This is a genomic window from Pseudorhodoplanes sp. (genome assembly GCA_032027085.1).
Lineage (GTDB): Bacteria > Pseudomonadota > Alphaproteobacteria > Rhizobiales > Xanthobacteraceae > Pseudorhodoplanes.
Genome location: JAVSMS010000001.1, coordinates 2,900,277 through 2,957,441 on the forward strand (window position 1 = coordinate 2,900,277; position 57,165 = coordinate 2,957,441).

A 57,165-nucleotide genomic window follows, 5' to 3' on the forward strand; every position below is an offset into this window, starting at 1 on the left:
TTTATGCTTTTTTGCGGCGCGGCCCGGTTCTCTGGCCGATGATGCGGCCTTACTGGCTATCCGGTATGGGCGGCGGTGCACTGCAGCTTCTCTCTTACGGAATTGCGATATGGGCCATGACGCTGGCGCCCATTGCGCTTGTCGCGGCGCTGCGGGAAACCAGCGTTCTATTCGGCGCGGCGATTGCGGTGATGTTTCTCAAAGAGCCAGTCCGGCCGGCCCGGCTCGTCGCTGCGCTGCTGATCCTGTTCGGGCTTCTGCTCCTCAGGCTCAGCTAGATCGTCCTGCTGCGGCTTGTAGCCATAGCGGCGCGCCAGTTCCGTTGGATCGGCGCCGAGATAATAGGCCAGTCGCAGCCGCCACATCCGCCAGATGGTGGACCACAATCCCTGTTCGTCCCAGCGCCGCCCCGATGTGAGCACCTTCGCGGTCAGACAGAGCGGCGGCGAAATCTCCTTCAGCTTCTTCGACATCGCGATGTCTTCCATCAGCGCGATATTCGGAAAACCGCCGATCTGGATGAAAGCCTCGCGTGTCATGAACATGGCCTGGTCGCCGGTCGCAATTCCGGTGGTTCGCGAACGCGCATTCATCATCCGCGCGACGAGCGGCAGCAGCCTGTGCTGCCCTTCGATCTCAACGTCAAAACGTCCCCAGACCGAGGTTTCCCGCCCCGGGCCATAAAGAATGAGCGTATCGGCGTCGGGGGGTAGCCAGGTATCCGCATGCAGGAAGAGAAGCACGTAGCCCTGTGCCACGCTGGCGCCGGCATTCATCTGCATGGCGCGGCCGCGCGGCGCGATCAGCACCCGGTCGGCAAGGTCATAGGCGATGTCGGGCGTTTCATCGTTGCTGCCGCCGTCGACCACAATGACTTCGGCGCCCCGCTGCCGAAACGGCGCCAGCATTTGCAGCGTGGACGCCACTCGCTGCGCCTCGTTCAGCACGGGAACGATGATGGAAAGTTCAGGCATGAGCACAGAATATCCGAATCGGCCGAGGGCGATCCGGCTTTTTTGCAACTACTCTGCGGCTTCTTTCAGCGCGCCGCCGCAGCTTGAGCCTTGGCCTGCAGTGCAGCCATAGCAGTGGCCGGCAACGCGAATCGGATTGTTTGCCAGATCATCTCCCAGGAAATCCGACAGGTGCAGTCGATCGCGTGTTCCGCGCGAGAGTGGCAGATCGAGCATCTGGTTGAAGTCGCAGTCATAGAGATAGCCGCGATAGTCGACCGAGATCAGCGAGCGACACATGACGCCGTCGAGATTGGCGTCCTGATGCGCGCGCCGCAGCAGCGCGAGATAACCGTCGAATTGCTTTTTGGAAATCAGCATCGAGCCGAAACGCTGGATCGGCATATTGGCGAGCGTATAGAGATTGGTGAACGTCACGCCATGTTGCGCGCCGAGAACGCGCTTGTAGTCGGCTTCCAAAGCTGTCTGCTGCGGCGGCAGCGAGGGTCCCTGCGGATTGTAGACGAGGTTGAGCACGAGGCCGGACCCGTCGCGGCCATAGCCCAGCGCGTTGAGCTTTTGCAGGGCGCGGATCGAGGCATCAAACACACCCTTGCCGCGCTGGCTGTCGACGTTGTCTGCTGAATAGCAGGGCAGGGACGCGACAATCTCGACCTGCTCGCCGGCCAAGAACTCTCCAAGGTCCTCCTGGCCCGGCACATGCAAAATCGTGAGATTGCAGCGGTCCATCACCCGCACGCCCATATTGCGCGCGCCTGTCACCAGCCTGCGGAAATGCGGATTGAGCTCGGGCGCGCCGCCGGTGATGTCGAGCGTTGCAATGTTGCGGCGTTCGAGCACCCGCAGCACCAGATCGGCGACGTCGCCCGCCATCTCCTCGGTGCGGTTCGGGCCGGCCGCGACGTGGCAATGCACGCAGGACTGGTTGCATCGGTAGCCGACATTGATCTGCAGCGTCGTGACCGGTCCGCGCGCAATGGCGGGGAAGGGAATCTTGTCGAGCTGCGGCCAAGTGCCTCGCATTGCCCAAGGGTCTCACGATCTCGCCGGCGCCGCAAATCAGCGGATGTCAGCGCGGGGAGAGGGTTGCCGCGCTTGCCGACCACATGTTGAGTCCGATACGGCCGAAGCCGGGCAGCTTGATGGCCGGGTCGCGGATGTCGAAGCCCACAACCAACCCGAGGACATTCACTTCGATACCTTCCACCCAGCCGATTTTTACGCCCAGCAGGCCACACAGGCTCGCCTCAATGCCGGTGCCGCTGTCGGCCCATCCAAGATACGGTCCCGGACGGAAATCGCGGCCGATGGCATTGGGCGGCATGGTGATGCCGATTTCCGGAATGGCGCGCAGCACCGTCGCCACGAAGGAATTGCTGTTTGGACCCGGCCAGATCCGGTAGTCGCCGTGATTGGCGTAACGGTACTCCTTCACGGCCTGCTCAATCTTCGGAATCAATGTCTGCGCCTCCACGCCCTTGATGTCGGCGACGACGCTTGGCGGGGTGCCATACCATCGCGCGTCCGGAGCCCAGCCGTTCAGCCGCACCGGACTGCCCCAGCCGACCACGTCGTAGCGGTTCCAGCGCGGCGCATTCTCGCGCTTGAACACGATCCAGCTATGCACCGCAACCACACCCTTCCAGCCGCCGGTGCGGCCAGACATGACCAGCACCCGCGCCTCCGGATGTTCTGCTGCGGCAGGCAGTGTCCCCGTGCTTGACCAGTTCGCCTCGCGGAAACTGCGCGGACGATCCTCAAAGGCGAAGAAGGTCGCGCGCGCGGCGACGGGCAGGAGAAAAAGGATGAGGATGGACAGGAACACGATTTTCTTGCGGGCGCGACGTGGCAATGCGGATTCTGTCATGGCGAAAAGCTAGACCCCAATATTGGCCCGAAAAAATGGCGGCACAGTCACATTGCCAAGCTTTAATGTCGATCAGTCTGCGGGGCGGGGCGGATTTGGTCAACGCACCCGGTTGCTCGAAATCGAGAGCTGCGGATAACGGCTGGCTCCGTCTTGGCGAAATCGCCGGTGGCAGCTTTCCGCAACTTCAGTCCGACAGTCGCGCCGCGCTGTGTATCCGCAAATAGATTGTTGGCAATGAGCGCAGCGCCGGCGCCCGTAACGGCATCTTTCTCGAGCAAATTGGCGGCGTGATCAGCGGCTCACGCGCCCGCATCGGTCCTTAGCTGGGGGAACCAGCGAAGGCGCGCCCGCCATTGCTTTTCGCATTTGAGGGTTAGCGGTAAGCGCGGGATCTCAGCGCAGCGATGAGCGCGCGCAAGATCGCTTCTCCCGTTGTTGCGAGGTCATGCTCTGAGTAGCGGCGGCGCCTGCCGCCGCGACGGACCGGCTTCCGGCGGATATTCGGGATGTGGATGAAGACCACGATTTCAGGACCGCGCGGCTGGCCAGCCGCTTCCAGCCCGCGCCAGTAGAGGTAATTGCACAGATATCGTCCAGCATCGCGCGATGGCCGCGCCGGAATTTTGCAGCTACGGGCCGCATGCAGCAATGCAGCGCGCGGGGCGCGCATCGGCAGGGGGAGGTGACTGTGCTTGATCGTCGATGTAGCGGCCGTCTGTCCCATGGCATCGGGGGAAGCCGATAACGCATTGCGCGCCTGCGTCTCGATCCGCACATGGCGCGAACGTGTGGCCAGACCGAACATCACGATGGCATCCGGCCGATGATGCGAAATCAGTTTTGGCAGCTCCTGATCGACGCTGCGATAGCTCGTCGCGAAGACATGCGGGATCAACCGCATATCGGCAAAGGCCGGCCGACGCAGACGTGCCAGCTTTTGCACCAGCGGTCCGGAGGGGTTGAACGGTGCGCCGGGGAAGGGGCCGAAGCCGGTGATCAGGACGGTGCGCTTGCGATTCACAGCCCCATCGCCTCGGCGATCTCTTCGACCGCCAGCATCGGCGACAGCGTACCCGCCGCCACTGCCTTTTCCAGTTGCGGCAGCTTCGCCTTCAGCTTCGAATCGTTGCGCAGTTGCGCGAACAGCCGGTCTTCCAGCATCGCCCACATCCAGGTGACTTGCTGCTCGCGCCGCTTCGCAGCGAATTCGCCGGTGGCGCTCATCTGCGCGCGATATTTTTCCGCCTGTTTCCACAAGTCGGCGACGCCCTGTCCGGTCAGCGCCGAATAGGTGATGACCGGCGGTGCCCAAGTCGCCGATTGCGGCTTCAGGATGTGCAACGCAGCGCGATATTCCGCCGCCGCCTGATTGGCGCGCTTGAGGTTGTCGCCGTCGGCCTTGTTCACCGCGATCATGTCGGCGAGTTCGACCACGCCCTTCTTGATGCCCTGCAATTCGTCGCCGGCGCCGGGCAGCATCAGCACCAGAAAGAAATCGACCATCGAGGCGACGGCCGTTTCCGATTGCCCAATGCCGACGGTCTCGACCAGGATCACATCGAAACCGGCAGCTTCGCACAGGAGCATGGTCTCCCGTGTCTTCGCCGCCACCCCGCCAAGGGTGCCGGAGGAGGGCGAAGGCCGGATGAAAGCATTTGGGTCCGTCGCGAGTTTCGCCATCCGCGTCTTGTCGCCGAGGATCGAGCCGCCGGTACGCGTCGAGGAAGGATCGACCGCCAGCACCGCCACCTTGTGGGACTCGGAGGTCAGATAGCTACCCAGCGCGTCAATGGTGGTCGACTTGCCGACGCCCGGCGAGCCGGTGATGCCGATGCGCAGCGCCTTGCCGGTCTCCGGCAGGAGCGATTGCACAAGCTGGTGTGCGCTCTTGCGGTGATCGGCACGTTTGCTCTCGATCAGGGTGATCGCCCGCGCCAAAGTCGCACGGTCGCCGGCGCGGATGCGGGCGGCGAGGGCGGACGTGTCGGAGGACGACTCGGAGCGGGTGGCCATGAGCCAGAAATAGAGGAAGCGCCTGCGCGCGGGAAGCTATTCCGCCGCCTTTTGCCCGTGACCCAGGCGCTTGTTGAGCTTGCCGATCAGGTCTTCGGCCGCATCGGCGATCACCGTGCCGGGCGGGAAGATGGCCTCCGCGCCGGCGGCCTTCACGGCATCCCAGTCCTGCGGCGGCACCACGCCGCCGACCACGATCATGATGTCACCGCGTCCCTGCTTCTCCAGCTCGGCCTTCAATTCCGGCACCGCGGTGAGGTGAGCCGCCGCGAGCGAGGAAACGCCTACGATATGCACGTCGTTTTCCACTGCCTGCCGCGCGGCCTCCGCGGCAGTGGCGAAGAGCGGGCCGATATCGACGTCGAAGCCAAGATCGGCAAAGGCAGAGGCGATCACCTTCTGGCCGCGGTCATGGCCGTCCTGGCCGATCTTGGCGACGAGAATTCGCGGCCGGCGGCCTTCGTCGGCCTCGAACTGCGTGACCAGCTTCTGCACCCGCGCGACGGTGTCGGACATTTCGCCGGCCTCTCTTTTGTAAACCCCGGAAATGGCCTTGATCTCGGCACGGTGGCGGCCGAACACCTTTTCCAGGGCCGATGATATCTCGCCCACGGTCGCCTTGGCACGCGCGGCATCGATGGCGAGCGCCAGCAGATTCCCGCCCTGCATTGCCCCGTTGGTCAACGCTGTGAGGGCTGCTTCGAGCCTTTGCGGATCGCGCTCCTTCTTCAGCCGGCTGAGCTTGTCGATTTGAAGGGTGCGGACTGCTGAATTATCCACTTTAAGAACATCGATCGGCGTCTCAGAACTCGGCCTGTACTTGTTGACGCCAATGACAGATTGCAGTCCGGCGTCGATGCGGGCCTGGGTCTTGGCCGCGGCTTCCTCGATGCGTAGTTTCGGGATCGAGGCCTCGATGGCCTTGGTCATGCCGCCGAGCTCTTCCACTTCCTGGATATGGCCCCAGGCCTTTTTTGCGAGCTCGTAGGTCAGCTTCTCGACATAGAACGAACCGCCCCAGGGATCGATGATGCGGGTGGTGCCCGATTCCTGCTGCAGCACGATCTGTGTGTTTCGGGCGATGCGGGCGGAGAAATCGGTCGGCAGCGCCAAAGCCTCGTCGAGCGCGTTGGTGTGCAGTGACTGCGTATGCCCCTGCGTCGCGGCCATCGCCTCGATCATGGTGCGGGCGACATTGTTGAACACGTCCTGCGCCGCCAGCGACCAGCCCGAGGTCTGGCAATGCGTGCGCAGCGACAATGAGCGCGCGTCCTTTGGGTTGAAGCCCTTCATCAGCTTCGCCCAGATCAGGCGCGCGGCCCGCATCTTGGCGACCTCCATGAAGAAGTTCATGCCGATCGCCCAGAAGAAGGAGAGGCGCGGCGCGAATGAATCAATCGGAATGCCGGCGGCAATTCCGGCGCGCACATATTCGATGCCGTCGGCGAGCGTATAGGCGAGTTCGAGATCCTGCGTCGCGCCGGCTTCCTGCATGTGATAGCCGGAGATCGAGATCGAATTGAACTTCGGCATGTTCTGCGCCGTATAGGCGAAGATGTCCGAAATGATGCGGAGCGATGGCGCGGGTGGATAGATATAGGTGTTGCGCACCATGAATTCTTTGAGGATGTCGTTCTGGATGGTGCCGCCGAGGAATTTCGGCGCAACGCCCTGTTCCTCCGCCGCCACGATATAGAGCGCGAGCACCGGCAGCACCGCGCCGTTCATGGTCATCGACACCGTCATCTGGTCGAGCGGGATGCCGGAAAACAGCGTTCGCATGTCGTAGATGGAATCGATAGCAACGCCGGCCATGCCGACGTCGCCGGCAACGCGCGGATGGTCGGAATCGTAGCCGCGATGGGTCGCGAGATCGAAAGCGACGGAAAGGCCCTTCTGACCGGCGGCGAGATTACGCCGGTAGAAGGCGTTGGAATCCTCCGCCGTGGAGAAGCCGGCATATTGCCGGATCGTCCAGGGCTGGTTGACATACATCGTCGGGTAGGGCCCGCGCAGATAGGGCGCGATGCCGGGACAGGTGTTCAGGAAATCGATGCCGTTCAGATCGGCCTCGCCATAGAGAGGCTTGACCGGAATGCCTTCGGGCGTGAGCCAGGGTTCAGCGCCGATAGCAGTCGCTTGAGCGCCGCGCACGGGAGCGAAATCAATCGTACTGAAGTTCGGGATGCGGCTCATTCTGCACCTACCATATCATGCGCCGCCTTCAGCGTCGCCAGCACGTCGCAGCCGGCGTAAATGAAGGATTGCACGCCCGCTGTCTTCAGGTTTTCTGCCTCTGCTGGCCGGCCTGCCAGATAGATATGCGTCGCGCCTGCCGCCGCGAGGGCCTTCGCGGCTTCCGCGCCCTGCGCCGCGTAGATCGCGTCCGACGAGCACAGGCAGGCGAGCTTGGCGCCGGATTGTTTGAACGCCGCGGCCAAGGCTGTCATGTCGCCATGGCCTTCCATCGCCTCGATCCCGCCAGCCTCGAAGAAGTTCTTGGCGAACGTCGCGCGCGCGATGGAGTCGGCCGGCGTGCCAAGCGTTGCAAGAAACACCTTCGGCCGCGCGCCGGCCTTTTCCAACATGCGGTCGGAGGCGTCGCGCAGTTTTTCGAACGGCTCGGCGAGGCGAATGCAGGGGAGAGCTTTTTCGGAAAATGCCGGCGCGACTTGCGATGCCGCTTGAAGGACCTTGACCGAATTCTCGGAAAGATGAGGAAATTCGCTGGTGCCGGTGAGCGGATCCTTGCGCATGGCGACCGCGCGTTCGCGCTGGCCGCGCGTCTGCGCGACTTTATCCTGAATCAATCCGGCTTCGAGCGCGGCGGTCACGCCGCCGGCCGCTTCGATCTCCTGGAACAGCGTCCACGACGCATGACAGAGCTTGTCGGTCAAGTCCTCGATGCCGCCGGAGCCTGCCGCGGGATCGGCGACCTTCGCGAGATTGGATTCTTCCAGCAGGATGAGCTGCATGTTGCGCGCTATGCGCCGCGCGAAGGAATCCGGCAGGCCGAGCGCCGAGGTGAAGGGCAGCGCGGTGATCGCATTGGCGCCGCCGAGGCCGGCCGCGAAAGCGGCAATCGTCGTGCGCAGCATGTTCACGTAAGGGTCGCGCCGCGTCATCATCCGCCACGCCGTCTCCGCCGCGATGAAGGCCGGCTCTGGCGCAAGGTCGCAGGCCTCTTCCACACGCCCCCACAATTTCCGCAAGGCGCGGAACTTCGCCATGGTCAGGAACTGGTCGGCGTCCGCCGAGAGACGGAAGAAGATCATGCGCCGGGCCTGATCGAGCGGAATGCCGCCGGCTTCCAGCGCGCGCAGATAGGCAAGCGCGACAGAGAGCGCGTAGGACAATTCCTGCGCTTCCGAACCGCCGGCATTGTGGATTACCCGCGCGTCCGCCGCCGCGAACGGACCGCGAAAGCCTTCGTCGGCAAGCTTTTGCGTCATGCCGGCAAAGAGCGGCGCAATCTCTTGCCACGGAGCCGGAGACGAAGAGCCCGTGGCCATTAATCCGATGGGGTCGTAACCGATGCGCAAATTACACGACGCCGGGTCAAGGCGACGCTGTCTGATCAGCTCCGCGACATGTTCGGGCACGTCCTTGGCCACGCGGGTGAGCTGGAATTCGATCGGCGCGCCCGCGTCGAGATAGACGCCGTCGAGAATGCGGGCGAGGCCGTCTGCCGAAGTGTCGATGCCAAAGCCCTGCGACCCGACCGAGCTGGGGCAGACAATCACCAGACCGTTGGCGCCGTTCTCCAGATCCTCTAGCGCCTGCCGGTTGGCTTCCTGCGGATCGGGATGATCGACCAGCGCCATGACCTGCCAGGGCGCAGCGAGGGCGGCGCGGCCGGCTACGGGACTGGCGCCGGCAGCGCGCTCATACAGCGGCTCGATCTTCAAGCCGTCATAGGTCTTGTGGGCCAGCTTCTTGTCGAAGGGCGCGCCTTTCAGCACGCCATCGACCAGCTTGAGCCATTGCTCGCGAGTTGCGGGGGGAAATTCGGCGGCGAGGGGCAGGTTGTCCGGCACAGTCATGGGCGGAAAATGCCATGCCTGCGGGCTTCCGCCAAATGACCGGGGTTAAGACTTTCGGTCCGGGAGGCGGCGGATTCCGGCCCGGTCCAGCCGGGCAAGCGCATCCCGGATTGGCACACCCCCAATCCGCCACTCCGGCACAATCTCCGAAACCGGCACTAGCACGAAGGCCCGCTCACGTGCGCGCGGGTGGGGCAGGGTGAGGTCGGGCTCCTCGATGACCTCGCCACCATAGTCGATGAGGTCGATATCGAGGGTGCGCGGTCCCCAGCGTGTCTCTCGCGCCCGGTCGCGGCCATACAGGCGCTCGATCATCTGCCCGCGCGCCAAGAGCTCGTGCGGCGGCAGGCTGGTCTCGATCAGGATGCAGGCGTTGACGAAGGCGGGCTGGTCCTCGACGCCCCAGGGCGGCGTTTCATAGTCCGAGGAGCGTTTCACCAGCCGAACCTCGCGTCCGTCACAGAAGGTTGCGATGCCGCGATCAATGGTCGCGCGCGCGTCGCCGACATTGCCGCCGAAGGCAATCAGCGCCTGCGGCACGTTATTTTCTCCGCAGTCGTCCCCGCGCCCGAACTCGGGTTTACCCGAGATCGGATTGTCAAGGTGCACAAGTCGGCTCTGGCCGACTTGTGTCCGGGGGCCCATAAATACCCCCGCTTGCGCTGGGATGACGCCGGTGATTGTTGATCGATCGGCATTAGCCCTTCCGCGCGCGGCTGATGATGATCCCCACATCGTCGAACGTCGCGGCGATCGGGGCGTGCGGCTTGTGCACGGTGATGCGCACGGCGGTGATCTTGTCGAATTTTGCCAGCACGGCATCGACTACCGCGCCGGCGGCCGCCTCGATCAGCTTGTAGCGTATCGCGCAAAAGGCCTCGCTCGCCGTTGCCACCACCTGATCGTAGGAGACCGTATGCGCCAGCCGGTCGGAGCGCGCGGCGCTCGACAGGTCAATGGTGAGATCGAGATCGAGGCTGAAGGTTTGCCCCACCTTGGCCTCGTGCGCCATCACGCCGTGATAGGCATGAAGGCTCAGCCCGCGGATGAAGATCGTGTCGGTCATTGCGACACCTTTCTGATCGCGTCGGCCACGCGCAAGGCCTGCACGGTTTCGGCGACGTCATGCACGCGCACGATCGCCGCGCCTTTCTGCACCGCCAGAAGATTGCCGGCGATCGACCCGCCCAGCCGCTGCATCGGCTCGGACGGCACCACATGCGAAATGAAACGCTTGCGCGAGAGACCCATCAGCAGCGGCAGGCCGAAGCGCTTGAAATCTTCCAGCCGCGCTATTGCCGTTAGGCTTTGCGCGGGCGTCTTGCCGAAACCGATGCCCGGATCGAGCACGATCATGTCGCGGGCAATGCCGGCGCGATCGGCGATCGCGAGCGAGCGCTCGAAGAACGACATCATGTCGGCGATGATGTCGATGTTAGGCTCCGCCTTGACGCGATTGTGCATGACGATCACCGGCACGCGATGCTCCGCCACCACGCGCGCCATGTCAGGATCGCGCTGCAGGCCCCAGATGTCGTTGGCGATCTGTGCGCCTTGGGCAATGGCCCAGGCGACAACTTTCGCCTTCATGCTGTCGATCGACACCGGCTTGCCCAGCGCGACGACGGCGGGGAGGACCGACTTCAGCCGCGCGCATTCCTCTTCAGCCGACACCTCGACCGCGCCGCCGTAGGGGCGGGTGGATTCCGCGCCCACGTCAATAATGTCGGCGCCGTCGCCCGCCATGCGGGCCGCATGCGCGATAGCTACCGCCGGATCGACAAAGCGCCCGCCGTCAGAAAAAGAGTCCGGCGTCAGGTTGAGAATGCCCATCACCAGCGTGCGCTCGGCCGCCAGCAGACGGGTGAGCGCGGACGGGTTGTCGGCGAGGGCGGTTGCAGGGCTCATGCCCGCCGCTTTGCGCGGTCCGATGGTAGGTGTCAATGTTTTCAACGTCATTCCGGGGCGCGGTCCGAGGCGCGAACCCGGAAACCAGACATAACCTCAATATTTTCGTCTGGATTCCGGGCCCGTCCTTCGGACCGTCCCGGAATGACCGCTCAATACGTAATCTTCAGCGGCAGTTTCTTTGCGTGGTCGATCCAGCGGCCGACCGTCTTGTCCGAAGGCAACAGTTTGACCAGCTTTCGCTTCTCGTTTGCCCCGCGCATCGCTGCGGCGAGCTTGGCCGGATTGCGGTATTTCAACTCGCGCACCGTATCGACGCCGCAGACCCGCAGCAATTCGGCATAGTCGGCGCCAAGGCCTTTGACCCGCATGCGGTCGGCCATGTTGGCGAGCCGCAGCAGGCATTTTTCGTCAATTCCGGTTTTCTCAGCGAGAAGCTTCCTGCCCTTGCTGGTGCGCGCCGCTTCGAGCAGTTTCTCGGTGGTGCGAATCCCCACCGACCGGAAAATGGCGACGGTCTCAGTATCGATACCGTCAAGATTTTTAATCGGATACGAAATCGACACGTAGCACGCCCTTTGAAATTTCCGCTGCGAACTATGAGAGCGGCCTTAGACGAATTGGCTGAGGCCCGGGATGGCAGCGACAATCTCGCCGACGGTGTCCTCTCCGGCCTTCTCCCTGGCATAAGCGAGCAGGGTGCGTGCGACGCTCTGCACTTCACCCATGCTGAGTCCTGCGGACATCAGTTGGGTTCCGACCCCCATGATGCCGCCCATTCCGAAGCCGCCGCCGGCGGATTCACCGGCTCGCGCCGCGGCTTCTGCACCAGGCATACTCGCGAGCAGCGCCTGCATCTTGTCCGCAGGGCCCTCCTTGAGCAGAAACGCTAAAATGATTCCGACCGCCTTCTCGGCGACATCGCGATCGATGCCGACCTCTGCGACGAGTCGAGTGACAAGCTCGTCCATGACCTCTGCCCCCTCCCGCACTGCGGCGGGTCGTCGGATTATTGATAATCAATCCCGGCAATGAGGAAAACACGTCTGCGGGCGTTTCCGCGCATGTGTGACACGATGGCCACTATGCCAGCATTGCTTGCGTTCAAGCGCGATCAAAGGAACGTTGCGCATGCGGTTGACCGGATACGGCAACGGCTGAAAGATACGTCTGAAAGCTGCGAGCTTCGAGAGGTTTGGCTATGGCAAAATCATCAAAAACGCCAAAAGGCACCGCGAGTGGAAAAGCTGCCAAATCATCCCGGGCGGAAACTGCGTCTGACGCCGAGACGCAGAAGGCTCCCGCGGCTGCTCTTGCAACGGAAATCGATCCCCCAGGACAGATATTTGTCGGAAAAAGTGACAAGCCTGAACTTCTCACGCTCAAGCTCGCCAACCGTCACGGCCTTGTCACTGGCGCCACTGGCACCGGCAAGACCGTGACCCTGCAGGTATTGGCGGAAGGCTTTTCGCGTGCCGGCGTGCCGGTCTTCGCCGCCGATATCAAGGGCGACCTGTCCGGCGTGGCAGCCCTGGGCGAGGCCAAGGATTTCCTGGTGGAGCGCGCCGCCAACATGGGTCTTAAATTTCAGCCTGACGAATATCCCGTCATCTTCTGGGACCTGTTTGGCGAGCAGGGCCATCCGATCCGCACTACCGTGTCCGAGATGGGACCGCTTCTGTTGGCGCGGCTTCTCAACCTGAACGATGTGCAGGAGGGCGCGCTCAACATCGCCTTTAGGATTGCTGACGATCAGGGGCTGGCGCTGCTCGATTTCAAGGATTTGCGCACGATCCTAGACGCGGTCGCGCCGTTCGGCACCAAGAGGGAGGCGGACGAGGGCACCGGCAACCCGCAACTCGACGAGATCAAGCGCGCGGTCGCGAGCTACGGTAACGTCACCAAGCAGACTATCGGAACCATCCAGCGCGCGCTGCTGGTTCTGGAAAACCAGGGCGGCGAAAAATTCTTTGGCGAGCCTGCACTCGAACTGAAGGACTTCATGAAGACCGACCGCGAGGGCCGCGGCTACATCAATATTCTAGCCGCCGACAAGCTGATGGCCAATCCGCGCCTCTATTCCACCTTTCTGTTGTGGCTCTTGTCGGAATTGTTCGAGGAATTGCCGGAGGTCGGCGATCCGGACAAGCCTAGGCTCGTGTTTTTTTTCGACGAGGCGCATCTTCTGTTCGACGAGGCCCCGAAGGCGCTGCTCGACAAGATCGAGCAGGTGGTGCGGCTCATTCGCTCCAAGGGCGTCGGCGTCTATTTCGTGACGCAAAATCCGCTCGACGTGCCCGACAAGGTTCTGGCGCAGCTTGGCAACCGCGTGCAGCACGCGCTGCGCGCCTTCACCCCGCGCGACCAGAAAGCCGTGCAGACCGCCGCCGACACATTCCGTCCGAACCCGAAGCTCAAAACCGGGCAGGTGATCATGGAGCTCGGTAAGGGCGAGGCGCTGGTGTCGTTCCTGGAAGCGAAGGGCACGCCGTCGATCGTCGAGCGCTGCATGATCCGCCCGCCCTCCGCACGCATGGGACCGATCACGCCGGCCGAGCGGTCGGGGATCATGGCAAAAAGCCCAGTCAAGGGAAAATACGACACCACGATTGACTCCGAATCCGCCTACGAGAAACTCGGCAAGCGGGTCTCGCGCGAAGCCGCCCCTGCTGAGGCGGCCCAGGAAGAATCGGGCGGCGTCGGTGACTGGCTCGGCGGCATCTTCGGCACCAACAAGAAGCGAGGCGAGCGGCTGACGACGGGTCAGCACGTCGCGCGCAGTGTCGCCCGCACCGTGACGACTGCCGTGATCGGCGGTGTTGCTGCATCTATCGGCAAGCAGATCGGCGGGCGGCACGGCGCTTCGATCGGCCGGTCCATCGTGCGCGGCACGCTTGGGGGAATATTGAGGCGCTAGTTTCTCCGTCATGCCCACGCTTGTCGTGAGCATCCACGTCTTGGCTGCGAATTGGACGTGGATGGCCGGGACAAGCCCAGCCATGACGAACTGAGAGGTTTGTTATGACATCTTTGAGTGAATCCCTCCCCAAAGTCCTCGCGCGCATCGACGCCGATCTCGACAAAAGCCTAGAGCGGCTATTCGCCTTCCTGCGTCTGCAATCGATCTCGACCGACCCGGCTTATGCCGATCAGTGCAAGCAGGCTGCGGACTTCGTGGCAAAGGATTTGGCGACCCTCGGTCTCGACGCGCAGGTGCGCCCGACCAAGGGACATCCGGTGGTGGTGGCGAAATCAAAAAGTGGCAGGGCAAATGGCGGACCGCGCGTTCTCTTTTATGGTCACTATGACGTGCAGCCAGTCGATCCGTTGAACGAATGGACGACGCCGCCCTTCGAGCCGCGCATCGAAGACCTCGGTAATGGCCGCAAGATCATCGTTGCGCGCGGCGCCTGCGACGACAAGGGCCAGTTGATGACCTTCGTCGAGGCCTGCCGCGCCTTCAAGGAAGTGACCGGCAAGCTGCCGCTCGACATTACGGTGATGATCGAGGGCGAAGAGGAATGTGGCTCGAAGAGCCTGTTTCCCTTTGTTGAAGAAAATGCCGCCGAACTGAAGCGCGATATGGCGCTCGTCTGCGACACCGGCATGTGGAACGCGACCACGCCTTCGGTGACGACCTCTTTGCGCGGCCTCGTCTATGAAGAGGTGACGGTGACCGCCGCCGACCGCGACCTGCATTCCGGCCTGTTTGGCGGCGCGGCGCAAAATCCGGTGCGTGTGCTGGCCAAGATCATCGCTGCGATCCACGACGACAACGGCCGCATCACCATTCCCGGGTTCTACGACGGCGTTGCCGAATTGCCGGCCGACATCAAAGCCGATCTAAAGGCGCTCAACCTGACTGCGGATGAATTCCTCGGCCAGGTTGGCCTGAAAGTCCCCTCCGGTGAGAGTGACCGTATGGTGATCGAGCAGATTTCCACACGCCCGGCCTGTGACGTGAACGGCATTGTCGGTGGCTATACCGGCGAGGGTGCTAAGACTGTCATCGCCGCGCAGGCGAAAGCGAAAATCTCCTTCCGCCTGGTCGGCGACCAGAATCCGGAGAAGATCCGCGATGCTTTCCGCGCCTTCGTGCGCGAACGCATCCCTGCCGACTGCAAAGTCACTTTCGAGAATTTCGGCTGTGCGCCGGCGTTGCAACTGCCCTTCGACAGTCCGGCGATCACGAAGGCTCGCAAGGCGCTGCAGGAGGAGTGGGAAACGAAGGCGGTGACGGTCGGGATGGGCGGCTCGATCCCGATCGTCGGCGATTTCAAGCGTATCCTCGGCATGGACACGCTCATGGTCGGCTTCGCGCTCGATGACGACCGCGTGCATTCGCCTAACGAGAAATACGATCTCACGTCATTTCATAGAGGCACGCGGAGCTGGGCGCGCATCCTCGCGGCGCTGGCGTCTTGAACTTGCGATCGGTAGCCCGGGTTGAATGCAGCGAAATAGAGGAGAGATCTTGCATCACATGTACGCTGTCCCGCATTTCCCTTCGCTTCAAGCGAGCTGCTAGCTCTAGCCCAGAATGCGGGCGCTATCCGCCCGCGCTCGGGTTGCCACGGGGCTCCGTCCCTCCGCACCAGGACCGGGGGCAAAGCGGGTCTGCTTAGGCCGGACCAAGCGTGACCCGGGGGTGGTGGGATCAGACCTGCGCCGCGCGCTTTATTAGAACGCCGCGCTTGCGAGCGTGACACGAGTGCATCGTCTCTCGGCACCCCTGTGCAACTTGGCGCGCCTCGGGGCGCTCCGCACCCCTCATTCATTGCTGAGAGAACAACCGAAGGCGGACGCGGCGCCTCAAACAATACAGCGATAACGCGCGCCCATGTCCGACCTATCAGCAGAACCGGCTGAACGCCAGAAGGGAACAATTCCGCAGGCCGGGCATTTGAGGAACACCCAACGTTGCTCGGCGCCGGCAGATCGCCTGGAACGAGTCGACAACCTGAATCGGTGAGGCCAAGCATGAACGGCTCATCGCGAGCCGTCTCGCCGGCGCAGATCTGGCCGGTGGTCACGATCGGCATAGCCGTCGCGGTGCTCTATTTCGCGCGCGAAGTGTTCATGCCGCTGGCGATTGCGCTTCTGCTGACATTTGCACTCGCCCCGGTCGTGACGTTGGTGCGCAAAACCGGATTGCCGCGCATCGTCGCCGTCATTCTGGTCGTGATGGCGACCTTCATCGGCCTCGCTGCATTCAGCTTCGTTGTCGCAACGCAGGTGGCGGACCTTGCGCGGAATGCGCCGACTTATCAGACCAATATTCTCACCAAAATACAAAACCTGAAGAAGGCCGGCACCGAAGACGGAGTAATCAAGAGAGTCAACGACGCCATCCAGCGCGTCGGCAAGGAAATCGAGCAGCCGAAGGAGTCTACCGCCGAGACCATCGCCAAGCCGGAACCGGATCCGATTCTGGTGGAAATATATTCGCCCGCCAGGCCGATTCAGATCCTCGCCAACATGATTGCCCCGCTCGTCAGCCCGCTGGCGACGGTAGGCCTTGTGCTGGTGGTGGTCATCTTCATGCTGCTGGAGCGCGAAGACCTGCGCGACCGGTTTGTCCGCCTGGTCGGTTATGACGACATTCATCGGACCACGGAGGCGTTGCAAGAGGCCGGACAGCGTGTCGGCCGCTATCTGCTGATGCAGCTGATTGTGAACGTCGCCTATGGCGTCCCGATCGGCATCGGGCTGTGGCTGATCGGAATTCCGAATGCGGTGCTCTGGGGCTTGCTGGCGATCGTGCTCCGCTTCGTTCCCTATATCGGACCGGTGATTGCAATGGTCTTGCCGCTATTCCTGGCCGTCGCGGTGGCGCCCGGCTGGTCCCTGGTCTTGTGGGCGGCCGCCTTGTTCATCGTGATGGAGGTGATCAGCAACAACATTGTGGAGCCCTGGCTTTACGGATCGAAAACAGGTCTTTCGCCGCTCGCCATCATTGTCGCCGCCATTTTCTGGACCTGGATCTGGGGGCCGGTCGGGCTTGTGCTGTCGACACCGCTGACGGTATGCCTCGTGGTCTTGGGCAAGCACGTACCGCAATTTCAGTTTTTCGAAGTATTGTTCGGCAGCGAGCCGGTGCTCGATCCCAAAGCACGTCTGTATCAGCGGCTTCTCGCCGGGGACGCCGATGAAGCCACCGACCAGGCTGAGGAATTTCTCGAAGAGAAACAGCTTGCTGATTTTTACGAGCAGATCGCCATTCCTGCCATGCTGCTTGCGGAACAGGATCGGGCCCGCGGGGTGATGACCGAAGAGCAAAAGCAGCGGCTCGCCGCCAGTGCGCAGATGCTGGTCTCCAACCTCAAGGAGATCGCGCTGGAAGAAGAAGAGGAGGAGGCGGAGGAGAGGGAAAATGGCGGGTTACCGGAAGAGGGCGCGGGCCGAGCAAAAAGCGAAAAAAGCAAAATGCAGGGAGAGACTGGCGTCGACGACAAGGCGGCTGCCGAAATTGATCTTTCGGACGGGACCGGCCGAAGCGTCTTGGCTGTCGGCGGCCGTGGTCCTCTCGATGACGCCACGGCTTCCATGCTGGCCCAGGTTCTGCGCGTCACCGGCGCGACCGCCGCCGAGTCGGGTTACGCCGACCTAGAGCCGGCGCGCTTGCGGCAACTGAAAGTCGATGGCGTGGAAACGATCGTTATTTGCTTCCTCAACCCCGATTCACTTCATCACGGTCGTTTTCTGGTTCGCAGGTTGAAGAGGATGCGCCCCCGATTGAGAATTGGCGTCGTTCTATGGTCGCATCCCGGAGACATGAACGAAAAGCTCAAGGCCACCGCAAAACTTGGCGCGGATTTCGCAGCATTCTCCGTCGCCGAGGCGGTTGCCAATGCCTTGAACGTGCCAACATCGCAGGTGGCTTCCGCCGTGGCGCCTGATCTGGCAGCCGCGGCACAATGACTGGCCGATCAATTTATCTTCTGTACGTTTGCCGCCTTGATGATCGGCGCCCAGCGTTCGATCTCGCTGTCGATCACGGCGCGGAACTGCTCGGGCGAATTGCCGACCGGCTCCATCAGCTGCGTCGCCAGCTTGTCGCGTACCGCTTTCGACTTGATCGCGTCAACGACATCCCTGTTGATCTTCTTGATCAGCGCTTTCGGCGTTGTGCCCGGCGCGATCAGGCCCATCCAGGTGTCCGCTTCCACGTCGATGCCGGATTCCTTCAGCGTCGGAATATTCGGCAGGAAGGGCGAGCGCTTGGCGAGTGTTACGGCAAGAATCTTCACCTTTCCCGCCTCGGCATGCGGCGTCACCGCAATGGCGGGCATCGCGGCGAGCTGCACGTCACCCCGGATCAGCGCCGTTGTCGCCGCGGGCGAGGATGGATAGGGCACATGCACCATCCTGGCCCCGCTCTTGATGCCGATCGCCTCCATCGCAAGATGCGAGAGCGAGCCGTTGCCGATTGAGCCGAAATTGTATTTTCCGGGCTCCTTCTTCAGCAAGGCGATAAGCTCGTCGACCGAATTGACATTGAGCGAGGGGTTGACGGTGACCGCACTCGGCATGGTGACAAGCTGGGTGACGGCGACGATGTCCCTTCTCGGGTCGTAAGGCAGCTTCGACATCAGAATTGTGTTGATGGCTAGCGGTCCGCCGATGCTTACGCCGAGCGTCGCGCCATCGGGGGCGGCCTTGGCGACCATGTCGGTGCCAAGCACCCCGCCGGCGCCGGCCTTGTTCTCAACGATGAAATTGGAAGCTGGATACTTCTTCTGCAGTTCATCGGCGATCAGACGCGCCACGATGTCCGGGGTGGAGCCGGGCCCGAAAGGAGCGATGATCTTCACCGTCTTGGCCGGCCAATCCTGGGCGGCGGCCGGAGCGGTTACAGCGAGCATGGCGGCGAATGCGAGGACAAGTTTCTTCATTGTCCATCCTTCCCGAGAAAGACACCGTTTCGTTCGAGGGTGTTCTGCAGTTGCGTGACATCAATGTCGGCCGGATCGACATTTCCGGCAAGAGCGAGATGTGCGCCGCTCCCGGCAGCCTCGCCCATGGCGAAGCAGGGACCGGATACGCGCGCCGCGGACTGGCCTTCATGAGACATAGATGCGCAGCGTCCGGCGACCAAGAGGTTGGCTACTTTTTGCGGCAGCAGCATCCGGTAGGGCAGGTGGTTGAAGCCGCGCGAGCCGGGAATATCCGGCCATTCCCATTTCACGTCGCCGGCGACATGCGCCTCGATCGGCCAGCCATTGACGCCGATCGTGTCGTCGAAGCTTGCGCAGCTCAGCACATCCTCGCGCGTCAGCTTGTAAAGGCCCTCAATGCGCCGCGTCTCGCGGATGCCGAGCTGCGGCGCTATATCGATCATGTAGGACTTTTCGAAACCTGGCGCGTTTGCCTTCAGAAATTCGAAGAAAGCCAGTGCCTGCTTGCGGCCTTCGATCTCCCCCGCGCTCAGTTCGATAGCGTCGGTGCCATCGAGCGCTCGGCCGTTTGCGCTCTTGATCTGCGTGACGTTCACTCTCCATTCGGTCGGATGCAGCATAGGACGCACGATGGCGCCCTTGCGCGGGAAGCGCATGCCGCGCTTCTCCGCTTCGTCCATGAGCAGCGGAATGGACTTCCACGCTTCGCCGGCCGTATCTGGATCGACGCCGCTGAGACGGAACATCATGGTCGGGAAAAGCATGCCGCCATCGGCATCGCCGATTTCGAACGGTGCACCAGCAAAGGCAGCAAGATCACCGTCGCCCGAACAATCGATGAAAATCTTCGCACGCACCGCCTGACGGCCGGATTTGGTCTCGAGCAGCAGCGCGTCCACGCGCTCTCCATCCACCACCGCGCCGGCCGCGAGCGCATGAAACAGGATGTCAACATTGCGAGAGAGCAGCAGATCGTCGGCGGCGATCTTGTAGGCAGCGTTGTCATAGGCCTGCGCAAAAGTCTTGCCGAAAATCGAATGCGGCTTGTTGAGTCCGCCCAGCCGATCGATGCGGGCGAGCAGGTCGTCGGCGATGCCACGCACCACTTGACGGATCTCGCCATGTACATTGGCATGCAGGCCACAGAAATTGGTGACGCCGGCCGCGGTCCCCATGCCGCCAAGAAACCCATAGCGCTCGACCAGCAGCGTATTGCATCTCAGATTTCCTGCAGCAGCTGCCGCAGCAATGCCGGCTGGCCCGCCGCCGAGCACGACGATGTCAAACTCCCCGAAGACCGGAACGCTACGTGCCGGCTCGGTCAAGGTCTGGGCTGCGTTCATCTGCGGGTCCTGCGGCGGATGTGCCTATTCCGCTCCTGTCGGCCTTGTCAAACGTCTTGCGGAGAGGCCTGGGCTGCCCGGCCAGGGTTCAGCGGAAATTGCGGGGGAGGCTGTTGTGAATATCGGTTGCCGCAATGGCGGCATGGCCTGTCGCAACGCTGATCTGGTGCAGATCGGTGACGACGTCACCGGCAGCATACAAGCCATCCACTGACGTGCGCTGGTGATCGTCGACGTGCAAGCATCCGATGTCGTTGCTGCGTGCACCGAGCGCCGTCGCCAGTTCGGAGCGCACGTCGCAGCCGAGCATGGGATATAGTACGTCCACGTCGATACGCTCTCCGTTGGCCAGCACCGCGGTGATTCTGTCGTCGTCGCGCTCAATATCGACGACTCGCAAGTCAGGAAAGCGAATGCCGGCCTTGTTCAGGGTCTCGCGGGTCGCCGGCGCCATGTTGGTCGGATCATCGATGGGCAATAATACGACATCGCGCGAATAGGTACGCAGGAACATGGCCTTCTTGCCGGCAATCTGGACGCGGCCGAGCGCCCCGATGCGGCGATCTTTCGCTTCATAGGCATCGCAGATCGGACAATAGCGCAGCGCGCCGCGATAGACGGCATCGCGCAAGCCGGGCAACTCCGGACTTTCGTCAATAATCCCGGTCGCCAGCAGCACGCGTCTGGCCTTCCATACCCGCGCGCGGGAGCGCGCGACGAATGCGCCGGCGTCGCGGGCAAGGGCGTCCACACGTCCCTGTTCGAGACGCGCGCCATATTCCTCCGCCTGCTTGCGCAAATTGCCCAGCAGGGACGGGCCGGAAATGCCTGCGGGAAATCCGGGATAGTTGTGGCTTTCCGGAATGAGTGCGGTGCGACTCTTGCCATCATCGACCACCAGCACATTCCGCCGAAAGCGCGCGAGGTAAATGGCGGCGGTCAGCCCGGCTGGTCCGCCGCCTATGATCAGGCAATCCAGGTCGGATGTTTGTCGCGTCACCTCAACAGAAGTCGGAACGCTCGATTGCGTTCCATGCCAGCGGCCGGTCGCGGTCGCACGGCTTGCCATGGTCGCCGCCGTCCTCTACTGGAACCTTTCCAGTCTGGCCAGCCGGGTGGCGCTATGGGCCTCGCGATCATGATCCTTGGGCTTGCCGTCTTCATCGGCACCCATGTCTTTACCACGCAGCGCAAGGCGCGCGCCGATCTGATCGGTCGCATCGGCGAGGGACCCTACAAGGGGCTGTATTCGCTTTTGTCGCTGGCAGGCCTCGTGCTCATCGTCTATGGCTTTGCGCAATACCGTGCGGCCGGCTTGATCGATATGTGGTCGCCGCCCGCATGGACGCGGCATCTCGCCGCGCTGCTGATGCTGATCGCCACCATCTGCATCGTCGCCGCCTACATCGCTGGCAACATCAAACGGGTGCTGAAACATCCCATGCTGGTCGGCGTGAAATTATGGGCGACCGCGCATCTCATCGCCAACGGCGATCTTGGCTCGATCATTCTGTTCGGATCGATTCTTGGCTGGGCGGTGTTCGGCCGCATCTCGCTCAAGCACCGCACCGATCCCGGCGGTCTCGTAATCCCGATCGGCGGCTGGCCGCGCGATGTTGCTGCGATCGTGGTGGGCATTGTCGTTTATCTGGGGCTGGGGCTATGGTTCCATCCCTATGTCATCGGCGTTCCGGCCTTCACGGGATAAATCATGTCATCACAAACGGAGATCAGGCGCCTGACTGCGCCGGACATTCGCGCCCGCAAAAACGGCGAGCCCATCGTTTCGCTGACCTCGTATCACGCGCATACGGCGCGGCTGGCCGACAAGTATTGCGATGTGCTGCTCGTTGGCGACTCGCTCGGCATGGTGATGCATGGGCTTGAGACCACGGTGCCGGTGACACTCGAGATGATGATCCTCCAGGGCCACGCGGTGATGCGCGGCTCGCAACGTGCCCTGGTCGTCGTCGACATGCCGTTCGGCTCCTACGAGGCGTCGAAGGAGCAGGCCTTTGCGTCGGCGGCGCGGGTGATGAAGGAAACGACATGCGGCGCCATCAAGATGGAAGGCGGCGCGCGCATGGCTGACACCATCCGCTTTCTGGCGGAACGCGGGGTGCCGGTCATGGCGCATATCGGGCTAACGCCGCAGGCGATCAACACCATCGGCTCCTTCCGCGCGCAGGGGCGCGAGGAGGCCGACTGGGCCGCGATCGAGAATGACGCGAAGGCGGTCAGCGACGCGGGGGCTTTCTCGGTCGTGATCGAGGCGGTGGCCGAGCCGCTGGCGCGCAAGATCACGGGTCAAATTCCTATTCCGACCATCGGCATCGGCGCCAGCGCCGCCTGCGACGGGCAGATCCTGGTGATGGAGGACATGCTGGGCCTCACGCCGCGGGTGCCGAAATTCGTCAAACGCTATGGCGACCTGGGGCCGGGGATCGAAGCCGCAATCAAGGGTTATGCCGACGAGGTGCGTTCGCGTGCCTTTCCGGGCACCGATAATGTTTATGGCATGAAGGCGAAAAAGCCCTGACATCAGGCCGTTAACGCTGCCGGGATCAGGCTTTGCCTTGCCCGCGCCACATGGCTATTTTACCCGCCATTCCACGACCCTGACCTGACCTTGCTGTCTGGCCCCGTTCTGGGGAGGGGCGTTCCACACATCTGCCGGGGACTGACATTGGCCGACATTTTTCACGAAGTAGATGAAGATATCCGGCGCGAGCGGCTGAAAAAGCTGTGGGATCGCTTCGGGCCCTATGTGATCGGTCTGGCGCTGCTAATTGTGGTCGGCATCGGCGGCTGGCGCGGCTACGAGTACTGGCAGACGCGAAGGGCGGCCGAGGACAGTGCCCGGTTCGAGGCGGCGCTGGTGCTTGCCGACGCCGGCAAGCACGCCGAAGCAGAAGCGGCATTTGCCAAGGTTGCCGAGACGGCGGGTACGGCGACCTATCGGACCATGGCTCGCTTGCGGCAGGCAGCCGCACTCACGCAGAGCGATCCGAAATCGGCGATCGCGATCTTCGATTCCGTGGCGGCCGATACCTCGGTTGGCGGCAGTTTCCAGGACCTTGCGGCCTTGCGCGCGGGCTTCATTCTGGTGGACACAGCATCCTTCGATGACATGAAGCAGCGGCTCGAGCCGCTGACCGGTCCACAGCGCGCCTTCCGTCATTCTGCGCGCGAATTGCTGGCGCTGTCGGCTTGGCGTGCCGGCAACATGGCGGACGCCAAGCGCTGGTCCGATCTGATCATCAACGACGCCGAAAGCCCGGCCGGCATGCGTCAGCGCATGGAGGCGCTGCTGGCGCTGACCAGCGAAGCCAAAGGATGATGCTGATGCGTCGAGCGCGCTCATTGCACCGTTGCGTGGCCATGGCGTTTCTGGCCGCGGCCGGCTTTGGGCTGGGCGCGTGCGAGCAGATGGCCGATCTCATCCCGGATTCGAAGAAGCCGCTGCCCGGCGAGCGTAAACTGCTGTTTCCGGAGGGCGTGCCCGGTGTCACGCAGGGGGTGCCGCCCGAACTGATGCGCGGCAACCAGCAGGTGCAAGGCCAGACCGCGCCCGGTCAGACGGGTGCTCCTGCTGATCCGCAGGCGCAGCAGCAGCCGGCGGAACAGCAGCAGGCCGAGGAAAAGCCAAAACCCAAGCCGAAACCCAAGGTGCAGCGGACAGTTCGTCAGCAGCCGCGGCAGGAGCCGCAGCCCGAGCCGGCGCAGCCACAGCAACCGCAGCAACAGCAGACCTCGCCCTGGCCGGCGCCGCAACAGCAGCCGACGCAGCCGTCACCATGGCCCTCCGCCCCGGCGCCGGGTACTTTCACCCGCTGATATCCTCTTCTTCGCGCGAAGCAGTCTGACGGCTTCCGCTGCAAAGTCTCGCGCCGCATGACCTTCACTGTTGCGATCATCGGCCGGCCCAATGTCGGCAAATCGACCTTGTTCAACCGGCTGGTCGGCCGGCGGCTGGCTCTGGTCGACGACATGCCCGGCGTCACGCGCGACCGCCGCGAAGGCGAGGCGCGTCTCGGCGATCTGTCTTTCACCGTGATTGATACGCCCGGACTGGAGGAGGCGAGCGCGGCGTCGCTGGCAGGTCGCATGGTGGAGCAGACCAAGGCGGCTATTGCCGATGCGGACGCCGTCTTCTTCCTGGTCGATGCGCGCGCGGGTCTGCTGCCGGTCGATCGCGTCTTTGCCGATCTGATCCGCAAGTCGGGCAAGCCATCCATTCTTGTCGCCAACAAGAGCGAGGGCAAAGGCGGCGAGGCTGGGGCGCTGGAATCCTACGCGCTCGGCTTTGGCGAGCCGGTGGCGATTTCCGCAGAGCACGGCGAAGGCATGTCGGATCTCTACGACGCCTTGCGCGCGGCATTGCCGGAACACACCGAACGCATCCCCGCGGATGACGATGAAGAAGCAGACGAGTCGACGCGGCCCATCCGCGTGGCGGTGGTCGGACGCCCCAATGCCGGCAAGTCCACGCTGGTGAACAGATTGCTGGGCGAAGAACGGCTGCTGACCGGACCCGAGGCGGGCATTACCCGCGATGCCATTTCCGTCGATCTCGATTGGCACGGCCGCAAGTTCAAAATCTACGATACCGCCGGTATGCGTCGGAAATCGCGGATCGACGAGAAGCTTGAAAAGCTGTCGGTCGCGGATGCCCTCAACGCCATTCGTTTCGCCGACGTCGTCGTGCTGCTCATGGATTCGGGCCAGGATTTCGAGGAACAGGATCTGCGCATTGCCGACTTGGTCGAACGGGAAGGCCGCGCGCTGGTCATCGGCATGAACAAATGGGACCTGAAGGAAACCGGTCGCCATGCCTTCAACAAATTGCGCGCCGAAGCCGACCACTGGCTGCCGCAGGTAAAGGGCGTGCCGGTGGTCGCAGTGTCCGGCCTCACCGGCGAAGGGCTCGATCGCCTAATGCAGGCAGTGATCGATGCGCATGCGGTGTGGAACAAGCGCGTGCCGACATCGGCGCTCAATCGTTGGTTCGAAGAGGCGACCTCGGCCAATCCACCGCCCGCCGTTTCCGGGCGGCGTCTGCGTCTCAATTACATCACGCAGGCAAAGTCCCGCCCGCCAAGCTTTGTCGTGTTCTGCACGCGCGCCGATGCGGTGCCGGAATCCTATACCCGCTATTTGATAAACGGCCTGCGCGAGACATTCGATCTGCCCGGAACGCCGATCCGCCTGACCTTGCGTGAAAAGGCGAATCCGTATGCAGACAGAAAGAAGAGAACCTGACGTGTCCTTTAGACGTCGGTAGGTTCGCCCAGCTTGAGAAAGCGCTTGTCCAGATAGGAATAGAGCAAACCGGTCTCCTGCAGGCTTGGCAGGCAGAGCTCAACGATTTTCTCAGCAATCTGATCCGGCGATTCAAATTCCTCGGAATCGCGTCCCGGAAAAGCCTGCTTTAACAGACGCGTGCCGACGAGGCCGGGCGAGATCAGATTAACCTTTAGGTTCGTCGAAACGGTCTCAGCCGCCCACGATTGGACCATGGCATTCAAGGCGGATTTGGAAACGGCGTAGGGTGCCCAGTAGGCGCGGCCGTACCAAGCAAGCGCAGAGGTAACGAATACTGCGCGGCCGGCGTCAGAGAGCTTCAGCAACGGCTCCATCCAGCGGATCAGATGCCAGTTGGCGGTGACATTCACTGCCAACACGTCGTCCCAGACTTTTGGCTCCACATGCGAAAGCGGCGACAGGACGCCGAGAATGCCGGCATTACCGACCAGAATGTCGAGCTTGCCATAACGCTCTTGCAGCGCTGCGCTGAGCCGGGCAATCCCGTCGCTATCTTTCATGTCGAGCGGAACCAGCGTCGCCGAGCCGCCGGCTGCTTTGATCTCGTCGTCGAGCTCTTCCAGCCCGCCGACGGTGCGCGCAATTGCGACGATATGCGCGCCGGATTTGGCAAGGGCCAGCGCCGTGGCGCGGCCGATCCCGCGCGAGGCGCCGGTGACAAGGGCGATACGGCCGGAGAGGGGGTTACTCAAATTGCTTCCGCCAAAGAAAGGACCTGTGAGGGGCAATGCATAGTCGACACATTCCCGAAACACAAACCCTGCGCTTTGCCGGCCGCATTGTTAGAAAATTGGCTACAAGGGCCCCTCCCGCCCAGTCCGCTGGACCGGCGACAATTGTGCATTCAGCCTGTAATGCGGGGGCGCAGCGGACCCGGGCGCGACGGTTCACGCTTGTCAGCCGAACTTGTACAGCACCCCGTAGCCGCCGCGCGGATAGGACCACTCGATATTGTCGAACTGGTCGCACAGGAGGCGGCAGGTTCCGCATTCAAGGCAGCCGTCGGTCGAAAGCACGACCATGCCGTTCTCGTCGGTGCCGTAGCATCCCGCCGGGCAGCACCACGTGCAGGCTTTCGTCGTGCATTGATCGCGGCAGATGTCGGTTTCCTTGATTGCAATATGACCGCGCCCTTCATCAATTCGGTAGCGGTTTTCGAACAGCTTTTGCTCAACTTGCATTGTCATCGGAATGCCCTCACCAGTTTGATGGCGTCGCCGACCAGCCCGAACCGCGAGCGGCGGGTGATGAATTCGCGCTTGATGGTTTTTTCCTTGGTGCGCTTGTCCACGCCGTCAACCTTGAGGAAGGTATCGGCGGCGCGCGTCAGCAATTCCGGATAGGTGGTCAGGAACTGCCGGTTGTGATGCAGGATGCCTGGCATGTCGCGATATTTCTTCAGGTCCTTCATGACGAAGGAGTCCTCTAGCGCGGCCCGGTAGGCATGCAGATTGGTGGCCGTGAAGTCCTTGCCTTCTGCGCGCAGATTCAGAATGGTTTCGGCGGCGAAGCGTCCGGTGGTCATCGCGAGATTGGAGCCTTCGCGGTGCACCGAATTCACGAAGCCGCCGGAATCCCCGCAGATTACCCAGCCCTCGCCATGCACCGTCGGTATGGCGTTGTACCCGCCCTCGGGAATGAGATGGGCGGAATATTCCTTGATCTCCGAGCCGGCAATCAGCGGCTTCACTGCCGGATGTTGCTTCATGTCCTCGAGTAACTGGTTGGGGCTGACGCCCGCTTTCTTAAAATCCTCGACCATGCAACCGATGCCAAGCGAGATCGAGTCCTTGTTGGTGTAGAGAAAGCCGGTGCCCACCATGCCCTTGGTGATCTTGCCGAACATCTCGATCACCACGCCGTCGTCGCCGGAAATGTTGAAGCGCTGCTCGATCTGTTCGCGCGGCAGGAAATGCATTTCCTTGACGGCGAGCGCCACGTCCTGCGCCTTGACCGGCGGACGCAAGCCCGTCTTTGTGGCGACGAGCGAGTTGACGCCGTCCGCCAGCACCACGACGTCGGCGTGGATTTCGCCGCCCTGCCGATCGGTGCGCACGCCGATCACGCGGTTGCCTTTCTTCAGAAGCTCGACCACCGTGGTCTCGCAGATCAGAAGTGCGCCTGCGTCGCGCACCTTCTTGGAGAGCCATTTGTCGAAATTGGCGCGGATAATGGTGTAGCGGTTCGGCTTCTCGCCGGTGTCGATCGCGCTGCGGTAATGCGAGCCGACATACGAACGGTCGTCCATCATCCACATACGCTGCTCGACGATGGCGCGCTCCAGCGGCGCCTGGCGGCGACAATTCGGAATCACCGCTTCCAGCGCCTCGGCATACATGATCGCGCCCTGCACATTCTTCGAACCGGGATACTCGCCGCGTTCGAGCTGCAGCACCTTCATGCCGCCCTTGGCGAGCAGATAGGCGGCGACATTGCCGGAGGGCCCGGCGCCGACGACGATGGCATCGAATTTCTTGGGCATTCCGTCTCTCTCCTAGATGGCCTCAGCGCGGGTGGGGAGACGCGCACGCAGCGCCTCGGTGAGTGCTGGCAGGATCCGCACGGCATCGCCGACGATTCCGTAGGTGGCAAAGCCGAAGATCGGCGCGTTCGGATCGCTGTTGATCGCGACGATCACGTCGGCGCCCTCGACGCCGACGCGGTGCTGCACGGCGCCGGAAATGCCCGCCGCGATATAGAGCTTGGGTCTGATCGTCTTGCCGGTCTGTCCGATCTGGCGGTCGAGGCCGATCCATCCGGCCTGCGCCACCGGACGCGAGCCGCCATAGTCGCCGCCGAGCAGGCGGGCGAGTTCCTTGACGTGCTGGAAATTTGCGGGGCCGCCGAGGCCGCGGCCACCGGCGACCACGATATCGGCATAAGCAAGTTGCGCCTCTTCGGCGGCAGCATCCGGGATGAAGGTCAGAATCTTGGTCGCGATGTCGTCTTCCGAGAGTGCGACGGTTTCCTGGATCACTTGGCCGGTGCGTTGCGTGTCGCGCGCAGGCATCGCCATCACGCGCGGGCGCACCGTAGCCATTTGTGGTCGGCAGTTCAGCGTATGGATGGTGCACAGGAGCGAACCGCCGAAGGTCGGACGGGTCGCGGCAAGGCTGCGGGTCTCGCTGTCGATGCGCAACTCGGTGCAGTCGGCGGTGAGACCGGTTGCGAGCGTGGTCGCGACCGCGCCGGCGAGATCGCGTCCGAGCGTCGTCGCGCCAAGCAGCAAGATTTCCGGCTTGTAGCGTCCAACGAGCTGGGTAAGGGCTTTGGTGTAAGGGTCGGTACGGTAATGCGCGAGCACCGGGTGGCGGACGACGTAAACGGAATCGGCGCCGTAAAACGCCGCTTCGGCGCAGGCCGCATCGGTGGCTGAATCATCCGCACCGATGACGACGGCGGAAAGCGCGACGCCAAGCTGGTCGGCAAGCTTGCGGCCTTCGCCGAGTAACTCCCAGGAGACCGGATGCACCCGTCCACGTTCGAGCTCGACATTGACCCAAACGCCTCTCCAGTCTTCAAGGCCGTGCGGAGCGGTCTGCGATGTTTTCGCGCTCATCGCACCATCTCCTTTTCAAGCGCAGGGTGCGAGGCGAACAGTTTTGCCAGCAATGTGTCAGCGGCCTCACACGGCGTTGCCTTGGTCGCGTCAATCATCTCGGCCTTCGTGGAACGTTGCGGCGGCGCAAAAACCTTCTTGACCGCAGTCGGCGAGCCCTTCAGGCCGCAGCGCTCCGGCGCTTCGATGCCGGCCGCCTTATGGTTCCACTCGATGACGTCGTAGCGCGCCGCACGAAACATGTCGTCCATGCTGGCGAAGCGCAGCGTGTTGCTTCCCTCGATCATGGTGATGAGGCAGGGCAGCCGCGACTGCAGCACTTGCACGCCGCCTTCGGCGCGGCGATGCACGACGATCTCGCGCGCCGCGGGATCAATCTTCTCTATGCGCGCCACATAGGTCAGTTGCTCGAAGCCGAGGCGTCGCGCGATGCCTGGGCCGACCTGGGCAGTATCGCCGTCGATGGTCTGTTTGCCGCAGAACACCATGTCGACGGAATGATCCTGACCGATGCGGCGGATGGTTGAGGCAAGGGCGAAGGAGGTTGCGAGCGTATCCGAGCCGGCGAAGACTGAGTCTGTGATCAGGATCGCTTCGTCGGCGCCATAGGCGATGCACTTTTTCAGTGCGTCGGCCGCCATCTTCGGGCCCATGCTGAGCACGGTCACCCGCGCGTTCAGACGGTCCTTCAGCCGGAGCGCCTCTTCCAGGGCGACCAGGTCGTGCGGATTGATCACTGCCGGCACGCCCTGACGCATGATGGTATTTGTGACCGGATGCACCCGGATCTGGCTGGAATCGGGCACCTGTTTGATGCAGACGACAACGTGCATCGACAATTCCGTAAATTGGTACGTCTTTGCGTATTAATACTTTAGTTTTGTAACCGACCTGGAGCCGCCGCCGCTTGACTTTGGACAAGCCGCGGCGGCCGGCCCGGGAGCCGCGGCAACAACGGGGATCTGGAGGTCTGGGGGGAGGGCTCAGCTCGCTTCGGCGAGCAGGGACAGCTGTCGGGGCGTATGCGCCGTCAGGCTCCGGTCGGTAAGCGGCGTCGGGTAGTCGCCGGTGAAGCAATGATCGGTGAATTGCGGGCGAGCCGGATCGCGCGGCCCGACCCCCATTGCCTGGTAGATGCCTTCAACCGACAGGAAGGCGAGAGAATCCGCGCCGATGAATTTGCGCATGTCTTCGAGGCTGTGCGTGGCCGCCAGCAGTTTGTCCCGTTCGGGCGTGTCGATGCCGTAATAATCCGGATGAGTAATTGGCGGAGAGGCGATGCGGAAATGCACTTCCTTGGCGCCGGCATCCCGCATCATCTGCACAATCTTGACCGAGGTCGTGCCGCGCACGATCGAGTCATCGATCAGCACAATGCGCTTTCCCTTCACGGCCGAGCGGTTGGCGCTGTGCTTGAGCCGCACGCCAAGCGCACGGATCTGTTGCGTCGGCTCGATGAAGGTGCGGCCGACATAGTGATTGCGGATGATGCCGAGGTCGAAGGGGATGCCGCAGGCCTGCGCATAGCCGAGCGCCGCCGGCACGCCTGAATCCGGAACGGGCACGATGACGTCGGCATCGGCAGGCGATTCCGCAGCAAGCTGCGCGCCCATGGTCTTGCGCACTTCGTAGATCGAGCGGCCGCCGAGGATGGAATCCGGACGCGCGAAATAGATGTACTCGAAGATGCAGGGGCGCGGCGGCATCGGCGGAAAGGGCTTGTGGCTTTGCGTGCCCTTGTCGTCGAAGATGATGACTTCGCCGTTCTCGATGTCACGCACATATTTTGCGCCAATGATATCGAGCGCGCAGGTTTCCGACGCCAGGATTGGGCAACCGTCGAGCGTGCCGAGCACCAGCGGGCGGATGCCGAGCGGATCTCGCGCGCCAACCAGCTTCTTGTTGGTCAGACCGACAAATGAATACGCGCCCTCGAGGGCGCGAAGGCCGTCAATGAAGCGATCGACGAAGCGCGGTTTGTGCGAACGGGCGACGAGATGCAGCATCACCTCCGTGTCGGTGGTGGACTGCATGATCGCGCCTTCACGCACGAGTTCGCGCCGCAGCGTGAGGCCATTGGTCAGGTTGCCGTTATGGCCGATGGCGAAACCGAAGGGATCGAGTTCGGCGAAAAGCGGTTGCACGTTGCGCAACAGCGTCTCGCCGGTCGTGGAATAGCGGACATGGCCCATCGCCGACATGCCGGGCAGGCGATCGATGACGGCGCGGTCGGAAAACGTGTCGCCGACAAGGCCGAGGCGGCGTTCTGAATGGAAGCGCTGGCCGTCGAAAGACACGATGCCGGCCGCTTCCTGGCCACGATGCTGGAGTGCATGCAGGCCCAGCGCCGTAATGGCGGCGGAATCGGGATGGCCGAAAATGCCGAACACGCCGCATTCTTCGCGGAGCCGGTCGGCATTCAGGTCGACATCATGGTGCGGGAGAGGGGAATCGGTGGTGGCTGCGGTCATCGCCTCGTCCAGCTCTCCTGTCGCCACCCGTCAACGCGTGGGGGCGGTCCGTGTCTCGATCAGTTGCTGCATCCCGGCGCGGTCGGAACGCTCATAGCCTTCCCCGGTGGTCCGGGCGGGGACGCGGCTTGGTCCCATATCGGAACGTTGACCCGGGGTCGCCACGGGCGATTCCGGCTCCTCGCTTGCGGGCCTTTTCAGCCGCTTCAAGATGGTGCTTTCTGGGTCATCCGGCAACATGGACTTAAGCCAATCCCCTGTACTTGCAAGCACAACCCGCGACTTCGCGCCGGTCACCCAGGTCGGCTGGGACTTTTGCGGGACCAGCCAGTCGAAGAACAGGAAGGCGACGACCACGATGATAAGGCCGCGGGCCAGCCCGAACAGAAAGCCCAAAGTGCGGTCGAGAGCGCCGATTCGGCTGTCGAGAATCATGTCCGAGATGCGTACGGTGATGATCGACACGATCAACAGTGTGCCGAGGAAGACGCCGCCGATGACGGCCGCCTTCGCCACGATATCGTTGTTGAAATATTGCTGGGCGTAAGGGACCAGGCGATTGAAGAAATACAAGGTCGCCAGCGCCGCCGCGATCCAGGCCGCAATCGACAGGATTTCCCGCATAAAGCCCCGGATCATGGCCAGGAGCCCCGAAATCAGCATCACGGCGAGCAGGATGATGTCGAGCAGAGTGATCGGCATTGGCAATCTTTGTGGCGGTAGGCCCGAATGAGCGCCCCGAAAGGGCCGGACCAGGCGGGCGGGCCTGTATAACCGCCTCCAAATCCTCCGTCACCCGTCTTGTCGCACGGTTCCCCTGGGGGCGGCACTGTAGCGCGGCGAATGGGTGATTTGCGCCACAGACGCTTTGTGAATGGCCTAATCGTCCTGCATAGCCGGGGTGGGCCGTTTCGCACCTTTGCCGCGTGCGGCAATGTCCGAAACCAGATTCACCAGGCTGCTGTTGCTGTTGAGCGTGAACCGGCTTTCGGAGGGGGCCTCCGTCTGCGCTGACTCCGGCAGGAAGGCGCGGGTGAAGCCAAGCTTGGCGGCTTCCTTGACCCTCGCCGACGTCTGAGAGACGGGGCGTATGGCTCCTGACAGGGATACCTCGCCGAAAAAGACCGCGTCCGGCGGCAGCGGGGCGTTCACCAGCGATGACACCAATGCCGCGGCCACCGCGAGATCGGCGGCCGGCTCCTGAATGCGCAGCCCGCCTGCAACATTCAGATAGACATCGTGACTGGCAAGCCTCACGCCGCAATGCGCTTCCAGCACTGCGATGACCATGGACAGCCGGCTCTGGTCCCAGCCCACCACAGCGCGGCGCGGCGTGCCAAGCGTGGTGGGAGCGACCAGCGCCTGGATTTCGACGAGGACGGGGCGTGTGCCTTCGATGCCAGCGAAGACAGCAGTGCCGGGACTGCCAAGATCGCGTTCGGACAGAAACAGCTCGGATGGATTTGTGACCTCGCGCAGGCCGAGCCCGGTCATTTCAAACACGCCGATCTCGTCGGTAGCGCCGAAGCGGTTCTTCACCGCGCGCATGATGCGGAATTGATGTGAGCCTTCGCCTTCGAAGGAGAGCACTGCGTCGACCATGTGCTCGACGACGCGGGGGCCGGCGATCTGCCCGTCCTTGGTGACATGACCGACTAGGATGACGGCGGCGCCGCACTTCTTCGCGAAGCGGATCAGCGATTGCGCCGAGGCGCGCACCTGCGTCACGGTGCCGGGCGCGGACTCGACCGTGTCCGTCCACATGGTCTGGATGGAATCGATCACCACAAGGCGCGGCACGCCGCCGGTGGACAGTGTTGCAATGATATCTTCAACCGAAGTCTCAGAGGCGAGCTCGACCTTGGCGTCGCCGAGCTTCAATCGCTCGGCGCGCAGCCTGACTTGCGCGACCGCTTCTTCGCCGGAGATGTAAACCGAGCGATGACCAAGCCGCGCCAGCGCGGCTGCGGCCTGAATAAGCAACGTCGACTTGCCGATGCCGGGATCGCCGCCGACAAGAAGCACCGAACCCCGCACCAGCCCGCCGCCCGTCACGCGATCGAATTCGCTGAGGCCCGTGGCCAATCGCGGCGCGTCCTGCGCATCGCCGGCGAGCGACTGCAACTGAAACGGACGGCCTTTGCCCGGAGCCTTGCCGGGCCCGCGCGGCTGTGTCGGCGAACCCGATTGCTCTTCAGCGATGGTGTTCCATTCGCCGCAGGCCTCGCATTTGCCCTGCCAGCGGCCATAGGCGGCACCGCAATTCTGGCAGATGAAGGTCAGGGCCCGGCGACTCATGCTGGTATCGAGACGGTGTCGGGCAGCGAAGTCAACGGCGAAAGTCAGCCGCCCGTGCTCTTGTAAATACGGGCATACCGCCGCCCAAGACTGGTGAGCACTTCATAGCCATTGGTGTCGAACTGCTCCGCCAGTGCGTCGACATCAAAGCCTTCGCCGATCAGAGTTACATAATCGCCGCGTCGCACCGCGCTTCCGGGCAGGTCGGTTATGTCCACCGCCATCAGATCCATCGAGATAAGCCCGACGATGGGGCAGCGGCGGCCGGCGACCAGCACAACGCCGCCCTGCTTCAGGTCGGTGCCACTCGCCATGCGGAAATAACCATCGGCGTAGCCAATGGCGACGATGGCGATGCGCGAGGGGCGGCGCGCGGTCCAGTTAGCGTCGTAGCCGACCGTGTCACCGAAAGCGACCTCCCGCGTGAGGATAATGCGTGCATCCAAGTGCACCACCGAGCGCATGGGATTGGGTTTGCCGGGCGTCGGATTGACGCCGTAGAGCGAGACGCCGGGACGAATGAGATCAAGATGGGCGGAAGAGCCGAGAAATATGCCAGAAGAATTTGAAATAGATGCCGGGACACCACGATAGAGGCTGCGAATTTCTCGAAAGGCGAGCATTTGCTCGTTGTTCCGTGGATGCTCGTGGATTTCGGAGGCTACGAAATGGCTCATCAACAGCATGATGCCGTGATTTTCCGCCTTGATCCGCGGCGCCAACGCCGTTGCTTCCTCGATGGTCACACCGAGCCGGTTCATGCCGGTGTCGACATGCAGGGCGATACCGCCATGCCAGTTCGACGCGGAGACGAAGCTGTCCCATTCGGCGAGCTCGGCCGAAGAACCGATAACAGGGCGTAGGGCGTGCTCGGCAAAAACCGGCGCCGTGCCCGGCGGCAGACCGCCGAGAATATAGACGACGGCGTCCGGTGCGATCCGGCGCACGCGCTTGCCTTCGGCCAGATCGGCAACAAAGAAGGTAGTGCAGCCGGCATGATAGAGGAGGGCGGTGACCGGCTCGAGCCCGCAGCCATAAGCGTCGGCCTTGACCACGGCGGCACATTCGGTCGGGATGGCCATGCCGCGCAGTTTCTTCCAGTTCGCCTCGATCGCTCCCAAGTCGACCGTCAGGATGCCGCCTGCCTCCGCGGCGGGCGGACCATAGGCAAACGTCGTCTGTTCAGGGGCTGCTTCTTGCGCGGACATGATCGGAGCCGATGATTCTCCGCCATGTAGCCGGGATCGCCGGCTTTCAGCAACTGGCCGGAGCGATTGGCAGGCTTAATCGTACCGTGCGGGGAGATGACTTTCCTGCGCCAGATCGCCGAAGCGGGTGATGTTGGCGTCGAACTGGACCTGCACCGTGCCGGTCGGGCCATGGCGCTGCTTGCCGATGATGATTTCCGCCTTGCCGTGCGCGGCGTCCATTTCGATCTGCCACTTGGCGTGCTCGTCGGTGCCCGGCCGCGGCTCCTTGTTACTCAGATAATATTCCTCGCGATACACGAACATCACGACGTCGGCGTCCTGCTCGATCGAGCCAGATTCACGCAGGTCCGAGAGCTGCGGGCGCTTGTCGTCGCGGCTTTCCACCTGACGAGACAATTGCGACAGCGCCATGATCGGCACGTTCAGTTCCTTCGCCAGCGCCTTCAGACCAGTGGTGATCTCGGTGACTTCCTGCACGCGTCCTTCCGAGGCGCGTTTCGAAGAGCCTTGCAGCAGTTGAATATAGTCGACCACGATCAGATCAAGGCCACGCTGCCGTTTGAGACGACGCGCGCGCGCGGCGAGCGCTGCAATCGACAGGCCGCCGGTTTCGTCGACATAAAAGGGCAGGTTCTGCAGTTCGATGGAGGTATCCTTGATCAGCTCGAAATCCTGTTCGGTAATTGAACCGCGCCGGATTGTGCTAGACGTGATTCCTGTCCGTTCGGAAATGATACGGGTCGCGAGCTGCTCGGCCGACATTTCGAGCGAGAAGAAGCCGACGATGCCGCCGTTCACCGTGCTCATATGCCCGTCGGGCCGCACTTCGCCTTGCCACGCGCGGGCGACGTTGTAGGCGATGTTGGTTGCGAGCGAGGTCTTGCCCATGCCCGGGCGGCCGGCCACGATGATGAGGTCGGACGGCTGCAATCCGCCCATCTTGCTGTCGAGGTCTCTCAGGCCGGTCGCCAGTCCCGACAATCCGCCGTCGCGTGCATAGGCATTGGCGGCCATGTCGACCGCGGTGGTAAGCGCCTGCGCGAAACGCTGAAAGCCGCCTTCGTAACGGCCGGTTTCAGCAACTTCATACAGTTTCTTCTCCGCTTCCTCGATCTGCTTGGTGGGCGAAGAATCAACTGGTGCGTCATAGGCTTCGTTGACGAGATCCTCGCCGATCAGAATCAGCGAACGACGCAGCGCCAGATCGTAGATCGTGCGGCCGTAATCGGCGGCGTTGATGACGGTTGTCGCCTCGGCGGCGAGCCGCGCGAGATATTGGCTCACCGTCAGACCGCCAATATCTGCATCCGCCGGCAAAAAAGTCTTGAGCGTCACCGGGCTCGCGACCTTGCCGGCGCGGATCAGGCTCGCGGTGATTTCATAGATTTTTTGATGAACCGACTCGAAGAAGTGACGCGGTTCAAGAAAATCTGACACCCGATAGAAAGCCTCGTTGTTGACTAGAATGGCACCAAGAAGCGCCTGCTCCGCTTCGATATTGTGCGGCGCAATGCGATAGGTCGGTGCAAGCTCGGCGAGCTTGCGGACGGACGAGTCTTGAGCAGCCATAGATCGAATAGCTTCTTTGGTCTTAGTCTTGTTTTATGAGTCGAAATGACGACGCGTAACGGATACATCGCACGCAACTCACTGCCTTCGACCTTGATCGAGCTTTAACACCGCCGTCCGAAAAGCGCGATCTTATTTGCAATTCTCGCCGCGATTCACAGCGCGTGAAAAGCTTGGGACCGCTGCACAGAAATTTCTTGACCTGAGCCATTGAGCACGCGTGGCGGCCTTCACTCGCCGGCAATCCGCAAGGGCTGGCGGCTGTGGCCTTCCAGCGCCCGCAATCGCTGTTCCTCCCGAAGGAGGTAGTCGCGCGTGAGAGGCACCACATCCTGCCGTTTAGCAAGCTGGATCTGGAATACCATCATGTTCTGTTCGCGGAAGGCCATTTCCGATGCCGCCAGGTAGAATTCCCACATACGCAGGAAATACTCGTCGTAAATCCGCTTGATGTCGCCGGCATGTGCGAGGAAGCGTTCGCGCCAGGCCTTCAAGGTTTCGGCATAATGCAGACGGAGGATTTCGATGTCGGTGACCAGAAGGCCAGAGCGCTCAATGGTCGGCAGAACCTCCGACAAGGCCGGAATATAGCCGCCGGGAAAAATATACTTTGCGATCCAGGGATTGGTGACATTGGGTCCCTCGGACCGGCCGATCGAGTGCAGAACCATGACGCCGCCGTCGGCCAGCAATCCTGCCGCTTTACGGAAGAAGGCATCGTAATATCCGACGCCGACATGTTCGAACATGCCGACCGACACGATCCGGTCATAGGGGCCATTGGCGTCGCGGTAGTCCTGCAGCAGGAACTTTGCAGATCCGGATAACCTCTTTTCATGCGCCCGCGTGACCGCCCTCTTATGCTGTTCTTCCGACAGGGTGATGCCGGTGACTTTCGCGCGAAGATATTCTGCAAGATACAGGGACAACCCACCCCAGCCGCAGCCGATATCAAGGACCGTCTGTCCCGGTTCAATCAGCAGCTTTGCCGCAAGGTGACGTTTCTTGGCCAATTGGGCATCGTCCAGGGACTGTTCCCCATTCTCGAAATAGGCGCAGCTATATTGCTGGTCGGCATCCAGGAAGAGGGAGTACAGCCGCCCGTCGAGATCGTAATGGTGCGCGACATTGCGCCGCGAGCGGCGGCGCCGGTTCAGTTGCGCCAGGCGGCGCGTCAGGTAGCGCAACTGCCATTGCGGTCGGGCGAAATAGGGCGGCTTGCCGCTGCGATCCTGGGTAAGAAGAACACTCAGCAGGTCCGCGAGCGATCCCTGTTCGATCACAAGGCCGCCATCCATATAGGCTTCCCCCAGCCGCAGCTCGGGGTCGAGGAGAATTCCGTACATGGCCCGGCGGGACGTCAATCGGACATCAACGGGTGGTCCGCTGCCATCTCCAAACAGGAATGAATTTCCGTTGGCGGTGGTGATCCGCAGGTTGCCGCTGCGGATAAAGCGTGCCAGTGCTGTTTGAAGCAACCGCTCCACCGGCCGCCTCCCTTGGCGCTTTGCCGTCCCACGGACAGCTTTGAACCGGCTGGAGCGGCGCCAATCTTTGGCTTGCCAGCAGGCTCGCTAAAGAAAATCTGGACCCAAGAACATATTAGAACAAAGTCTAACGGAACCGGCAATGAGGCAGGGGACATCCGAAAAGGGGCCACATTCGTTCGTTAGGGCCGTTTTGCGCGCGGTGTCGGTATCGCCCGGCCGCTGCAGGCCAGATTTGTCTTAATCTCATAGGTCGGGGGTGTCTCGGTGCGGCGATTGCGAGCGATTCTGATCGTTCTGACGGCGGTGACCTCGGTTTGGCTCGGAAACCATCCGGCCGATGCGCAGCAGCCTAGATCGGCCTCTGCCCCGCGACCGGCTCCCGAGTTGCCTCAGTCGGGCCACCAGACCGAAGCAATCGACCTCAATGAGGGGAAAACCGCGCCCCAGATGTTCGCCTCGGATTGCGCGGTCTGTCATCAGAAGCCGAATGGTCTGGCCAAGGGCCGCAATACCGGCCAGCTCGCAAATTTCCTGCGTCAGCACTACACGACAGGAACACAGCAGGCCGGAATGATCGCGGCTTATCTGACATCGGACGGCCTTGACCGCGGCGTACCTGAACGCCCCAGTGCGAGAGAGCGCGGGCCAGTCGACCGGCCGCCGGCATTGATTGGACGCCGCCAATCGCCTGACGCGGCTGATCCTGACGCTGATGCCGCGCCGAGTGAGGGCCGCCGCAAGCCTGCGACTGAGGCCGGCAGGCCCGTCGACCGCGACGCGCCGGCCAGCCGTCGCCATTCCCGGGAACGGGATGAGGGCCGCAGGCCGTCCGAGCGCAAGCCGGCGGCGACCGCGCGCGCCCCCAAATCTGCGCCTGAAATCAAGCAGATTGAGGAGCCGACCGCGCCAGCTGCGGAGTCGGAAACACCAGCGGCACCAGCGGCGCCTCCCGCTGAGGAGAGGCCCGCCGCGCCGCCGCCACCCGAAATCCGGATTTAGCGGAACTAGGCCGTCTTCCCGGCTTCCTCGGCCGCTTCCATGCCTTCTTCCGCCGGAGCAGCGGCTTCTTCGAAGAATGCTTCCGTCGCGACTTCTTCCGCCGGCTCTTCGCCTTCCTGTCGACGCACGGTCACGTCCTCGCCGCGGGCCAGACGCTCGGCCTCTTCAGCGTTGCGGGCGACGGCCACAGTGACGGTGACATCGATTTCAGGATGTAGCGCCACCTGCACCTTGTGCTGGCCGATGGTCTTGATCGGCGCGTTAAGGGCGATCTGGCTGCGGTTCACGGCGATGCCAGATTCGGTGATCAGCGCGGCGAGGTCGCGACCGGTAACCGAACCGTAGAGTTGGCCGGTATCGGAGGCCTGACGCAGCACGGTGAACCTCTTGCCGTCGAGCTTGTCGGCGATCTTCTGCGCTTCGCTCTTCTCGGCAAGATTGCGGGTTTCGAGCTCCTGGCGCATCCCTTCGAAGCGTGCCTTGTTCTCCTTCGTGGCGCGCAGAGCCTTGCCTTTCGGCAGCAGGAAATTGCGGGCGAACCCGTCCTTCACGCGCACGGTCTCGCCCATCTGGCCAAGCTTGGCGACGCGTTCGAGCAGAATGACTTCCATGTTCTTTCTCCTTGTTGTGTCGTTCAAATTCAATCGGTGCGGTCCATCGGCGGCCTGCTTTTTTTCGCGAGGCGGCCGCGAATATCGAAAGCCGTGTCGGCAAGACCGGCGAGACTCATCAGAAGGATGGGCCAGAACAGCACCACCACGGCGACATAACTGCCGGCCAGAATGAAACCGCGCGCGGCTGCATCCCGCGTCAGCGCATGCAGAACCGCAAAGCCGAGAATCGCATAGGCCATCAGCAGGCTGGCCGCCAGAATCGATCCTACCGTTCCGAGGAGGCTGGGCAGGAACGACAGCGCAACGGCAACAGCAAGCATTGCCGGCGCAAATGGTGGAAAACGCATGTCTGGAATGTCGGGCCACGGCCGGCGCAGGTTGCCCGAGACTTTGACGATGCGGCCGGCCAGCCAGAGATTGACGGTGTTGGTCAAGGTCGCGATCACGGCGGCGGCGAGGGGAATTACGGCTACCAACAGATCGAGCACCTTGTCGGGATCGATGTTGCGGATATCCGCGGGCATGTCCGCCGGGCTTTGCATCTTGAGCACACGCTCAAACGACGCACGCAGACCCGAGCGGAACGACTCCTCGTCGACTCCGAAATTCGGAATCGCGGCGACAACGGTCAGGGCGCTGATGATTCCGGCCCAGACGACCAGCCGGCCGGCAGGATACCATTCCATCGCATCCGGGCTGTCGGCCATAGGTCGTGCGAGCAAGGCCAGATAGCCGAGCCACCATGCGGGAAGACCGACCCCGATCAGGAACGCGACTATAAAAAAAGGTCCGAAGACCACGGACAGGCCGACGGCGGCGACTATGGCGGCGAACAGGGCCGACCAATGGCTCCAGCCGAGCGCCGCAATCATGATCGGCAGCGGCGCAAGATAGAAGAGCAGGATCGAGATGATCGAGCCGGACGCAACAGAAGCGAACAGCAGCGCAGAGGCTGCGCCAGCTCCCAGTCCGATCAGAAGAATCTGCATCATCACAAGCTGTCCCGCTTCGCAGCGGTTAGAGACGGATCGCAGGTCCTAAACCCCGTCCGTCCCAACCATCAGCGCCCGGATTGAATCTGGGCGCCTCGTTATTCAACCATCAACGGATCACATATGGAAGCAGGCCAAGGAAACGTGCGCGCTTGATCGCCTGGGCGAGTTCACGCTGCTTCTTGGTCGAGACCGCCGTGATCCTGCTCGGCACGATCTTGCCGCGCTCCGAGACGTAACGCTGCAGGAGCTTCACGTCCTTGTAGTCGATCTTCGGCGCATTGGCGCCGGAGAAGGGGCAGGTCTTGCGCCGACGAAAGAAAGGACGGCGTCCGCCGCCACCACCACCGAATGCCATGGCTTATTCCTCCGTCGTTTGCGCGTCGCCGCCGTCGTCACCGCGGGGAGCGCGATCATCGCGATCCCGCCGCGGACGATCGCCGCGATCGAATCGGCCACCGCCGCCAAAGCCGCGATCGCCAAATCCACGCTCGCGCTCGTCGCGATCGGCCTTGCGCATCATGATGGACGGTCCTTCTTCCAGCTCGTCCACGCGCACGGTCATGAAGCGCAGAACATCTTCGTTCAGGCGTTCCTGACGCTCCACTTCGCTGATCGCGGCGGGCGGCGCGTCGACATTCAGGAAGGTGAAATGCGCCTTGCGGTTCTTGCGGATGCGAAACGACAGGGACTTCACGCCCCAATATTCGTTCTTGGTGACCTTTCCACCGAGGCCTTCAATGACGCCCTGAAACTGCTTGGTCAGGTCTTCGACCTGCTGTGCGCTGGCGTCCTGGCGCGCCAGAAACACGTGCTCGTATAACGGCATGAATGCCTTTCCTCTGGTTGCATCGCTCACCCGGCGCAAAGCCCAACGAGACCTTCGGAAAGGCTCGACGCTCTGATGGCGGAGACACGGGACGACGGACCGATTGGCCCTGCCGACGACCCTTGCGAGACGTGGCCGTCCGTTCAGCCCCCGGCCGGGACGAGCGGAAGCCGGGGTTATAGGGATTTTTGCTCGGAAGGCAAGGTGGAAAGGAGATCGCTACGCTTGACACATGCCACCTTGCAGTGTCTTTCCGCCCGGTTTTAGGCAATCCAGGCGCCGGGGGCGTAATGGCGGCAGCTTTCGTATTTCCAGGACAGGGCAGCCAGGCCTTAGGGATGGGCAAGGCCTTGGCCGAAGCCTTTCCCGTGGCCAAGGCAGTCTTTGACGAGGTGGACGCGGCCTTGGGTGAGAAGCTGTCCGCGATCATGTGGGAGGGGCCGGCTGATAAGCTGACCCTGACCGAGAATGCTCAGCCCGCTTTGATGGCGGTGTCGGCTGCGGTGACGCGTGTGCTCCAGGCGGAAGCCGGTCTTGATCTGAAACGGGATGTCGCCTTTGTCGCCGGTCATTCGCTTGGCGAATATTCGGCGCTGGCGGCGGCCGGGGCCTTCAGCGTGAGCGATGCGGCGTGGCTGCTGCGCACGCGTGGCGATGCCATGCAGAAGGCGGTGCCCGTCGGGGAGGGGGCGATGGCGGCGCTGATCGGCCTTTCATTCGAGGATGCCGCGACTGCGGCGCGTGAAGGCGCGCAAGACCAAATCTGCCAGGCGGCCAACGACAATGGCGGCGGACAGGTCGTGATCTCAGGCAACAAGGCGGCGGTCGAACGCGCCTGCGAGATTGCCAAAGCCAAGGGCGCGAAACGCGCGATGCTGCTGCAGGTGTCCGCACCCTTCCATTGCGCGCTGATGCAGCCGGCGGCGGATGTGATGGCGGATGCGCTTTCAAAAGTGACCGTTAATGCCCCCGCCGTGCCGGTAGTCGCGAATGTCATGGCGCGGCCGCTCAGCGATCCTCAGGACATCGTACAGGCGCTTGTCGCGCAGGTGACGGGGACGGTGCGCTGGCGCGAATGCGTAGAATATATGGTCCAGCACGGTGTCGCCGAGTTCTACGAACTTGGTGCAGGCAAGGTGCTCACAGGCCTGGTGAAGCGCATCGCCGGCGGCGCGACCGGTACAGCAATTGGAACCCCCGAAGACATTGCCGCTTACAAGGCATCGCGCAGCTAAGCTATTTGGTTTATCGCGCTTTCTCACGGAAATCCGGGGGGTCGTCTTTCCCGGGAAGCGCTTTGAGGAGGATTTCAATGTTCGAGCTTACCGGAAAGACTGCGCTCGTCACCGGCGCCACGGGCGGCATCGGCGGCGCCATCGCGCGGGCGCTCCACAAGCAGGGTGCGACAGTCGCGATTTCCGGAACGCGGCGCGATGCGCTGGACCAGCTTGCTGGGGACCTGAAGGATCGCGTGCACGTTCTGCCCTGCAATCTCGCCGACAAGGAGCAGGTCGAGGCGCTGGTGCCGCAGGCAGAGGAGAAGATGGAGAAGCTCGACATCCTGGTCGCCAATGCCGGCATCACCAAGGACAATCTGTTCGTGCAGTTGCGCGATGAGGATTGGGACAGCGTGATCGAGATCAATCTGACCTCGACCTTCCGCCTGTCGCGCGCGGCCATGAAAACCATGATGCGCCGCCGCTTTGGCCGCATCATCGGCATCACCTCGGTGGTCGGCGTGACCGGCAATCCGGGGCAGGGCAATTACACCGCCGCCAAGGCCGGCATGATTGGCATGATGAAGTCGATCGCCAAGGAATACGCGCGGCGCGGCGTGACCGCGAACTGCATCGCCCCCGGCTTCATTGCCACAGCCATGACTGACAAGCTCAACGACAAACAGCGCGAGGCGATCCTGCAAATGGTTCCGGCCAACAGGCTGGGAACGCCCGACGATATCGGCGCCGCGGCGGTCTATCTCGCGTCGGACGAAGCCGGTTATGTCACCGGCCAAACCATCCATGTGAACGGTGGAATGGCCATGATCTGACAGTGAAAGGTCAGTGGTTTGAGGCGGTTAACAGGTGTATCCGCATGCTGGTCAACGGTTTTGAAGTGTGGTACCGAACCTTCGGCTGGGCCGGGGGGCGCTCAGGTTCTGCGGACATTCTCACCGTCCGGGATCGGAATACGCCACCGTCAATACGGGCTTGTGCGACACGACTTGCTTGTGCGAATTGGTTTGGCCATGCCACGACGGTTGCGATCGCAGTGCCGATCGGACCCCATCACTAAAAGCAGAGGTTCGAACGATGAGTGATATTGCCGAGCGGGTGAAGAAGATTGTCGTGGAGCATCTCGGAGTCGAACCTGACAAGGTCACCGAGCAGGCGAGCTTCATTGACGATCTCGGGGCCGACTCTCTCGACACCGTCGAGCTGGTCATGGCTTTTGAGGAGGAATTCGGCTGCGAAATTCCCGACGATGCCGCCGAAACCATCCTGACCGTCGGCGATGCGACCAAGTTCCTCGAGAAGAACGCAAAAAGCTGAAAGCGCCGTCAGGCCGTTGGAATCCGGTTGAGAACGCGGGGCCCAGATGGCGCCGCGTATCGCCGGAGGCGATTCTTTCGCGCGGCCGTGGAGCCAGAATATGAGACGTGTTGTCGTCACAGGATTGGGAATGGTGACGCCGCTGGGGTGCGGCGTCGACACGACATGGCAACGCATTCTCCAGGGGCAGAGCGGCGCCCGTAAAATTGAAAAATTCGACGTCTCCGATCTGTCGTGCAAGATCGCCTGTCAGGTTCCGCGCGGCGACGGCAGCGACGGCACGTTCAATCCTGATCAGTGGATGGAGCCGAAAGAGCAGCGGAAAGTGGATGACTTCATCGTCTTCGCGATGAGCGCAGCGCGGCAGGCGCTGCAGGACGCCAGCTGGAATCCGACCACCGAAGAGGATCAGTTTGCCACCGGCGTGATGATCGGCTCGGGCATTGGCGGCGTTGGCGGAATCGCGGAGGGCGCGATCCTGGTGAAGGAGCGAGGTCCGCGCCGTCTGTCGCCCTTCTTCATCCCGGGCCGCATCATCAATCTGGCGTCGGGCTACGTCTCGATCGAATTCGGCCTGAAGGGTCCGAATTCCGCCGTCGTCACTGCCTGTTCGACGGGATCGCATGCCATCGGCGACGCCGGCCGCATGATCGCGTTGGGCGACGCCGATGTCATGGTCGCGGGCGGCGCGGAGTCGCCGATCGACAAGCTGTCGCTCGCGGGCTTCGCGGCTTGCAAGGCGTTGTCGACATCTTTCAACGACGAACCGACGCGGGCGTCGCGTCCTTATGACAAGGACCGGGACGGCTTCGTCATGGGCGAGGGCGCGGGCGCCGTGGTGCTCGAGGAACATGAGCATGCCAAGAAGCGTGGCGCGAAAATCTATGCCGAATTGATCGGCTACGGCATGTCGGGCGATGCCTTTCACATCACGGCGCCCTCGCCGGACGGCAACGGGGCGTTCCGTTGCATGAGCGCCGCCATCAAGCGCGCAGGAATTACGGCGGGCGACATCGACTATATCAATGCGCACGGCACTTCGACGATGGCCGATACGATCGAGCTCGCCGCGGTCGAGCGCGTGATCGGCAACGCCGCCGGCAAGATATCGATGTCATCCACAAAGTCGGAGATCGGGCATTTGCTCGGCGCTGCAGGCGCGGTGGAGGCGATCTTTTCCATTCTTGCGATTCGAGATCAGATCGTCCCGCCAACCATCAATCTCGACAATCCCTCCGTCGAAACGCCGATCGATCTGGTCCCGCATCAGGCGCGCAAGCGTGATGTGGAGGTGGCGCTGTCCAACTCATTCGGGTTTGGTGGCACCAATGCCTCGCTGATCTTCCGCGCCGTTCACTAGTCTGCCCGCGGGAGTTGCAGTGAAGGGTCGCAGGGACTGTCGCGGTTCGGCCACAACCGCGCCCTAACAGGCTATTAATTGCTATAATGAATTCGTTGGGCAGGAGCATCTGGACACCGGCTGTGCTTGACGCCTATGCATAAGCGAGGGGAAGTAGCTGACCGGAAATCACGGCTTGTTGCCGCACTGCACGAATGCTTCGGCATGTTCGCGAGAAATGTTGTATTTCCATTTGTCTGAAATCGATCGATCTGACGCCTGATGGACCAGAACAGGATCACGCCACCACGCTCACCGCGCACTGCGCTGGAACCGGAACGGGTCTCGTTGCCGCCACAGCGCTCGCGCAGCGCGCGGCACCCGCTTGTGATCATCGGAAATGCGATCTTCACCCTTGTGCTTCTGGTGGCGGTGGTGCTCGGCGGCATCGTCTTCTGGGGCAAGCAGCGTTTCGAGGCGCCCGGTCCGTTGGCGCAGGACAAGATCGTCAACATCCCGCGCGGCGGTGTGCGCGACATTGCCGAGCTCCTGCAGCGTGAGGGAGTCATCGAGCAGCCCTGGGTCTTTGTCGGTGGCGCATTGGCGCTCAAGGCGCGCGGCGAGGATCTGAAATTCGGCGAATATCAGTTCGCCAAGGGCGCCAGCATGCGCGATGTGGCCGAGACCATCATCGAGGGCAAGGTGGTGCAGCATCTGTTCACGGTCCCCGAAGGCCTGACCTCGGAGCAGATCGTGGCGCGCCTGCTCGAAAATGACGCGATGAGCGGCAATATCCGCGAGGTGCCGCGCGAAGGCACGCTGCTCCCGGAGGGCTATCGCTTCACGCGCGGCGTTTCGCGCGAGGAAATGATCAAGCGCATGCAGCAGTCCCAGCGCCGGGTGGTGCAGGAGGCGTTCGAGCGCCGCATGCCCGACCTGCCAATCCGCACGCCGGAGCAACTCGTTACGCTCGCCTCGATCATCGAGAAGGAAACCGGCAAGCCGGAGGAGCGCACGCGTGTTGCTGCGGTGTTCGTGAACCGCCTGAAGCAGAAGATGCGGCTGCAGTCCGATCCAACCATCATTTACGGCCTGGTCGGCGGCAAGGGCTCGCTCGGGCGGCCGATCATGAAGAGCGAAATCGAGCAGCCGACGCCCTACAACACCTACATCATCGACGGGCTGCCGCCCGGTCCGATCGCCAATCCCGGCCGCCAGTCGATCGAAGCGGCCGCCAATCCGGCGCGAACCAAGGAATTGTATTTCGTTGCCGACGGCACCGGCGGGCACGCTTTTTCAGAGACCTACGACCAGCATCTCAAGCATGTCGCGCGCCTGCGTGCGATCGAGCGGGGAGAGTCGACGGCAGTCACCCCGGCGGCACCTGCGGCAGCCGCGCCAGCGTCACCGCCCGCGGCTTCGCCCAACCGCACCGTCATGCCGCGTCCGGCGCCGAATGGGCCGCGTGGTCAGAGCGCGCCCAAGCCTCAATAGCCGGAGTGTTTTGGGCGCCTTAGCGCCGTCTTGTGGGCCGGGAAAGCCCCGATTAAGGTCTGGCGCGTTCCGATTCCTTTCCGTTCAAGCGAGAAATCAGCCGATGGCGCTGTCGAGCATGACCGGCTTCGCTCGCAGCCACGGCGCGAGCGGAACCTATGTCTGGTTCTGGGAAATCAAATCCGTCAACGCCAAGGGGCTGGACCTACGGTTTCGGCTGCCTCCGGGTTTCGATGCGGTGGAAGTCGCCGCGCGCGCCCGTGCGGCGGAATGGTTATCGCGCGGCAATGTCTACGCCAACCTGACCATCAGCCGCGAGGGTGTCACACCGGTGGTGCGGGTGAATGAGCCGGTTCTCGCGGCACTATTGGCCACGATCCAGAATCTGTCCGGCCGGGTTGATGCAGAAAAGCCGCGCCTCGACGGCGTGCTCGGCCTGAAGGGTGTGGTCGAAGTCATCGAGCAGGAGGACAGCGAAGACGCCCGCGCGGCCGCGGAAGCGGCCATGATCGAGACATTCACACAGGCGCTTGCCGGCCTCAGCGAGATGCGGCGGCATGAGGGCGATGCGATCGGCAAGCTGCTCGCGGCAAGGCTGGATGAAATGGCGGTTCTCGCCTCACGCGCGGAAGCCGTGCCGGGCCGGCAGCCGGAGGCGATCAGGAAGCGGCTGGGCGAACAGGTTGCAGCCTTGCTCGAACAATCGAGCCGTTTCGATGCCGATCGCCTGCATCAGGAAGCGATCCTGCTCGCGACCAAGGCCGATATCCGCGAAGAACTGGACCGTCTCGCCGCGCATATCGCGCAGGCGCGCAAGCTGATGGCGGGCGGCGGCGCGATCGGGCGGCGGCTGGATTTCCTTTCGCAGGAACTCAACCGCGAAACCAACACGCTCTGCGCGAAATCGAACGACGTCGAACTGACCAATATCGGGCTTGAGCTCAAGAGCGTGGTCGAGCAATTCCGCGAGCAGGTGCAGAATCTCGAATGAGCGACCAGATCGACATCGCACGCCGCGGAATCATGTTGATCGTGTCGTCACCGTCCGGTGCCGGCAAGACGACGCTGACGCGCAATCTGCTGGAGCAGGAAGAGAATGTCTCGTTGTCGATCTCGGTGACCACCCGCGAGCGGCGCGCCAGCGAGATTGACGGTGTTCATTATCATTTCATTTCCAGGCGCAAATTCGAGCTCATGCGCGACGGCGGCGAGTTGCTGGAATGGGCAGAAGTGCACGGCAACTATTATGGCACGCCGCGCGAACCGGTTGAGCGCGCATTGGAAGAGGGGCGAGACATCCTGTTCGATATTGACTGGCAGGGAACGCAGCAGCTCTATGAACGGATGCGTTCTGACGTGGTCAGCGTGTTCGTGCTGCCGCCGACGGCGGAGGAATTGAAGGCGCGTCTGGAACGTCGGGCGGAAGACAGCAGTGACATCATCGCGCGGCGTCTCAAGAACGCGGCCGAGGAAATCCCGCATTGGGGCGAATATGACTACGTCCTTGTCAATCGCGACCTCCACAAGAGCTTCGCGCGGCTGCGGGGCATTCTCACCGCCGAACGCCTTAAACGCGTGCAAAAGGAAGACATCCAGGGGTTTGTGGACAAGCTATTGGCAGACTTGAAGAAATTGACGCCATGAAACGGTGTCGCAACAAGCTCAAGCGGCCTGCCAAATAATTCAACTGAAATCGCAATTGCCTCATATGCTGCCTTGAGGATTGAGCGCAATGCGACCGACGACTTGGCCTTTGCGCAACTCGTCAAGCGATAGTTGCGCGTCGCGCAACGGCCGATCGATGATCGGAGGAGACTGGATTCGGCCTGCGCGGGCAAGGGCCATGAGTTCCTGCGCTTCACTCAACGTGCCGGTGATGATGCCTTCGATGCCAATGCCTTTCAGCGAGAACATCGCCGCCGGCATCGCAAAATTTCCACCGAGCAAGCCCGTCACCACCACCTTGCCGCCGCGCGCAAGGAGCGACGTGGAAAAGGCGAGCGACTGTTCTGCGCCCACGAAATCAACAACGGCGGCAAAGCCACCGGTGTCTTTCAGCAACGTCTTGCGCGTTGCAGGATCGGCGGAATCGTAAGCAACGCGCGCGCCGGCTTTGAGCGCCGCTTCCCGCTTAGCCGGATCGATGTCGGCTACAATGGGCGCGTCCGTGAACATGGCCTGCGCCAAGGCTAGCCCCATCATGCCGACGCCGCCCATGCCGACCAGCAGCAGTGGTCCGCGTTTGACGCGATCCGCAACGCGCTTCAGCGCCGCAAAAGCGGTGAGGCCCGAGCACATCAAGGCGCCGGCAAAAGCCGGTGAAAGCGGGGCATAGTCAAGCAGATAACGCGGATGCGCGATGAGCACGTGCGTGGCGTAGCCGCCATCGGCATAGATGCCGAGATGCCGCGGCGCGGAGCAAAGATTTTCCTCGCCAGCCTTGCACGCACCGCAGGTGCCGCAGCCAATCCAGGGATAGATCGCGACTTCCCGTCCGGCCGCGACAGCCGCATCGGGGCCGGCGGTTTCGACGACCCCCGCGATTTCGTGGCCGAGCGTGAAAGGCAATTTTCGTCCGGCGGTGACGTCGAGCTTCTTGTCGCCGGCGAGGGAGAAATAGCCATCCTGCATGTGGATATCGGAGTGACACACGCCGCAGCGGCTCACGCGCACCAAGACTTCGGTACCCTGCGGTGACGGGCACTCGACGGTGGTCTCGCAGAGCGGCACCGCATAGGCGATCAGCGATTGTCGGATGAGCTTGGTCATTGTGCGATGCTAGCCGAAAATGCACGGGCCAGGCGCACGAAACCGGCAATATCGATATTTTCCGCGCGCTCGGTTTCGGCAATACCCGCCTCGGCCAGCAGCGCCTGCGGACTGTGACCCAAAGATTTCAGGCTTTGCCGCAGCATCTTGCGTCGCTGGCCGAAGGCAGCCTCGGTCACTCGTTCAAGGGCGACGCGGTCGCAGGGCAAGGGTGTGTTGCGAGGGATGAATTCGACCACCGAGGAGGTGACCTTGGGCGGGGGAACGAAGGCGCTGGGTGCGATATCGAACAAGATCTTGGGCTGGGTGCGCCATTGCGACAGCACGGAGAGACGGCCGTAGCTCTTCGAGCCGGGCTCAGCCACCAGACGCTCGGCGACTTCACGCTGAAACATCAACACCAGCCGGTCATAGAAAGGTGGCCACGGCTCGGTCGTCAGCCATCGGACAAGCAGCACCGTTCCGATATTATAGGGCAGATTGGCGACAATACGTGCCGGCCCCAAGAGATGCGGGGTTGGGTCGAAGGTCGTGGCATCGGCTTCGAAAATCTGCAGCCGGTCGCCATAATGTTCCGCAATCTCCTTGAGCGCGGCGATGGCGCGATGATCGCGTTCAATGACGATAACGCGCTTCGCGCCCGCAGCGAGCAGCGCGCGGGTGAGCCCGCCGGGACCGGGGCCAACCTCGATGACAGTGACATCCCGCAGCGGTCCGGCGGCGCGGGCGATCCGGGACGTCAGATTGAGATCGAGCAGGAAGTTCTGGCCGAGCGACTTCTTTGCGACGAGATCATGCCGGCGGATCACGTCCCGCAGGGGCGGCAGATCGTCGATCGCGCTCATTGAGGGTCCGCGGAGGGCAACGCTGCATTGTCTGCCAAGCGAGCGGCGAGCCGCAAGGCGGCGGCCAAGCTGTCCGGATTGGCCTTGCCGCTCCCGGCCATGTCGAACGCGGTTCCGTGATCGGGCGATGTGCGGATGAAGGGCAGGCCGAGTGTAACATTGACGCCATGATCGAAGGCGAGAGTCTTGAGGGGGATCAGCGCCTGATCGTGATACATGCATAATGCGACATCGTAGGTCGTGCGCGCTGCCGCATGGAACATCGTGTCCGCCGACAAGGGTCCGCGCGCATCGATCCCTTCGGCTCTCAGCTTGTCCACGGCCGGCTTGACAAGCAGCAGATCCTCCTGTCCCAGCGCGCCGTTCTCGCCCGCGTGCGGATTGAGCCCGGCGACCGCAATGCGCGGGCGGGGAACGCGAAAGCGCAGTGCCAAATCATGCGCCACGATGCGGCCGGTTTCGACGATCAAGTCTTGAGTGAGCCGCGACGGCACGTCCCGGAGAGGAATGTGGATGGTGACCGGAACTACCGCCAGGTCATCGCTCCAGAGCATCATGACCGGATGGGCGTGCTCGCCGCCGATTTCCCGCCAGAGCCGCGCCAGATATTCCGTGTGTCCGGGATCCTTGAATCCCGCCGCATAGAGAACTGATTTCGCGATCGGATTGGTGACGATCGCGGCCGCGCGGCCTTGGGTGACATCGTTTGCCGCGCGGCGTATTGCGGCAATCACCGCCGGTGCGCTCAATACGTCCGGTTTTCCAGGCTTTGCCGTCGCCGTGTGTTCCAGGGCGACCACCGGAAGCGCGGTCTCGAACACATCGAATGCCTGTTCCGGTTCGACCGTCTCGATGTGAAGTTGCAGGCCGAGCAGGACCATGCGTTCGGCAAGATGCTGCGGATCGGCAACGATATAAAAAGGGGAAAGGTCGAATTCCTTTCGCCGCTGCCAGCAAAGAAGCGTGATGTCCGGGCCGATTCCGGCGGGCTCACCCATGGTGAGCGCCAGCGGGAGCCGCTGCGACGTTGATTGAGACACGGCGCGCTTTCGCATCCTCACGCGTCACCGGTATTCGATCATGGCGCCGGCGCGGAGTTCCTTGAGATAGTTGTTGCCCTGCTCCTGGAAACGCTCCGAGAACATCTCGTCGCGAATCTGGCGCTTGCCGGGCGTTTCCGACGCGGTCTCCTTGCGTTCGCAGACCGCGAACATCTCAATACCGGAATTGGTGACCTCGGGCGGCGTGAGTCGTCCGAGCTCGATCTTGCTCAGGTTCTCGCGCAGTTGGGGGGAAAGATCTGCGGAATTGCGCCGGATCGGCTCACGCACGGCGACATCGCGAAGCGCCCGTGCGAACGGCACGCCTGTCGCGCAATCCTGAAAACGCGCCCGCAGCGCGTCGGCTTCTTTCTTCCTGGCTTCGACGAAGGAGGCCGGCGAGCCGCGCGGGACAACAAGGACAATCGGACGCAACAGATATTCGTGCCCCACATCCTTACCGTCGGTCTTCTTTTCCATAGCCTCGAAAATATCCTTCTCGCCGACCTGGAGGCGGGACGCGAATTTGCCGCGCACGATCTGCCCCCATGCGATATCGGCCCGAAGTTTCGCCTTCAGCGTATTCGGGTTAAGGCCTCCCGACTCCAGACCTTTTGCAAAATTGTCCGCCGTTGTGCCCGAACTGCGAGCAATATTAGCAAATGCATTGTCGATCTCGGTGTCGGAGACAACAACGTTGTATCGTTTTCCAACCTGAATTTTCAGCTTGTCGCCGATCAGCTCTTCAATGATCTGCTGGCGGGACGGCTGTTTACGAGTCGAGATCTGAATGAGCCGGCCGCGTTGCTCGATATCGTAGTTCGTAATCGGGTCGCCGTTCACCAGCAGCGCTACCTGCGCCGGGGCCGGCTGCACCGCAAACAGGACAATGGCAATTGCTATGGCTGCGCCGAGGGCGCCTGAACGCAATGCAGGGCAAGAGGAAGAAATCGTCATCCAGTGTCTTGATCTGGTCACTTGGCTGTTCGCTTGATTGTTCACTTTATGGTTCACTTGGCCGGTCTCCTGGCTCAAGATTCTAGGCGGGCTTCCTCAGAGAGCTGCCGCGCCGTCGACGTTCCAAAACCCGTTACAGCCCACCGGGCAGACCGCTCACTCCGGTGGAGACGGCTGTTTCGCCCAGGGTACGCAGGCTGAGTTGCAGCATGATCCTGTGGTCGGCTTCCGGATTGCCGCTGTAAGTATAGTTGGTGATGTAGTTCAGACCCAAGATCAGGCAATCGTCCACATATCCGACGCCAATGCGGGTCTGGTCGAACTTCTCGGCATCGATGTCATAGCGGGCAGCGGTCTGCAAAACCCAGTTCTGCGATAACTTGACATTCACGCTGCCAAGGATGCCTTCACGACGAGTAAGGAAACCGAGGAGCGGCTGAGCGTCGTAGTTTCCGTACAAAGCGGAAACCGAAAAGCGGTCATAATTTGCACGACCCTCGATCTCGAACCGGCGCAGCGCGAATGTGTTTTCGTCGAAGCGGTAGCGCGTGCTCAGCGAGTAGATGCGATCCGGCTGATAGGAGAGGCGGGCGACATAGTCGGAGCGCCGCGTTTCAAGACCGCTATCCAGACCGGTATTGGTGATGTCACCGGTCGCGAAGGAGTTGGTGCCGAACAGGTGATAGGACTGGCCAAACAGGGCGTTGATAAAGCCGCCCTGGTTGAACTGCATTGTGTATTGCAGACCGTAATTGGCGCGGCCGCCGCCTTCAATGCGATCCCAGCCGGAGAATTTGTCGACCCGGAAAAGGTTGCTGTCGTCAAACAGAAGGGTTTGCGCATCCTCGTTCGGCAGTCGCCGGTCCGCCGGCTCGTCCGGACGCACGATCACTTGCGCAATTGGCTCGATGGTGTGCGTGCCCCAGGACTGAACGCTGATGAAGGGGTAGCGATATTCGATGCCGGCGGTCGGCATGGCGCGCACGAGATTGGATTCGCCGGTATCGATGAAATTTGAAACGCCGGCCTCAGGCTGCAGATGCATCGAAACGGCGTCCGCGCGAACCGACGCAAAGGGCGTGAAGACCTGACCGAAGGGGTCAGTGATCGAGCGCTTCCAGCTCGCTTCCGCCGAGAAGCGGCTGTAGTTACCGGCGACGCCACGCAGCAGACAGTTGTTGAGGTTTTTCTGAGCGGGGTCGGCCGAGGTCGGACCGCAGAGACCTGTATTGGAGGCGGCAAGAGTGATCGGGTCGAACGAGGCGCTGTCGCGTGTCAGGCTGGTGAAGTTGCTTCTGAACGTCAGCTCGCCGCCGAGAATGGGCTGCCCGAAGGTATAAAAATAATCCATCACCGGATGCACGACCGGCAATTCGCTCTGCCGATCGGCTTCCGAGAAACCGTAATAGTGGATCGCACGGGCGTCGAAATAGGACCGGTTGCCGGCGCCGGCGAGATAGAGCTGCGACACGCCGGCGTCGTTACCGGTCCAGGTGCCGGTCCTGAAGGGGTCGCGGTTATTGGCCCGCATCGTCGACAGATTGTAGTCTTGGTAAAATGTCTTGTCGGAGACGAGCAGCGCATCCCAGCCCCAGACCCAGCGCTGGTTCAGCGCGAACTGGCCGCTTGATTCGACGGCGCCGCGCCAGTCGCGATGGCCCGGTGTCGGCGATCCTTTGAGGGGGCCGTCGTCGTAGATGAAATAATCCTTGTCGAGCTGGCGGATGCCAGCGGCGCGGACGGCATAGGCGCCGTTCATGAGGCGATGCCGGAACTCCGCCTGCATCATCGGACCTTGCCTAGTCGTGATCGTCGGCGTGAGCGTCACGTCGTAATTCGGGGCCAGCGCCCAGAAATACGGCGCCTCCATCGAGAAGCCGGTTTTTGAGTCAGTCCCGAAGATTGGCATCAGCCAGCCGCTCTTGCGCTTCACCGTCGGATCGGGCGCTGACAGGAACGGGAAATAGGCGACAGGCTTGCCGAAGAATTCGAGCTGGGCCTGCTCGAAATAGATCATCTTCTCGCCTTCGTCATGGACGATGCGGGCGGCCTTGACCTGCCAGAGCGGCGGCTTCCTCGGATCCTCCTTGCATGCTTCGCAGGCAGTATAGATGCCGCTTTGCAGCACGGTGTAATTGCCGCTGGACCGGTCGGCGCGGGCCGCCGCAAAGCGGGTCGCATCCGGCGTTTCCAGCCGCAGCGAATCGACAAAGCCATCGCGGTAATCGTCGTTCAGTTCAAGGATGTCGCCATAGGTGATGTTGCCGCCGGCCTCGGTCAGCCGCACATTGCCTTCAGCCCGCAGACGCTTGGTCTTCTGATTATAGATGACCTTGTCGGCTTCGACGGTCGAGCCGCCATAATAGATCTGGACGTTGCCGACAGCCGACACTCGTTCGTTCACATGGTCGTACTGGACCTCGCGCGCCTGGACGAGCATCTGCTTGTCGCCTTGGTCGGTCGGCTTGGCGAGGGATTGCGATTTTTTGGGCGGTTTCGGACGCTGCTCGAACTGGAAATAGTTCGTCTGCGCCATGGCGGAACCGTCCGCCAGGCAGAGTGCTGCGGCGACAGACAGCAGGCAGACGATTCGACGGGCGCGCCTGTAGGCCATTCGCGCCGGCGGACGAGCGGTGGTCGATGCGGCCATCACCCGTCCTCCTGATACAACAACACCAAGAACCCCGTTAAACCGCCAATGAAGACGGGTCCCCAAGCCGCCACCACAGGGGACAGCAACTCAGCCTTGCTCATGTCCTCGGTGACTTTCGACAGCACATAAAGCAGAAAGCCCGATAAAATGCCACCCAGGATCATGGTTTGGACCCCACCCATGCGGAAGAACCGCAGGCTGAAGGCGGCGGCCAGCATCACCATGGCAGCCAGCAAAAACGGGCGGGACAAGAGCTTCTGGTACTGCAGGCGGTAGGCGGCGGAGCTCAGACCCGCATTCTCCGCGGTGGCGATGTAATCGGGCAACTCCCAGAAGGGCAGGGTTTCTGCCGTGGCGAAGCTTTCCCGCACCTGTTCCGGCGAGAGATTCGTTTTCAGGGGATAGCTTGCGAAGTCCTGCGGCGCGGCGTTGGTTGGATAGACCTTCGCTTCCGACAGGATCCAGGCGCCGTCCCGCAGCACCGCGCTCTTGGCCTCAATGCGGTCCTGATAGCGCCCGTCATGGTCGAATGTGAATACCGTGACGCCGGTAAGTTGCAGGCCCTGGCCGAGGGCGGAACGCGCGTTGATTATCGACTGCCCGTCCGGGCTGCGCTGACGCACCCAGAAACCGGTCTCCTGCATCCCGAATTCGCGTTTTCCGAAAATCTCCGCTTCATAGACCTTGGATTGCTCGAGCATATAGGCTGCGACAGGATTGTAGATTGCGGTCGCCACGGCGCCGAGGGTCAGAGCGACGGCGATCGCCGGCGCCACGAATTGCCAAGCCGACATGCCGGCCGCGCGGGCGATGACCAGCTCGTTGCGGCGCGAGAGATTGACGTAGCAGGACATCGCCCCGACCAGCACGCAGAACGGCATGATCCGTTCGGTGACCATCGGCACGCGGAAAATCGAAGTCTTGAACACCAGCAAGGCGGTGACGTGCGCGTGCCCCGACGTCCGGCGCATGAGCTCGACCGAATCGAGCAGCGCCACGAGCCCGAGCACGCCCGCAAATACGGCCAGCGCAGACACCGCGAAACGCATTCCGAAATATCGCCAGATGGTGACTGCGATCCGCACGAATGACCTCACGTGGTCGCGGACGCTGTGCGGCGCGCGAAGCGCTGCGCGATGGCGTCGACGGCGTTTGTCATGAAGGCCGGCGGTTCGATGATCAAGCCGCGGTCAATCGCATAGAGACCAAAAGCCGTTGCAGCCGCGAGCGCCACATATTGCAGGTACGGCGTCCACCAGTGATTCACCGACAGAACGATCACGACGAAGCCGAGCAGCCGCAGGCCGGACACAACGGAAATTGCGCCCGCCAGCGACATACCGCGGCTTTGGCGCGTTGTGCGCGGAGCGCCAAGATAGGCGTAGGTCAGGATGACGAAGACGATCGGATAGAGCGGAGCGAGAAGCCTGTCGTGGATTTCCGCCTGCATCTGTGGCCATCCCAGTTTCCCGACGTCTTCGGCAGAAGGCCACATCAACTCCCAGATGAAACGATCGCGCGATGATGCGCGACCGCTCGATTGGCTGGTGTTGGGCGCCTGTGACAGATCAAGCGCATAACGGTCGTACAGTACAATGGCCGGATCGCGTTCCTTGCCGGGCTCCCGTTCGGTGAGATCCATGCGCTGGACGCTGCCATTTTCCAGAACAAGAAACGTGCCGCGCTCGTCTTTGAGGATCGTTCCCTGTTCGGCCAGAAAGGTTGACCGCTCCTTCGGATTGCGGCGGTCGTCAACCAGAATGCCGAGCAGCACACCATTCGCCTGGCGTTCGCGGATGTGAAAGGTGAGACCGCGCTCGAAAGCGTTGAAGCGGCCGGGCTGCACGATGTTGGTGACGAGATCCGCGCGCACTTCGTTGGCCCAGGCATGCAGCGTCTTGAGGCCGAGCGGCCCGAGCCAGGCGCCGATGATCCCAACAATCATCGCCACCATCACCGCCATGAGGAGGAACGGCCGGAACACCACCCAGGGAGACATGCCGGAGGCGTTCATCACGATCAGTTCGGAATCCGTCGACAGCTTGCCCAGCACGTGCACGATCGCGATCATCAGTGCGATCGGCGCGATGATGAGAATCAGCATCGGTAT

General features: G+C 62.4%; 54 protein-coding genes (2 of these 54 running past the window's edge). 17 read left to right on the forward strand and 37 right to left on the reverse strand.

Translation table 11 applies throughout. From position 1 onward, the window contains the following. A protein-coding gene (locus RO009_13930) for a DMT family transporter (GenBank protein ID MDT3686130.1) crosses the window boundary here: on the forward strand, window positions 1-278 show its end. Its footprint begins 568 nt before the window's first position; the window shows 278 of its 846 coding nt (coding positions 569-846); its start codon lies off the left edge, out of view; it ends in the stop codon at window positions 276-278. Here the strand turns inward: RO009_13930 and RO009_13935 are convergent. From RO009_13935 to RO009_13990, 12 genes are all read right to left on the reverse strand, one after another. Beyond that, on the reverse strand, window positions 168-974 hold the full coding sequence (locus tag RO009_13935) for a TIGR04283 family arsenosugar biosynthesis glycosyltransferase (protein MDT3686131.1): 807 nt from the start codon (window positions 972-974) through the stop codon (window positions 168-170). The two genes, RO009_13930 and RO009_13935, sit on opposite strands and share 111 nt — an antisense overlap. Before the next feature lie 48 nt (window positions 975-1,022). Then, window positions 1,023-1,997, reverse strand: a complete 975-nt coding sequence (gene arsS / locus RO009_13940; GenBank protein ID MDT3686132.1) for an arsenosugar biosynthesis radical SAM protein ArsS — start codon at window positions 1,995-1,997, stop codon at window positions 1,023-1,025. Window positions 1,998-2,043: 46 nt separating this feature from the next. Further along, complete coding sequence (locus RO009_13945; GenBank protein MDT3686133.1) at window positions 2,044-2,841, reverse strand: DUF3750 domain-containing protein; 798 nt, start codon at window positions 2,839-2,841, stop codon at window positions 2,044-2,046. 376 nt (window positions 2,842-3,217) lie between these two features. Further along, on the reverse strand, window positions 3,218-3,865 hold the full coding sequence (locus RO009_13950) for a pyroglutamyl-peptidase I (protein ID MDT3686134.1): 648 nt from the start codon (window positions 3,863-3,865) through the stop codon (window positions 3,218-3,220). Beyond that, entirely contained in the window at window positions 3,862-4,857 is a 996-nt protein-coding gene (gene meaB, locus RO009_13955) for a methylmalonyl Co-A mutase-associated GTPase MeaB (protein ID MDT3686135.1), read from the reverse strand. The genes RO009_13950 and meaB overlap by 4 nt, the downstream gene beginning before the upstream one ends. Window positions 4,858-4,893: 36 nt before the next feature. Further along, window positions 4,894-7,053 carry a methylmalonyl-CoA mutase gene (gene scpA, locus RO009_13960; GenBank protein MDT3686136.1) on the reverse strand — a complete coding sequence of 720 codons (2,160 nt, stop codon included), beginning with the start codon at window positions 7,051-7,053 and terminating at the stop codon, window positions 4,894-4,896. After that, window positions 7,050-8,900, reverse strand: a complete 1,851-nt coding sequence (locus tag RO009_13965) for a methylmalonyl-CoA mutase subunit beta (protein MDT3686137.1) — start codon at window positions 8,898-8,900, stop codon at window positions 7,050-7,052. The genes scpA and RO009_13965 overlap by 4 nt, the downstream gene beginning before the upstream one ends. A 45-nt stretch (window positions 8,901-8,945) precedes the next feature. Beyond that, window positions 8,946-9,440 (reverse strand): 2-amino-4-hydroxy-6-hydroxymethyldihydropteridine diphosphokinase, encoded by a 495-nt coding sequence (gene folK, locus RO009_13970; GenBank protein ID MDT3686138.1) that lies wholly within the window; start codon window positions 9,438-9,440, stop codon window positions 8,946-8,948. Between the two features lie 157 nt (window positions 9,441-9,597). Further along, entirely contained in the window at window positions 9,598-9,966 is a 369-nt protein-coding gene (gene folB / locus RO009_13975; GenBank protein MDT3686139.1) for a dihydroneopterin aldolase, read from the reverse strand. Continuing rightward, window positions 9,963-10,733 (reverse strand): dihydropteroate synthase, encoded by a 771-nt coding sequence (gene folP, locus RO009_13980; GenBank protein ID MDT3686140.1) that lies wholly within the window; start codon window positions 10,731-10,733, stop codon window positions 9,963-9,965. Before folP ends, folB begins: the two co-directional genes overlap by 4 nt. A gap of 227 nt (window positions 10,734-10,960) precedes the next feature. Beyond that, complete coding sequence (locus tag RO009_13985) at window positions 10,961-11,368, reverse strand: DUF4332 domain-containing protein (protein ID MDT3686141.1); 408 nt, start codon at window positions 11,366-11,368, stop codon at window positions 10,961-10,963. Between the two features lie 51 nt (window positions 11,369-11,419). Then, the gene (locus RO009_13990; GenBank protein MDT3686142.1) at window positions 11,420-11,779 is read right to left on the reverse strand and encodes a DUF2267 domain-containing protein; all 360 of its coding nucleotides are present in this window, start codon (window positions 11,777-11,779) and stop codon (window positions 11,420-11,422) included. 230 nt (window positions 11,780-12,009) lie between these two features. On the opposite strand from RO009_13990, the gene RO009_13995 reads away from it, so the two are divergent. The 3 genes from RO009_13995 (at window position 12,010) to RO009_14005 (ending at window position 17,729) form a co-directional block, all read left to right on the forward strand. After that, a complete protein-coding gene (locus tag RO009_13995) occupies window positions 12,010-13,725 on the forward strand; it encodes a DUF853 family protein (protein ID MDT3686143.1) in 1,716 nt (571 codons plus the stop codon). A gap of 104 nt (window positions 13,726-13,829) precedes the next feature. Continuing rightward, window positions 13,830-15,233, forward strand: coding sequence for a M20/M25/M40 family metallo-hydrolase (locus RO009_14000; protein ID MDT3686144.1), 1,404 nt, complete (start codon window positions 13,830-13,832; stop codon window positions 15,231-15,233). Between the two features lie 555 nt (window positions 15,234-15,788). Next, window positions 15,789-17,729, forward strand: a complete 1,941-nt coding sequence (locus tag RO009_14005) for an AI-2E family transporter (protein ID MDT3686145.1) — start codon at window positions 15,789-15,791, stop codon at window positions 17,727-17,729. 8 nt (window positions 17,730-17,737) lie between these two features. Here the strand turns inward: RO009_14005 and RO009_14010 are convergent, their stop codons facing one another. From RO009_14010 to RO009_14020, 3 genes are all read right to left on the reverse strand, one after another. Continuing rightward, complete coding sequence (locus RO009_14010; protein ID MDT3686146.1) at window positions 17,738-18,703, reverse strand: tripartite tricarboxylate transporter substrate binding protein; 966 nt, start codon at window positions 18,701-18,703, stop codon at window positions 17,738-17,740. Continuing rightward, window positions 18,700-20,049 carry an FAD-dependent oxidoreductase gene (locus RO009_14015; protein MDT3686147.1) on the reverse strand — a complete coding sequence of 450 codons (1,350 nt, stop codon included), beginning with the start codon at window positions 20,047-20,049 and terminating at the stop codon, window positions 18,700-18,702. The genes RO009_14010 and RO009_14015 overlap by 4 nt, the downstream gene beginning before the upstream one ends. An 88-nt stretch (window positions 20,050-20,137) precedes the next feature. After that, window positions 20,138-21,118, reverse strand: coding sequence for an NAD(P)/FAD-dependent oxidoreductase (locus RO009_14020; GenBank protein MDT3686148.1), 981 nt, complete (start codon window positions 21,116-21,118; stop codon window positions 20,138-20,140). 54 nt (window positions 21,119-21,172) lie between these two features. Between RO009_14020 and RO009_14025 the strand changes: the two genes are divergently transcribed. From RO009_14025 to der, 5 genes are all read left to right on the forward strand, one after another. Beyond that, entirely contained in the window at window positions 21,173-21,757 is a 585-nt protein-coding gene (locus RO009_14025; protein MDT3686149.1) for an NnrU family protein, read from the forward strand. A gap of 3 nt (window positions 21,758-21,760) precedes the next feature. Beyond that, window positions 21,761-22,588, forward strand: coding sequence for a 3-methyl-2-oxobutanoate hydroxymethyltransferase (panB, locus tag RO009_14030; protein MDT3686150.1), 828 nt, complete (start codon window positions 21,761-21,763; stop codon window positions 22,586-22,588). A gap of 147 nt (window positions 22,589-22,735) precedes the next feature. Beyond that, on the forward strand, window positions 22,736-23,389 hold the full coding sequence (locus tag RO009_14035; protein ID MDT3686151.1) for a tetratricopeptide repeat protein: 654 nt from the start codon (window positions 22,736-22,738) through the stop codon (window positions 23,387-23,389). Then, window positions 23,386-23,886 carry a hypothetical protein gene (locus tag RO009_14040; GenBank protein ID MDT3686152.1) on the forward strand — a complete coding sequence of 167 codons (501 nt, stop codon included), beginning with the start codon at window positions 23,386-23,388 and terminating at the stop codon, window positions 23,884-23,886. Before RO009_14035 ends, RO009_14040 begins: the two co-directional genes overlap by 4 nt. A 57-nt stretch (window positions 23,887-23,943) precedes the next feature. Then, entirely contained in the window at window positions 23,944-25,311 is a 1,368-nt protein-coding gene (gene der / locus RO009_14045) for a ribosome biogenesis GTPase Der (protein ID MDT3686153.1), read from the forward strand. Window positions 25,312-25,319: 8 nt separating this feature from the next. On the opposite strand, the gene RO009_14050 is transcribed toward der, so the two are convergent. The 11 genes from RO009_14050 to RO009_14100 form a co-directional block, all read right to left on the reverse strand. Then, window positions 25,320-26,066 (reverse strand): SDR family NAD(P)-dependent oxidoreductase, encoded by a 747-nt coding sequence (locus tag RO009_14050; protein MDT3686154.1) that lies wholly within the window; start codon window positions 26,064-26,066, stop codon window positions 25,320-25,322. Window positions 26,067-26,270: 204 nt separating this feature from the next. Then, window positions 26,271-26,561: a ferredoxin family protein gene (locus RO009_14055; protein MDT3686155.1), complete on the reverse strand. Its 291-nt coding sequence runs from the start codon at window positions 26,559-26,561 to the stop codon at window positions 26,271-26,273. After that, window positions 26,558-27,856, reverse strand: coding sequence for an FAD-dependent monooxygenase (locus RO009_14060; GenBank protein MDT3686156.1), 1,299 nt, complete (start codon window positions 27,854-27,856; stop codon window positions 26,558-26,560). Before RO009_14060 ends, RO009_14055 begins: the two co-directional genes overlap by 4 nt. A 12-nt stretch (window positions 27,857-27,868) precedes the next feature. Further along, entirely contained in the window at window positions 27,869-28,933 is a 1,065-nt protein-coding gene (locus tag RO009_14065; GenBank protein MDT3686157.1) for an electron transfer flavoprotein subunit alpha/FixB family protein, read from the reverse strand. Beyond that, a complete protein-coding gene (locus RO009_14070) occupies window positions 28,930-29,766 on the reverse strand; it encodes an electron transfer flavoprotein subunit beta/FixA family protein (GenBank protein MDT3686158.1) in 837 nt (278 codons plus the stop codon). Before RO009_14070 ends, RO009_14065 begins: the two co-directional genes overlap by 4 nt. 150 nt (window positions 29,767-29,916) lie before the next feature. After that, a complete protein-coding gene (gene purF, locus RO009_14075; GenBank protein ID MDT3686159.1) occupies window positions 29,917-31,404 on the reverse strand; it encodes an amidophosphoribosyltransferase in 1,488 nt (495 codons plus the stop codon). A gap of 30 nt (window positions 31,405-31,434) precedes the next feature. After that, complete coding sequence (locus tag RO009_14080; GenBank protein MDT3686160.1) at window positions 31,435-32,106, reverse strand: CvpA family protein; 672 nt, start codon at window positions 32,104-32,106, stop codon at window positions 31,435-31,437. A gap of 177 nt (window positions 32,107-32,283) precedes the next feature. Then, entirely contained in the window at window positions 32,284-33,702 is a 1,419-nt protein-coding gene (gene radA, locus RO009_14085) for a DNA repair protein RadA (GenBank protein MDT3686161.1), read from the reverse strand. A 44-nt stretch (window positions 33,703-33,746) separates the two neighbouring features. Further along, entirely contained in the window at window positions 33,747-34,910 is a 1,164-nt protein-coding gene (alr, locus tag RO009_14090; protein ID MDT3686162.1) for an alanine racemase, read from the reverse strand. A gap of 75 nt (window positions 34,911-34,985) precedes the next feature. Then, window positions 34,986-36,482, reverse strand: a complete 1,497-nt coding sequence (locus tag RO009_14095) for a replicative DNA helicase (GenBank protein ID MDT3686163.1) — start codon at window positions 36,480-36,482, stop codon at window positions 34,986-34,988. Between the two features lie 230 nt (window positions 36,483-36,712). After that, window positions 36,713-37,969 carry a cyclopropane-fatty-acyl-phospholipid synthase family protein gene (locus tag RO009_14100; protein MDT3686164.1) on the reverse strand — a complete coding sequence of 419 codons (1,257 nt, stop codon included), beginning with the start codon at window positions 37,967-37,969 and terminating at the stop codon, window positions 36,713-36,715. 276 nt (window positions 37,970-38,245) lie between these two features. On the opposite strand from RO009_14100, the gene RO009_14105 reads away from it, so the two are divergent. Continuing rightward, window positions 38,246-38,971 carry a hypothetical protein gene (locus RO009_14105; protein ID MDT3686165.1) on the forward strand — a complete coding sequence of 242 codons (726 nt, stop codon included), beginning with the start codon at window positions 38,246-38,248 and terminating at the stop codon, window positions 38,969-38,971. 5 nt (window positions 38,972-38,976) lie between these two features. Here the strand turns inward: RO009_14105 and rplI are convergent, their stop codons facing one another. The 4 genes from rplI to rpsF form a co-directional block, all read right to left on the reverse strand. After that, window positions 38,977-39,582: a 50S ribosomal protein L9 gene (rplI, locus tag RO009_14110; protein MDT3686166.1), complete on the reverse strand. Its 606-nt coding sequence runs from the start codon at window positions 39,580-39,582 to the stop codon at window positions 38,977-38,979. Between the two features lie 29 nt (window positions 39,583-39,611). After that, window positions 39,612-40,577, reverse strand: a complete 966-nt coding sequence (locus tag RO009_14115; protein ID MDT3686167.1) for a DUF2232 domain-containing protein — start codon at window positions 40,575-40,577, stop codon at window positions 39,612-39,614. A gap of 109 nt (window positions 40,578-40,686) precedes the next feature. Beyond that, window positions 40,687-40,935: a 30S ribosomal protein S18 gene (gene rpsR / locus RO009_14120; protein MDT3686168.1), complete on the reverse strand. Its 249-nt coding sequence runs from the start codon at window positions 40,933-40,935 to the stop codon at window positions 40,687-40,689. A 3-nt stretch (window positions 40,936-40,938) separates the two neighbouring features. Next, entirely contained in the window at window positions 40,939-41,406 is a 468-nt protein-coding gene (gene rpsF, locus RO009_14125; GenBank protein ID MDT3686169.1) for a 30S ribosomal protein S6, read from the reverse strand. Between the two features lie 290 nt (window positions 41,407-41,696). Between rpsF and fabD the strand changes: the two genes are divergently transcribed. From fabD to gmk, 7 genes are all read left to right on the forward strand, one after another. Next, on the forward strand, window positions 41,697-42,641 hold the full coding sequence (fabD, locus tag RO009_14130) for an ACP S-malonyltransferase (protein ID MDT3686170.1): 945 nt from the start codon (window positions 41,697-41,699) through the stop codon (window positions 42,639-42,641). A gap of 77 nt (window positions 42,642-42,718) precedes the next feature. Then, complete coding sequence (fabG, locus tag RO009_14135; GenBank protein MDT3686171.1) at window positions 42,719-43,456, forward strand: 3-oxoacyl-[acyl-carrier-protein] reductase; 738 nt, start codon at window positions 42,719-42,721, stop codon at window positions 43,454-43,456. A 262-nt stretch (window positions 43,457-43,718) separates the two neighbouring features. Further along, complete coding sequence (locus tag RO009_14140; GenBank protein ID MDT3686172.1) at window positions 43,719-43,958, forward strand: acyl carrier protein; 240 nt, start codon at window positions 43,719-43,721, stop codon at window positions 43,956-43,958. A gap of 100 nt (window positions 43,959-44,058) precedes the next feature. Continuing rightward, complete coding sequence (fabF, locus tag RO009_14145) at window positions 44,059-45,318, forward strand: beta-ketoacyl-ACP synthase II (GenBank protein ID MDT3686173.1); 1,260 nt, start codon at window positions 44,059-44,061, stop codon at window positions 45,316-45,318. Between the two features lie 261 nt (window positions 45,319-45,579). Further along, a complete protein-coding gene (gene mltG, locus RO009_14150) occupies window positions 45,580-46,791 on the forward strand; it encodes an endolytic transglycosylase MltG (protein MDT3686174.1) in 1,212 nt (403 codons plus the stop codon). A gap of 103 nt (window positions 46,792-46,894) precedes the next feature. Then, entirely contained in the window at window positions 46,895-47,782 is an 888-nt protein-coding gene (locus tag RO009_14155; GenBank protein ID MDT3686175.1) for a YicC/YloC family endoribonuclease, read from the forward strand. Beyond that, window positions 47,779-48,435 (forward strand): guanylate kinase, encoded by a 657-nt coding sequence (gmk, locus tag RO009_14160; protein ID MDT3686176.1) that lies wholly within the window; start codon window positions 47,779-47,781, stop codon window positions 48,433-48,435. The genes RO009_14155 and gmk overlap by 4 nt, the downstream gene beginning before the upstream one ends. A 60-nt stretch (window positions 48,436-48,495) precedes the next feature. On the opposite strand, the gene RO009_14165 is transcribed toward gmk, so the two are convergent. The 7 genes in view from RO009_14165 to lptF are tightly spaced (at most 55 nt apart) and all read right to left on the reverse strand, a layout consistent with a single transcriptional unit that may run on beyond the window. Continuing rightward, window positions 48,496-49,560 carry an alcohol dehydrogenase catalytic domain-containing protein gene (locus RO009_14165; protein MDT3686177.1) on the reverse strand — a complete coding sequence of 355 codons (1,065 nt, stop codon included), beginning with the start codon at window positions 49,558-49,560 and terminating at the stop codon, window positions 48,496-48,498. Beyond that, a complete protein-coding gene (gene rsmA / locus RO009_14170; GenBank protein MDT3686178.1) occupies window positions 49,557-50,405 on the reverse strand; it encodes a 16S rRNA (adenine(1518)-N(6)/adenine(1519)-N(6))-dimethyltransferase RsmA in 849 nt (282 codons plus the stop codon). Before rsmA ends, RO009_14165 begins: the two co-directional genes overlap by 4 nt. After that, window positions 50,402-51,445: a 4-hydroxythreonine-4-phosphate dehydrogenase PdxA gene (gene pdxA, locus RO009_14175; GenBank protein ID MDT3686179.1), complete on the reverse strand. Its 1,044-nt coding sequence runs from the start codon at window positions 51,443-51,445 to the stop codon at window positions 50,402-50,404. Before pdxA ends, rsmA begins: the two co-directional genes overlap by 4 nt. A gap of 24 nt (window positions 51,446-51,469) precedes the next feature. Further along, entirely contained in the window at window positions 51,470-52,480 is a 1,011-nt protein-coding gene (locus RO009_14180) for a SurA N-terminal domain-containing protein (protein MDT3686180.1), read from the reverse strand. A gap of 55 nt (window positions 52,481-52,535) precedes the next feature. Next, a complete protein-coding gene (locus RO009_14185) occupies window positions 52,536-55,052 on the reverse strand; it encodes an LPS-assembly protein LptD (protein ID MDT3686181.1) in 2,517 nt (838 codons plus the stop codon). Next, window positions 55,052-56,104 carry an LPS export ABC transporter permease LptG gene (lptG, locus tag RO009_14190; protein ID MDT3686182.1) on the reverse strand — a complete coding sequence of 351 codons (1,053 nt, stop codon included), beginning with the start codon at window positions 56,102-56,104 and terminating at the stop codon, window positions 55,052-55,054. The genes RO009_14185 and lptG overlap by 1 nt, the downstream gene beginning before the upstream one ends. Window positions 56,105-56,148: 44 nt before the next feature. After that, window positions 56,149-57,165 carry the 3' portion of an LPS export ABC transporter permease LptF gene (gene lptF / locus RO009_14195; protein ID MDT3686183.1) on the reverse strand. 168 nt of this gene lie beyond the right edge of the window, so the window shows 1,017 of its 1,185 coding nt (coding positions 169-1,185); its start codon lies beyond the right edge, outside the window; the stop codon is at window positions 56,149-56,151.

Excerpts from the sequence above, each read along its gene's own strand:
- fabD (MDT3686170.1), top strand. The coding sequence starts at position 41,697 with ATGGCGGCAGCTTTCGTATTTCCAGGACAGGGCAGCCAGGCCTTAGGG.
- RO009_14185 (MDT3686181.1), bottom strand. The coding sequence starts at position 55,052 with ATGGCCGCATCGACCACCGCTCGTCCGCCGGCGCGAATGGCCTACAGG.
- lptG (MDT3686182.1), bottom strand. The coding sequence starts at position 56,104 with ATGCGTTTCGCGGTGTCTGCGCTGGCCGTATTTGCGGGCGTGCTCGGG.
- RO009_14060 (MDT3686156.1), bottom strand. The coding sequence starts at position 27,856 with ATGCCCAAGAAATTCGATGCCATCGTCGTCGGCGCCGGGCCCTCCGGC.
- panB (MDT3686150.1), top strand. The coding sequence starts at position 21,761 with ATGTCATCACAAACGGAGATCAGGCGCCTGACTGCGCCGGACATTCGC.
- rpsF (MDT3686169.1), bottom strand. The coding sequence starts at position 41,406 with ATGCCGTTATACGAGCACGTGTTTCTGGCGCGCCAGGACGCCAGCGCA.
- RO009_14020 (MDT3686148.1), bottom strand. The coding sequence starts at position 21,118 with ATGGCAAGCCGTGCGACCGCGACCGGCCGCTGGCATGGAACGCAATCG.
- rpsR (MDT3686168.1), bottom strand. The coding sequence starts at position 40,935 with ATGGCATTCGGTGGTGGTGGCGGCGGACGCCGTCCTTTCTTTCGTCGG.
- alr (MDT3686162.1), bottom strand. The coding sequence starts at position 34,910 with ATGTCCGCGCAAGAAGCAGCCCCTGAACAGACGACGTTTGCCTATGGT.
- meaB (MDT3686135.1), bottom strand. The coding sequence starts at position 4,857 with ATGGCCACCCGCTCCGAGTCGTCCTCCGACACGTCCGCCCTCGCCGCC.
- radA (MDT3686161.1), bottom strand. The coding sequence starts at position 33,702 with ATGAGTCGCCGGGCCCTGACCTTCATCTGCCAGAATTGCGGTGCCGCC.
- rplI (MDT3686166.1), bottom strand. The coding sequence starts at position 39,582 with ATGGAAGTCATTCTGCTCGAACGCGTCGCCAAGCTTGGCCAGATGGGC.
- RO009_14005 (MDT3686145.1), top strand. The coding sequence starts at position 15,789 with ATGAACGGCTCATCGCGAGCCGTCTCGCCGGCGCAGATCTGGCCGGTG.
- RO009_14065 (MDT3686157.1), bottom strand. The coding sequence starts at position 28,933 with ATGAGCGCGAAAACATCGCAGACCGCTCCGCACGGCCTTGAAGACTGG.
- folB (MDT3686139.1), bottom strand. The coding sequence starts at position 9,966 with ATGACCGACACGATCTTCATCCGCGGGCTGAGCCTTCATGCCTATCAC.
- RO009_14080 (MDT3686160.1), bottom strand. The coding sequence starts at position 32,106 with ATGCCGATCACTCTGCTCGACATCATCCTGCTCGCCGTGATGCTGATT.
- RO009_14155 (MDT3686175.1), top strand. The coding sequence starts at position 46,895 with ATGGCGCTGTCGAGCATGACCGGCTTCGCTCGCAGCCACGGCGCGAGC.
- RO009_14040 (MDT3686152.1), top strand. The coding sequence starts at position 23,386 with ATGATGCTGATGCGTCGAGCGCGCTCATTGCACCGTTGCGTGGCCATG.
- mltG (MDT3686174.1), top strand. The coding sequence starts at position 45,580 with ATGGACCAGAACAGGATCACGCCACCACGCTCACCGCGCACTGCGCTG.
- RO009_13990 (MDT3686142.1), bottom strand. The coding sequence starts at position 11,779 with ATGGACGAGCTTGTCACTCGACTCGTCGCAGAGGTCGGCATCGATCGC.
- RO009_14015 (MDT3686147.1), bottom strand. The coding sequence starts at position 20,049 with ATGAACGCAGCCCAGACCTTGACCGAGCCGGCACGTAGCGTTCCGGTC.
- fabF (MDT3686173.1), top strand. The coding sequence starts at position 44,059 with ATGAGACGTGTTGTCGTCACAGGATTGGGAATGGTGACGCCGCTGGGG.
- purF (MDT3686159.1), bottom strand. The coding sequence starts at position 31,404 with ATGACCGCAGCCACCACCGATTCCCCTCTCCCGCACCATGATGTCGAC.
- RO009_14010 (MDT3686146.1), bottom strand. The coding sequence starts at position 18,703 with ATGAAGAAACTTGTCCTCGCATTCGCCGCCATGCTCGCTGTAACCGCT.
- rsmA (MDT3686178.1), bottom strand. The coding sequence starts at position 50,405 with ATGAGCGCGATCGACGATCTGCCGCCCCTGCGGGACGTGATCCGCCGG.
- RO009_14165 (MDT3686177.1), bottom strand. The coding sequence starts at position 49,560 with ATGACCAAGCTCATCCGACAATCGCTGATCGCCTATGCGGTGCCGCTC.
- RO009_14095 (MDT3686163.1), bottom strand. The coding sequence starts at position 36,482 with ATGGCTGCTCAAGACTCGTCCGTCCGCAAGCTCGCCGAGCTTGCACCG.
- fabG (MDT3686171.1), top strand. The coding sequence starts at position 42,719 with ATGTTCGAGCTTACCGGAAAGACTGCGCTCGTCACCGGCGCCACGGGC.
- der (MDT3686153.1), top strand. The coding sequence starts at position 23,944 with ATGACCTTCACTGTTGCGATCATCGGCCGGCCCAATGTCGGCAAATCG.
- gmk (MDT3686176.1), top strand. The coding sequence starts at position 47,779 with ATGAGCGACCAGATCGACATCGCACGCCGCGGAATCATGTTGATCGTG.
- RO009_14070 (MDT3686158.1), bottom strand. The coding sequence starts at position 29,766 with ATGCACGTTGTCGTCTGCATCAAACAGGTGCCCGATTCCAGCCAGATC.
- RO009_14025 (MDT3686149.1), top strand. The coding sequence starts at position 21,173 with ATGGGCCTCGCGATCATGATCCTTGGGCTTGCCGTCTTCATCGGCACC.
- RO009_14140 (MDT3686172.1), top strand. The coding sequence starts at position 43,719 with ATGAGTGATATTGCCGAGCGGGTGAAGAAGATTGTCGTGGAGCATCTC.
- scpA (MDT3686136.1), bottom strand. The coding sequence starts at position 7,053 with ATGAGCCGCATCCCGAACTTCAGTACGATTGATTTCGCTCCCGTGCGC.
- RO009_14000 (MDT3686144.1), top strand. The coding sequence starts at position 13,830 with ATGACATCTTTGAGTGAATCCCTCCCCAAAGTCCTCGCGCGCATCGAC.
- arsS (MDT3686132.1), bottom strand. The coding sequence starts at position 1,997 with ATGCGAGGCACTTGGCCGCAGCTCGACAAGATTCCCTTCCCCGCCATT.
- RO009_13945 (MDT3686133.1), bottom strand. The coding sequence starts at position 2,841 with ATGACAGAATCCGCATTGCCACGTCGCGCCCGCAAGAAAATCGTGTTC.
- RO009_13995 (MDT3686143.1), top strand. The coding sequence starts at position 12,010 with ATGGCAAAATCATCAAAAACGCCAAAAGGCACCGCGAGTGGAAAAGCT.
- RO009_14115 (MDT3686167.1), bottom strand. The coding sequence starts at position 40,577 with ATGATGCAGATTCTTCTGATCGGACTGGGAGCTGGCGCAGCCTCTGCG.
- RO009_13935 (MDT3686131.1), bottom strand. The coding sequence starts at position 974 with ATGCCTGAACTTTCCATCATCGTTCCCGTGCTGAACGAGGCGCAGCGA.
- RO009_13965 (MDT3686137.1), bottom strand. The coding sequence starts at position 8,900 with ATGACTGTGCCGGACAACCTGCCCCTCGCCGCCGAATTTCCCCCCGCA.
- RO009_14055 (MDT3686155.1), bottom strand. The coding sequence starts at position 26,561 with ATGACAATGCAAGTTGAGCAAAAGCTGTTCGAAAACCGCTACCGAATT.
- folP (MDT3686140.1), bottom strand. The coding sequence starts at position 10,733 with ATGGGCATTCTCAACCTGACGCCGGACTCTTTTTCTGACGGCGGGCGC.